Origin of the sequence: Bacillus cereus group sp. MYBKT14-1 (assembly GCF_051915185.1) — a bacterium.
In the GTDB taxonomy this organism is placed as follows: Bacteria; Bacillota; Bacilli; order Bacillales; family Bacillaceae_G; genus Bacillus_A; species Bacillus_A cereus.
Window position 1 is genome coordinate 1 of record NZ_JBQAEF010000019.1, and the last position, 57671, is coordinate 57671.

Here is a 57671-nt window from a genome sequence, read left to right on the forward strand (position 1 = left end):
GTTCATCCTGAGCCAGGATCAAACTCTCCAATAAAGTTAGTTTGTCTAGCATCTAAAATAAAAATTGACGTTTCACGTTGTTTGTTTCGTTCAGTTTTCAAAGAACTACTTGGTCGCTCATTTGCGACTTCCTTATGTTAACATCTTCGTTTTTCGATGTCAACTAAGTTTTTCAATTTCTTTTTTGTCGTTTTCTGCGTTTCCGCATCAGCGACGGTTATTAATATATCATGGTGAAAAATGAAATGCAACACCTTTTATAAACTTTTTTTAAAACTGCCCACATTTCTTTTTTTATATCATATACTTAAACGAAATATCTCTTTCATGTATGAGCAATTCCTACATATATTTTATATAAAGTTACTCTATCAAAAGACGTTTCTTTCTATAATAAACGTTTTATTCATATAGCATATCATACAAGGAGGAATATATATGGACTATACCGATTTATTAATCAAACTAGGTCTCTCGGCTATTTTAGGATTTGCCATTGGTTTAGAACGCGAATTAAAACGGAAACCACTTGGTTTAAAAACGTGTTTAGTTATTTCTATTATTAGTTGCCTCCTAACGATTGTTTCTATTAAAGCAGCTTATAACTTACCACATACCGATCATATGAATATGGATCCACTTCGACTTGCCGCTCAAATTGTATCAGGAATTGGTTTTTTAGGTGCTGGCGTAATTTTAAGAAGAGGCAACGATAGCATTGCAGGGCTCACGACTGCCGCTATGATCTGGGGTGCTTCTGGTATTGGTATTGCTGTTGGGGCCGGATTCTATATTGAAGCGATATTCGGAATGTGTTTCCTTATGATTAGTGTCGAACTTATACCACTCGCGATGAAATATGTAGGCCCTAGATCATTTCGTCAACGTGATATCGCTGTGAAACTTGTTGTACGAAATATGGACAATATCCCAATCGTAATTGAAGAAATAAAAGAAATGGATATAAAAGTTAAGAATATGAAGCTTAAAACATTAGAAAACGGTTCTCACTATTTACATCTTAAACTGTCCATTGATCAAAAAAGACATACTGCTGATGTTTACTATGCTCTCCAGCATCTTGAAAGTGTCCAACAAACTGAAGTGGAAAGTATGTAACATAAAACAAACTCTCTTTAATTAGAGAGTTTTTCTTTTTTCTATAATGGCAACAATGAATGTAGTCCTACAAAGTAAGGAGGAATTGGCAATTGAAATCCCGTCCAAAATTAGTAGATGCATTTCGTGATTCCATTATTTTTCGTTTAATTTGTTTTATTATTATACTTACCGCTTTTTCCGGCTTTCTTATACATAGATTAGAACCATCTCACTTTACCACATGGTTTGATGGAATTTGGTGGTCAATCGTTACAATTTTCACTGTTGGCTATGGTGACTTTGCCCCGCATACACTAATCGGCAAACTTATCGGTATGGGTATTATTTTATTTGGAACTGGTTTTTGTTCTTATTATATGGTTCTATTCGCCACTGATATGATTAATAAACAATATATGAAAGTTAAAGGAGAAGAAGCCGCGACTTCTAACGGTCATATGATTATTGTCGGCTGGAACGAACGGGCAAAACATGTTGTAAAACAAATGCACGTATTACAACCAAACCTTGATATCGTTTTAATTGATGAAACACTTTCTTTACTCCCAAAACCATTCCATCATTTAGAATTTATAAAAGGTTGTCCGCATCACGATCAAACTTTATTAAAGGCTAATATTGCAACGGCACACACCATATTAATAACAGCTGATAAAGAAAAAAACGAAAGCTTAGCGGATACACAGTCCATTTTAAATATTTTAACTGCAAAAGGACTTAATCCAAACATTCATTGCATCGCTGAACTTCTTACTTCTGAACAAATACAAAATGCAACGAGAGCTGGCGCGTCAGAAATTATAGAAGGAAATAAATTAACGAGCTATGTATTTACCGCTTCTCTTTTATTCCCTTCTATTTCAGGTGTACTATTTTCACTTTACGATGAGATCTCTGATAATAAATTACAACTGATGCAGCTTCCATCGTCCTGCACCGGACAAACTTTTGCCAATTGTAGCTATACTCTTTTAAAGCAAAACATTCTCTTACTAGGTATAAGGCGCGACGAACAATATATGATTAATCCAGTTCATTCCTTTGTTCTCATTGAAAGCGACATACTCATTGTTATTCACCATTAGTAAAATGACGCTCTAATTCTTGCATGAGCACTTTCCCAATATTGATATATTTTCTTTTCACATCTCCATCTGGATCTTTCGGTTCAGCAAATTGATCCATCCCACTCGTTCCAGCGGTTAAAGTATTTACATGATCATCTAGTTCGTCTTGATATATGTGCGAAAGAATATACGGCGTTCCAAGACGAACTATTACGCCTGGTACATCTAGTTCTCCATCAACCGCTGTAAATGGCACTCGTAAAAATTGATAGCCATCTTCTTCATCGATTTTGTAATCGAAGCATCCTTTATCATAATCCCAATTACCACCAATACTATATCCAAGTGGTTTCATAATCTCTTCTAACTTATATAACGCATATGTACGTCCTTCTAAATTTGATTGAATCGGAACCAAGTCCATCCCTCCTAGACTTTTTCTTTAGCATACCCACTCTAGTTTGAATATACTGATGGACTTTTCGATGAAATAATAAAAAGCGGCCGGATTCCGGCCGCTTTTTATTATTTTAAACGCTCTTCTAATTCTGCTTTTAATTCTTCAAATCCTGGTTTACCAAGTAAAGCAAACATGTTTTTCTTGTATGCTTCTACTCCCGGTTGGTCAAATGGATTTACGCCTAATAAGTAGCCGCTCATCGCACATGCTTTTTCGAAGAAGTATACAAGGTAACCGAATGTATACTCATTTAATTCAGGAATATTTACGATTAAGTTTGGTACTCCGCCATCGCTATGTGCAAGTAATGTACCTTCGTATGCTTTCGTGTTTACGAAGTCTACAGTTTCACCAGCAAGGTAGTTTAATCCATCTAAATCGTTTTCTTCTGATTCGATTGTTAGTTCATGTGTAGGTTTACCTACTTTTAGAACTGTTTCAAATAAGTCACGACGACCTTCTTGAACATATTGACCTAATGAGTGTAAGTCAGTTGAGAAGTTTGCTGAAGATGGGAAAATACCTTTTTGATCTTTTCCTTCACTTTCACCAAATAACTGTTTCCACCACTCAGCGAAGTATTGAAGTGCTGGCTCATAGTTAACAAGCATTTCAATTGTTTTTCCTTTATTGTATAAAGCATTACGAACTACTGCATATTGGTAAGCTGGGTTTTCTTCTAGTTCTGATGTACCGAAGTCCTCACGACCAGCAGCTGCACCTTTCATCATCTCTTCAATATTTAAGCCACTTACTGCGATTGGTAATAAACCAACTGGCGTTAATACAGAGAAACGTCCTCCAACATCATCTGGAATAACGAATGTTTCGTAACCTTCGTTATCAGCCAATGTTTTTAATGCGCCACGCGCTTTATCTGTCGTTGCATAAATACGTTTGCGCGCTTCTTCTTTTCCATATTTTTCTTCTAATAACTTACGGAAGATACGGAATGCTAGTGCTGGCTCTGTTGTTGTACCTGATTTGGAAATAACGTTAATAGAGAAGTCTTTACCTTCTAATACGTCCATTAAATCTTTCATGTAAGTGGAGCTAATGTTTTGTCCAACAAATAGCACTTGTGGAGTTTTACGTTGTTCTTTAGAAAGCGTGTTGTAGAAAGAATGGTTTAACATTTCGATTGCTGCGCGTGCTCCTAGGTAAGAACCACCAATACCTACAACAAGTAAAATGTCAGAGTCATTTTTAATTTTTTCTGCGCACTTTTGAATGCGAGCGAATTCTTCTTTGTCATATTGAAGCGGAAGGTCTACCCACCCAAGGAAATCGTTCCCAGCTCCAGTTTTTTCGTGGATTGCGTGATGTGTTACTTTCACTGCATCACGTAAATAAGTGATTTCATGTTCACCGATGAAGGATAACGCTTTAGAATAGTCGAACGTTACATGTGTACTCATCTTTTTCCCTCCAATTATGGATATGTATTTCTGTATTCACTTTAGCGAAACTGAAGTTGTAAATCAAGCGATTAGGCAATTGTAAACGTAACCAATATATATTTTTTAGAAAATGTTCATTTTTTGCATAAAAATTCGCATTTTTCGGTATAGATGTATATACATCCTCTTTCGAACATTTTTTATGTATAAAAACAACATAACTACCCCATTCTATAAAAGAGTTAATTAACTCATCGCTTGCTCATGCTTCACAATTAAGGGGGGCTTTTTCATGAGTACTTTACAACGTATTGCATTAGTCTTTACTGTAATTGGCGCTGTGAACTGGGGACTAATCGGATTTTTCCAGTTTGACTTAGTAGCAGCCATTTTCGGTGGACAAAATTCAGCTCTTGCACGTATTATTTACGGCATCGTTGGTATATCTGGGCTTATCAACCTTGGTTTACTGTTTAAACCATCTGAAAATCTTGGTAAGCACCCAGAAACAAACGAAATTCGATAATCAGTATGTCCTTTCACCTCCGACATACGAATATGATTGCATGCAATCATATTTGCAAATATATATCATAAGATAAAGTAAAAGAGGAACGCTCATATGCGTTCCTCTTTTACTTTGTTAACTCTGACTCTTCAATCCATTCTGCCAACTTTTCTCGCAGCGTATTAAATCCGTTTTCAGATGGGTTCGGTATAAGAATCCTTCCTTGTTTTCTTTTCGCCGCTTTTAACGATAAACTCATTTTTCTGTGCTCTTCATCAACTGAAAGTACCTTTACTTCTACTGTATCGCCGACCTTCAAAAAGTCATGAATATCCTTTACATATCCATTTGTAATTTCAGATATATGCACAAGTCCTTGTGTTTCTGCATCTAACGCTACAAACGCACCGTAATCTTGAATTCCAGTCACTTTCCCTGTTACAACCACTCCTGTTGTATATTGTTCTGACATATGAAACACTCCCATACGTTTACCATTCTCTCTACAATTATAGAGAGCAAAGCAGATATATTTATTTTAAATATCCGATTGGTTAGTACGCATTCTAGATAACAATATCTAGAATGCGCATACCTTATATTAGTAAATTATACCACTATGACAGAACTCATTCAAAATTCATGAAAAATTTCCCTGAAAGAAGTATAATTCTCCAATATTGGGATAGACTACTAACACATGGCTTTCTAGTATTCCCCCCCTTTTATGGACAAAACGTATTACGTTTTGTCCTTTTTTTATTTTCAACAAACCGTTCCATTCTCTTCATTGCTTCCATAAGTTGTTCAAGCGACGTCGCATAAGAACAACGAATAAACCCTTCACCACTTTCGCCAAATACGCTACCAGGGACAACAGCTACTTTTTCTTCCAGCAATAACTGTTCTGCAAATTCCGCTGAAGATAATCCTGTTGAAGATATAGAAGGGAAAACATAAAATGCTCCGCCCGGCACATGACACGTTAAGCCCATTTCATTGAAAGATGTCGTCATAAAATTACGACGCTTCTTATAACTATCTCTCATCCGAATTACTTCATCATTCCCCGCACGTAACGCTTCAAGTGCTGCGAACTGAGACATCGTCGGTGCACACATCATGGAATATTGGTGGATTTTGAGCATCAATTCTGAAAACTGAACAGGAGCTGCAATCATACCGAGACGCCATCCTGTCATCGCAAATCCTTTTGAAAATCCTGAAATTAAAATCGTATGCTCGCGCATATTTTTAATACTCGCGAAACTTGTATATGCTTCGTCGTATACAAGCTCTGCATAAATTTCATCAGATAATACAATTAGATTGTACTTCTCAACAATCACTGCTATTTCTTCAAGCTCGAATTTATTTAGCATTGCACCTGTCGGGTTATTTGGTGAACAAAGTAAAATCGCCTTTGTTTTCGCTGTAATAGCTGCTTCAATTTGTTCTGGTTGTACTTTAAACTCGTTTTCTAGCTTAGTCTCCACAGGAACCGGAACTCCTCCAGCTAATGTCACAAGTGGTGCATAAGAAACGAAGCTTGGTTCAACAATGAGCACTTCATCATCAGGATTTATAATGGCACGCATCGCTACATCTAACGCCTGGCTCGCTCCAACTGTAACAATGATTTCATCACTTGGATCATAAGATACTGCAAATTGTTTTTTTAGATACTTTGCTATTTCTTGACGGAGCTCCAATAATCCTGCATTTGCTGTATATGACGTATACCCTTGTTCCAAAGAACGAATACATGCTTGCCTTACATTCCAAGGGGTAACAAAATCCGGCTCTCCTACCCCGAGGGAAATAACACCTTTCATATTTGCTGCTAAATCAAAAAATTTTCGAATACCAGATGGTTTTAAAGATTCTGCTGATCTAGATAGTTCAAATTGCTTCATGGTGTCACCACAATTCGCTTATCATCATCGTCTTTTTCATAAATAACACCCTCATGTTTATACTTCTTCAAAATGAAATGAGTAGTTGTAGAAACGACAGATTCAATTGTTGCTAATTTCTCAGAAACAAACATCGCTACTTCCCCCATCGTTTTTCCTTCTAATGTAATAGAAAGATCATATGTCCCTGACATTAAATAAACGGATTTCACTTCTGAATAACGATAAATTTGCTCAGCAACCGCATCAAACCCAACGCCGTGCTTTGGCGTAACTTTCACATCGATCATTGCCGTTAAACCTGTATGTTCTTTCACTTTCGTCCAATCGATATGTGTTACATAATCCACAATAATCTTTTCATTTTCTAATCTCGCAACCATCTTCTTTACTTCTTCTACTTCTATATTTAACAGCTTCGCTAATGTATCTACAGATAATCGACTACTCTTTTCAAGACAAGCTAATAATTCTAATTCTTTTTCTGTCACCATATAAATCATCCTTCCTTTTCGTTTGTGTCTAAATTATACAAATACCCTTTCCAGTTTGAAAAGAAGATTTTTCTATTGAATTATGTCAAAATAAAGTGAAACTTTAATCAGCGGAAAAATGCGTGATAAAGCGAAAGGGGATGGAACCGTGAAACCAAAAATTTATATTGCTGAACCAGTTCCGACATTTGTAGAAAACTATTTATCAGAACACTGTGATTATGAAAAATGGGATCAAAATGAGAAAGTACCTCGTGATGTTCTATTAGAGAAAATACAAGATAAAGATGGGTTATTAAATTTCGGATCTGCTATTAATGAAGAATTACTGACAGTGGCTCCTAACTTAAAAGTAGTGAGCAACATTTCTGTTGGTTACGATAATTTTGATTTACAAGCGATGAAAAATCGAAAGGTTATCGGAACGAATACACCATACGTATTAGATGATACAGTAGCTGATCTCGTTTTCGCCCTTATGCTATCAGCTGGGCGCCGCGTTTGCGAACTCGATTCTTACGTAAAAAATGGTGAATGGAACGCTGAAATCGGAAAAGAACACTTCGGACTAGATGTACACCATAGCACAATTGGTATTATCGGTATGGGCCGAATTGGAGAAGCCGTTGCAAAACGAGCAAAATTCGGATTTGATATGAATGTTCTTTACTATAACCGCCGTCGTAAAGAAGAAGCTGAACAAAAATTCGATGCTACATATTGTGATTTACAGACGCTACTGAAGCAGTCTGACTTTATTGTTCTTCTTACTCCATTAACAGATGAAACATATCACCTTATCGGAGAAAAGGAATTTTCATTAATGAAAGAAACAGCAATCTTCATTAATGCTTCTCGGGGGAAAACAGTAGATGAAGAAGCGTTAATCCATGCTTTAACAGAAAAGAAAATCTTTGCAGCAGGCATCGATACTTTTACACAAGAGCCAATTCAAAAAGATAACCCACTCTTATCATTACAAAATGCTGTCACTTTACCGCACATCGGATCTGCAACATTAAAAACTCGTCAGCAAATGGCCATGACCGCCGCTGAAAATTTAGTTGCAGGATTACAAGGAAAAACACCGCCTAATATTGTGCGCGGGTAATACTGAATAAACGAAAGGCAAGATGACATCGTCATCTTGCCTTTTTTTGTTAACATATTTTCTTCTTCCTTGGAGATGATATGAACAAAAATCAATGGAGTGACAAAAAATGAATCATAAATATACTTGTCCTTATTTCACTTTTTCCACTCGCGGCACTACTGTTCATTACGAATTGTATGAACATGATAATAAAACAGAACGCCCTACTTTCGTACTCGTTCACGGCTTTTTATCTTCCTCATTCAGTTACCGCCGTCTCATTCCTTTACTAGCGAAGGAAGGAACAGTCATTGCTCTTGATTTACCACCGTTCGGAAAAAGTGATAAGTCTCATCTGTTTAAGTATTCTTATCACAATTTAGCAACGATTATTATTGATTTAATTGAACATTTATCTCTCTCAAACATTGTATTAGTTGGGCATTCTATGGGTGGGCAAATTTCTCTCTATGTAAACCGTATACGTCCTGAACTCATTTCAAAGACGATTTTACTATGTAGCTCGAGCTATTTAGCGCGCGCAACCTTACCTTTACTATACTCTTCTTATTTACCGTTCTTTCATTTATACGTAAAGAACTGGATTATACGGCGCGGCATTGTTCATAACTTAATGAATGTCGTTCATGATCACTCATTAATTGACGATGAAATGAAAAAAGGTTACTCCGCTCCTTTTTATGACAACCGTATATTTCCCGCTTTAACTCGCATGATACGAGACCGTGAAGGTGACTTATCTTCAACTGAATTACAAAAAATCGAAACACCTATCCTACTCATTTGGGGTGAAAAAGACCGCGTCGTCCCTGTACATGTAGGTCATCGTCTACACAAAGATTTGCCGAATTCAAAATTTATTTCTTATGAAAATACAGGACATTTACTACCTGAAGAAAAGCCTGAACATGTTTATGAAGAAATTATCGCTTTTTCCGCGCAATAAAATGAAACTTTAATCAGTCCCCACCTAACTTCTTTGCTTCCGCTGAATTTTGAGGTCGGGGTCTTACTGCCCGGAAAATAGCGGGATAATATAAAAAAGGCTGTCGGAAATTCCGACAGCCTATAATGAACAGCTTCCACCTTCTTTTATTACAAGTAATTCCATAGCTAATTTCTCACATTTTTCAAGCGCAGGTACTTCCTCAAAAGACATAAAGTATATATGTTGAATCTTCTTTGCGATGTATTTTGGATCGTCAAACACACTTATGACGTTCACAACATCGCTCGCTTCTGTTTCATAAAACTCCGGTCCCATTTGAAACGGATCCCAATTCTTCACAACCTCTATCATCTTTTCATATGTACCCATTCGCTTCCCGCCTTTTCACTTTTTAATACTTTTCTTTATCCTATCACATCAGCTATTCTATAAGAAGAGAGAGAACTTTCATAACTTATTGGTTTTACAGAAGAAGGGAGCAAACTTATGCAACTATTTCATAAAGCAATCAATCGACGTGGAACGCATAGTATAAAATGGGATACATATAAAAACGAAGAACTTATCCATGCTTGGATTGCTGATATGGATTTTGAAGTACCAAAACCAATTCAAACTGCCTTAAAACAACGAATCGAACATCCGATTTTTGGCTATACACTTCCTCCCGAAAATATTGGGAATATTATTTGTAACTGGACAAAACAACAATACGACTGGGATATTCAAAAAGAATGGATTGTCTTTAGCGCCGGAATCGTTCCAGCTCTTAGTACGAGCATACAGGCTTTCACAAAAGAAAACGAATCCGTTCTCGTACAACCACCTATTTATCCTCCATTTTTCGAAATGGTCACAACAAACAACAGACAGTTATACGTGAGTCCATTACAGAAACAAAATGATACATATGTGATAGACTTCAAGCATTTAGAAAAGCAGTTTCAGCAAGGCATCAAACTCATGCTTCTTTGTAGCCCTCATAACCCAATCGGGCGCGTTTGGACGAAAGAGGAACTTTTGCAGCTCGGATCGTTATGTACTAAATATAACGTAATCGTTGTGGCGGATGAAATTCATTCCGATATTATTTACGCAGATCATACACATACACCGTTCGCTTCTTTATCTGAAGAATTAGCAGCTCGCACGATTACTTGTATGGCTCCAAGTAAAACATTTAATATCGCTGGATTACAAGCGTCGATCATTATCATTCCAAACGAAAAACTCCGTCACGCCTTTACAGCTATCCAGTATAGACAAGGCTTCCACGGATTAAATATCTTCGCTTATACAGCGATGCAAAGTGCTTATACAGAATGTAATGATTGGCTAAATGAAATTCGATTATATATAGAAGATAATGCTCAATTTGCTTGTGAATATATTAAAACTCACATACCTGCTCTTTCCGTAACGAAGCCAGAAGGTAGCTTTTTATTATGGATTGACTGTTCTCGTCTAAAGCTTTCTCAAAAAGAGCGTACCGCACTACTTGAGGAAAAAGGAAAAATCATTGTTGAACCTGGTGAGAAATACGGGTTAGGTGGCGAAGAACATATTCGAATTAATATCGGCTGTCCACGATCTGTTTTAGAAGAAATTTTAAACAGACTGCGTCATACGTTTTCATAATAAGAAAGGAGTCTGTCCCCCTAATCATTCTTGGACAGACTCCTTTGTCATATTTTGTCGGTAAGTCGATATATTCCAATAATCGCCGATATAATTTGAGTTACAGTCGATATATTCCAATAATCGCTGATATATTTTCAATTACATTTCACAAAGAAAGCTACCATTCACGGTAGCTTTTACTTTTTCTTCATATCCGATGCTTTTTTTACAATTACGCCACAAGCAATTCGATCCCCTGATTTACCTGTCGGTTGAGTCATACCATCATCAGGGTTTTCTGTAATAATAATAGACGCTCCATCTTTTCTATGAATCGTCGTTTTTCCTTCTTCAAGTGTGATGTGAGGTGCATCGATTTCCGCTTTAATCTTTCCAGAACCATCTGCAACTACGTTCGGTAAATCACCGTTTTCTGCACCCTTCGGATTAAGAAGACCATGTTTTTTATCATCAGGATTAAAATGATTCCCGGATGATTCAAAACGAGGTGCCTTACACTCTCCAATTTCATGTACATGTAGTCCGTGTGGTCCTGGCGTGAAACCTTCTCCTTTAATCGTAATTTTCACGCCACTTGTTTGCTGCACTACTTTCGCAGTCCCTACTTCATCTCCTGAAGCATTATGTAATTTCACTTCAATTTCTTTCGGCTTTCCTTGGTCACAACCTGCCATCAGAAATAATAAACAACAACTGAAAAAAAGCCGTTTCTTCATTTTATTCCCTCCAAAATATATTCTGCCCTTAGATTGTCCGAGCATAGAGGGAAACATACAAAAATGCATTACTGTTTCTTTTCAGCTAATAGTTTTTCTTCAACTTTCTGCAATCGCTCTGCTTCTCTTTTTGATACACGAATAAACATGCGCCACGTGGCAATAGCACCGATAATAAATAGAACGCAAACAATCCCTGGAATAATATATTCTGTTTTATCTTCCGGAAAATATAAAGGCATCATATAGAACACTCCTTATTATAGGATTTATAAAACATCAGAATTTTCTGTTATATCATTTTAAATTATAGTGGAACCTATCCATATTCTCAAGGGGCGTTCTGAAAGCAAATGATTTCTTTGACTCCTTCCCGTACTTTCCTTACTATAAACTTGAGGTGAAAAATATGAGAGAAACATTTGAAATTGGCGAAATCGTTACTGGTATTTATAAAACAGGAAAATACATTGGCGAAGTTACAAATAGCCGCCCTGGCAGTTACGTCGTAAAAGTATTAGCTGTTTTAAAACATCCGGTGCAAGGTGACTTACATAACGTAAAACAAGCTGACGTGCCATTTTTCCACGAAAGACGCGCTTTAGCTTTCCTTGAACAGACGAACATTCCAGAGCAAATGGTGAAAAAATATGAAGGAGAAATTCCGGATTATACCGAGTCACTAAAATTAGCATTAGAAACTCAAATGAATTCATTTTCTGAAGATGATTCACCTTTTGCAGAGCGTAGTCTAGAAACATTACAACAGTTAAAGAAAGACTACAAACTCTAAAAAACAAAACGACCAAATTACATAATGTGCAATTTGGTCGTTACTGTGTGCTCACTTTCTTTAACACTTTTGAAAAATCAACAAGTTCTCCTAATGTTGGAGGTGCTGGCTTTACTAAATACTCTTTATCTTTTTCTACTAGTTTAAAAATATTGTACGTCGTCATCGCATCATCAAGCGCACAATGATGCTTCCCTGTCCCTACTTTTCCATACGCCTCAATTGCTTTCCATAATCCTGTTTGATTTCTTTCTCCAAAAAACTTCTTATACTCAAGCGATAAATCACGACACTGTCCGAAGAATGGAAAAGCTATCCCTGCCATTTCACAATTATGTTTCAGCACTTTCATATCCATATTTCCCCACGTTACAATTGTCGGTTTACATTTCGTTTCGTATTCTGCAAGCTTCTTAACGAGTTCAGGAAATGAAATCCCTTTATCCACGACTTCTTGTTTTATTCCCAAAAACTTCTTACATCGATCCGTTAAAGAGGGAAATGTTTTCGGCCTGACATGTGATGAATACGTATCTTCTACCTTACAGCCAGCAACTGAAACGAGTCCTACCTCAATAATCTCCGGAAAAAATCCTTTCGGTTTCTTTCTATGCTGGGGCATCGTAAACTCAAAGTCTAAAAATAAAAATCGTTGTTCATCCATACGATCCCTTCCTTATCATTTTTGTCATTCCTTTCTATTTGACACTCCTACACGAACAAGCTCGAATGCTAATTCCATTTTAAATATTCAGATTGGATGTATCTTATATATATGTCAAATGCCCACAAATATTTTAAAAAATAAGAAAAAATGACCTATGCAGAAAATATGACAAAATCCCCCCTTTCATTTACATCCGCCATTTTCCTACTTTATAATGACGTTATGTGTGTTTCTTCTAGAACATTTTTGACACACTAAGAAAAAGTGAATGAAAGGAGATGAGATTTTTGCACGAAACAACGCAAGAACTCGCTAACTGGCAGTATTATTTTGCTATCGCAGTCTTTTTAATTACATATGCCATTATTATTTCTGAAAAAATTAATCGTGCTGTCATCGCACTTCTTGGTGCAGCACTCATGGTAATTGTGGGAGTCGTCGATTTACACAACGCCTTTACGAAACATATTGAATGGGGAACGATTACGTTACTTATCGGTATGATGATTTTGGTGAACATTACGAGTAAATCAGGTGTTTTCCAATACGTTGCTATTAAAGCAGCAAAAGGAGCTCAAGGAAATCCAATTAAAATTTTAATTTCACTTTCCTTACTTACCGCGCTTGGCTCCGCATTTTTAGATAACGTTACAACTGTACTTCTTGTTGTTCCAGTTACTTTATCTATTACGCGCATACTGCAAGTAAATCCTGTTCCTTATTTACTTTCTGAAATTATTTTTTCAAACATTGGAGGAACAGCAACATTAATTGGTGATCCACCTAACATTATGATTGGTTCTGCCAATAAGCATTTAGACTTCAATGCTTTCCTATTGAATCTAGCACCAATCGTAATTATTATTATTGCAGTTACAGCGATAATACTTTACTTTATGTATCGCAAACAATTAATTGCCGATCCTGTACAAGTTAAGAAATTAATGAGCCTAGATGAAAAGCAATACATTAAAGATCCAGTATTAATGAAAAAATCTTTAACAGTACTTGGACTTACAATTGTAGGTTTCATGACTCATTCGATTTTCCACGTTGATGCAGCTATCATCGCTTTAACTGGTGCTACTGTACTTATGTTAATTGGTGTGAAAGAGCATGAAATTGAGGAAGTATTTGCAAGCGTAGAGTGGGTAACAATCTTCTTCTTCGCAGGGCTATTCGTACTTGTTGGAGGACTTATCGATATCGGTCTTATCAAAATGTTAGCTCAAAAAGTAATTGGTATAACAGGCGGAGATATTTCTTACGCATCCATCCTTATTTTATGGGTATCTGGTATCGCCTCTGCAACAATTGATAACATCCCATTCGTTGCAACAATGATTCCACTTATTAACGATATGGCAGTTGGGCTAGGCTTATCACCATCTGACGCACAAATCGATGTATTATGGTGGGCATTAGCACTAGGTGCTTGTCTGGGCGGAAACGGAACATTAATCGGAGCTTCTGCTAACGTAATCGTTGCAGGTATCGCGAGCCGCGAAGGACATAAATTTAGTTACATGGACTTCCTAAAAGTCGGTTTCCCAATTATGATCGTTTCATTAATCATTTCTCACATTTATATTTATTTACGCTACCTTATGTAGTAAAAAAAGCGCTCTGATAATCAGGGCGCTTTTTTACTTATATCTAAAATATATCGACTTATCAACAAAAAAGAAAAATCTACTCTTTATATCTCACCGGTTCATTTCGAATGATAAATAAATGAATCGGTAAGAACACCGAAAATGTGATTACATGAATAATCGTAAATAATATAGAGTTCGTTCCGTATCTGTCTAAAATAGCGTAGATAAGATAAATGGACAATACAATCGATACAGCTGTTGCTAGTAAACTTATAACTGGTACGAAATTAAAAATAAAACATGCAACGTATATGCCGAATACTTTCCACCCTGCTTCTTCTTTCAAAAAATCTGGTAATTTATCTTTCGCTAAGTCACCCCACGTCTTACTATTCAAAAACGGAATAAACGCAAGCACCCCGTCCGTTGCACCATCATTTTTCGCCATCGAATAAAGTGCAAAAGCCGTTAACAAATATGAAATAATTGCCCAAATCAATATAACAAGAATAAACGCAAAACTAAGAGCAAAGAAACCTGCTAATACGCCTTGATCCTCCATCTTATCCTCTCCTCTCTACTTTCAACATATTTCATTACATTGCAAGTTATGTTTTAAAATTTATCCAAACTCTTTGTATAATAAGAAAAGAAAGAGAATAAGAGAGGAGCAACACTTATGCATCCATTTGTAAAAGCATTACAAGAGCATTTTACAGCTCATCAAAATCCTGAAAAAGCAGAACCTATGGCTCGTTATATGAAAAATCACTTCCCCTTTCTAGGTATTCAAACACCGGAAAGACGTCAATTATTAAAAGACATCATTCAAATACATACTCTCCCAGATCCAAAAGACTTCCAAATTATCATACGTGAGCTTTGGGACTTACCAGAACGTGAATTCCAAGCGGCCGCACTTGATATTATGCAAAAATATAAAAAGCATATAAATGAAACTCATATCCCCTTCTTAGAAGAACTGATTGTCACAAAATCTTGGTGGGACTCTGTCGATAGCATCGTCCCTACATTTTTAGGCGATATCTTTTTAAAACATCCAGAATTAATTTCTGCCTATATTCCAAAATGGATTGCATCAGATAATATATGGTTACAACGTGCCGCTATTTTATTCCAACTAAAATATAAACAAAAGATGGATGAAGAACTTCTTTTCTGGATTATTGGACAACTACATTCTTCAAAAGAATTTTTCATCCAAAAAGCGATTGGCTGGGTCCTTCGTGAATATGCAAAAACAAATCCGGATGTAGTTTGGGAATACGTGCAAAACAATGAGCTCGCTCCATTAAGTAAGCGTGAAGCAATTAAGCATATTAAGCAAAATTACGGAATAAATAATGAAAAAATAGGCGAGACTCTATCATAGATAGACGCGTTCCTCTATTGAGATTTAAAAAAGAACGTGTTAGAATATGTTCATTATTATTAATATAAGTAGCGATGACGGACTTATAAGTACTTGCATAAAAAGCGATTCAGGGATAGTGAAAGCCTGAAGCCGCAAGGAAACGGCAGTCCCGAGCAATACATGATAAAGTGGATGCACCTTTTGTGTATCAACTAGGGTGGAACCGCGGGCAAACGCTCGTCCCTAGGCAAATAAGCCTTGGGATGAGCGTTTTTTTATGTTCTTTTTAGCATATACTGCTCGTTTCCAAAGTATCAGAGTATGTCATCGCCAATACGTTAACTTTCAAAAGGAGGATTTTCTTATGTATTCAATGGAACAAGTTGTAAACTTAGCGAAACATCGCGGTTTTGTTTTCCCTGGTTCTGAAATTTACGGTGGTCTTGCAAACACTTGGGATTACGGTCCACTTGGAATCGAATTAAAAAATAACGTTAAAAAAGCTTGGTGGAAAAAATTCATTCAAGAATCTCCACACAACGTTGGTTTAGACGCAGCTATTTTAATGAACCCTAAAACTTGGATCGCTTCTGGTCACGTTGGTAACTTCAACGATCCAATGATTGACTGTAAAAAATGTAAAGCTCGTCACCGTGCTGACAAATTAATTGAGGATGCTTTAGATGCAAAAGGCATCGAAATGGTTGTTGACGGTCTTACTTTCGACCAAATGGCTGACTTAATGAAAGAACATGAAGTAAAATGTCCTGATTGCGGTAGTGAAGAATTCACTGAAATCCGTCAGTTCAATTTAATGTTCAAAACATTCCAAGGTGTTACAGAGTCTAGCACAAACGAAATCTTCCTTCGTCCTGAAACAGCACAAGGTATTTTCGTAAACTTCAAAAACGTTCAACGCTCTATGCGTAAAAAGCTTCCATTTGGTATCGGCCAAATCGGTAAGAGTTTCCGTAACGAAATCACGCCTGGTAACTTCACATTCCGTACACGTGAATTCGAACAAATGGAACTTGAATTCTTCTGTAAGCCTGGTGAAGATTTAGAGTGGTTTGCATTCTGGCGTGAAACTTGTAAAAACTGGTTACTTTCACTTGGTATGTCTGAAGAGAGCATGCGTCTTCGTGACCACGGTGAAGAAGAGTTATCTCACTACAGTAATGCAACAACTGACATTGAATTCAAATTCCCATTCGGTTGGGGCGAACTTTGGGGCGTTGCATCTCGTACAGACTTCGACTTAAAACGTCACATGGAACATTCAAACGAAGACTTTAACTATATTGATCCACAAACGAATGAGCGTTACGTGCCATACTGCATCGAGCCATCTTTAGGCGCAGACCGCGTAACATTAGCATTCTTATGTGATGCATATGAAGAAGAGCAATTAGAAAACGATTCTCGTACAGTTCTTCGTTTCCACCCTGCTTTAGCACCATACAAAGCAGCTATCTTACCATTATCTAAGAAGCTATCTGAAGGTGCTACTGAAGTATTCGCAGAATTAGCTAAAGACTTCATGGTAGACTTTGATGAAACTGGTTCTATCGGTAAACGTTACCGTCGTCAAGACGAAATCGGTACACCATTCTGTATCACATACGACTTCGACTCAGTTGAAGACAAAGCTGTTACAGTACGTGACCGTGACACAATGGAACAAGTTCGTATGCCAATTAGCGAACTAAAAGGTTTCTTAGAGAAGAAAATCCAGTTCTAATTATAAGAAAAAGAGGCTGCTCGTAAGAGCGCCTCTTTTTTACTTTTCACGTTTTTCTTTAATTGCTACTGTACATCTTGATATACATAGTAAATCATCATTTTCATCAATAATACGAACATCCCAAACCATTGTCGATTGTCCTCTATGTATCGGTGTTCCGATCGCCGTTACAATTCCATCTTTCTTTGAGCGAATGTGGTTTGCATTAATTTCTAATCCGAAACAAATACATTTTTCTTGATCAATTAAATTATATGAACCAACACTTGCCACTGTTTCCGCTAATGCAACCGATGCACCTCCATGTAAAAATCCAAACGGTTGATGCGTACGCTCATCAACAGGCATCGTAGCAACTACCTTATCTTCTGTCATCTCTAACAACTCAATTCCAAGTGAATCCATTAAAGTTTTTGCCATATCGCTTCCCCCTTCTCTTACTTTAATTAAATGTATAATTTTACCTATTTATTTTCAAACTACTTATAACACTTATATAAGGAGGCTTCACCTAAATGAAACAGAAATTTTGTATATTACTGCTTATGTTCTCCTTGCTGACTATTGTACCAAATTGTGCAATAACAGCCAAAGCATCTAACCTGACAATCGATGTTAAGACTGTAACGCAAAAAGGTAAGAAACCTTATATAGAATATCAAATAAATAGGCCTTCTTTTCACAACTTTTCTGATTCTAAATTTCAAAATAAACTCAATTTATACTACAAAAAATCCACTGACAAATTTAAAAACAAATTAGAAAAAGAAGCAAAAAAATATTATAAAGAGACAGCAGGATCTAGTACACCCTTTCATCCGTACGTAGCAAATGTTGATTATAAAGTCTCTTTAAACAAACCACCTTTTCTTAGCCTATATGTGAATTACTATCAATATACTGGCGGAGCACACGGTCTTTATACGTGGAAGGCAAATACATTTGATTTAAACGAAAAAAAGGTGCTGCACTTAGACGATTTATTTCAACAAAAGGATAAATATAAAGATGTAATCCGTGCAGAGATTGTACGACAAATTAAACAAAATGAAAGCATTTATTTTCCTGATGCAACTGAAAAAGTAATGAGTATGAAAAAATTTCACTTCTTTTTAGAGCCAGACAATCTCGTCATTTATTTCCCTTTATATGAGATTGCTCCCTATTCAAGTGGAATTCCGCAATTTCGTATTCCATATACGTTGCTAAGAGACTATTTAAAGCCTTCTTATCAAAATATTTTGATTGACAACAAGTAAATATTTTCGCTACGATAATGTTAACCTAAAAATAACAGGAGGTTAACATTATGAGAAGATTACATGTTTTAGATTTAGCATTAGCTGCCATGTTCGTTGCTCTTATGGCCATCGGTGCAAATATTGTATCTTGGGCACCTTTCTTACAAGTAGCAGGCATCCCATTATCTATGCAACCATTTTTCGCAATTTTAGCAGGTCTTCTTCTTGGAAGTAGACTTGGTGCCTTATCCATGACTGTATATATGCTCGTTGGTTTAGCCGGCGCACCAATCTTCGCTAACTTCAAAGCTGGATTTGGAGCACTTTTAGATCCTACTGGTGGTTTTATTATCGCCTTTATTATCGTTGCTTACGTATCAGGAAAACTAGTAGAACAAAAAGAAAGACCCACTTTCATTACATTTGCAATTGCCTCTTTCACTGGAATTATTTTAACTTATATAATCGGTACTACTTACATGTACGGAGCAGTCAATCTCTTTATGGGCGGTAATATGAGCTATAAAGCTGCTTGGATGATTATGATGTGGTTTGCAGTAAAAGATATTGCATTTACAATTATCGGTGCTATTATCGCACCTCGCATATACTATGCTGTGCGTCGTTCTGCTTATCAGCATTCTCATTCGACGATTTCATAATAAAAAAATGAGTTATTTCAGTATACTGAAATAACTCATTTTTTATTATGACTCTTGATTCGCTTGTTCTTCTAAAATTTTCTTCATCATTGCAACCATGTCATCACGTAATTCTGGGTGTTGCAGGGCCATTTCAATTGTCGTTTGAACGAATCCTAGCTTTTCACCTACGTCGTAGCGCTTTCCTTCGAAATCGTAAGCAAATACACGTTGGATTTCATTTAAGCTTTGGATTGCATCTGTTAATTGAATTTCACCACCAGCACCGACATGTTGCTGTTCTAAGAACATAAAGATTTCAGGCGTTAAAATGTAACGGCCCATAATTGCTAAGTTTGAAGGAGCTGTACCTTGCGCTGGTTTCTCAACGAAATTGCGAACTTGGTAACGACGACCTTCTTGTTCTAATGGATCGATAATTCCATAGCGATGTGTTTCCGACTCTGGAACAGTTTGTACACCAATAACAGAAGAAAGTGTTTTTTCATACTCATCCATTAATTGACGTAAACACGGTTTCTCAGCTTGGACAATATCATCACCTAGTAACACTGCAAACGGCTCATCACCAATGAATTTACGCGCACACCAAACAGCATGTCCTAGTCCCTTCGGCTCTTTTTGACGGATATAATGAATATCTACCATTTTTGAAGAAGCTTGTACTTTTTCAAGCAACTCATATTTTTTCTTCTCTAATAAGTTTTGTTCTAGTTCAAATGCGTTATCAAAATGATCTTCGATAGAGCGCTTTGTTTTACCAGTAACAATAATAATATCTTCGATTCCCGATTTCACTGCTTCTTCCACAATGTATTGAATCGTTGGTTTATCTACTATCGGTAACATTTCTTTCGGCATTGCTTTCGTTGCTGGTAAAAAACGTGTTCCTAATCCAGCTGCTGGGATTATCGCTTTTCTTACTTTTTTCATCACAAAATACCCTCTCTCCTGTCGGAATCAATAGCAAGCATTTCCTACATAAAACAAAAGGGAGATTTCGCTCCCTTTTGTTCCTTACTACTTAAAATTACTTTGTATTATAAACGATTCATAATGTCTTCTTTAATAGTAAGTAACTTTTGTTCACTATTTTGTAAAGAACTATCTTTTACACCAAAGTAAAACTTAATCTTCGGCTCAGTTCCAGATGGACGTAGGCAGAACCATGAACCATCCTCTAATTGATATTTTAACACATTTGATTTCGGTAAGTGAATCTCTTCTTTATGTCCATCTTGTAAAGATGTAACGATGCTTGCTTTATAGTCTTCCACTGCTACGACTGTTAAGCCTGCTACTTCTTTCGGCGGATTCTCACGGAACGTTGCCATCATCTCTTGGATTTTTTCAGCTCCATCTTTTCCTTTTAACGTTAACGATACAAGGTCTTCACGGAAGAAACCGTACTTCTCAAATACTTCTAATAGACCGTCATATAACGTTTTCCCTTGTGATTTGTAGTATGCAGCTACTTCACATGCAAATAGGACAGATTGTACTGCATCTTTATCACGGCAGAATGGGCGGATTAAATAACCATAGCTTTCCTCATAACCGAATTGGAATTCATATTGTCCGCTTTCTTCATACTGCCTAATTTTCTCACCTATAAATTTAAATCCAGTTAACGTATCAACTGTATCTAAACCGTATGCTTTCGCAATTGTACGGCCAATCTCAGACGTTACGATTGTTTTTAATACGACACCGTTCTCCGGAAGCGTTCCGTTTTCTTTCTTTTGAGATAGTAAGTAATCAAGCATTAATGCACCTGTTTGGTTTCCTGTTAATACTTGGAACTCACCGTTATGATTACGCACTGCTACACCAAGGCGGTCTGCGTCAGGATCAGTTGCGATTAATACATCTGCGCCTACCTTTTCACCGTCACGAATGGCATACTCAAACGCTGCGTGCTCTTCTGGGTTCGGTGATTTTACTGTAGAGAAGTTTGGATCTGGTAACTCTTGCTCTTTTACAACTGTTACATCTGTAAATCCAACTTCTTTTAAACCACGGCGTACAGAAATATTTGATGTTCCGTGTAATGGTGTAAAGACGATTTTTAAGTCTTTGCCGACCTTTTGCACCATTTCTTTATTAATGATGACATTGTTCAATTCTGTAGCATATGCATCATCTACTTCTTGTCCAATAATATGTAATAAACCGTCAGCTTTTAATTGCTCTACATCAGCGACTTCAACTGTTAATTCATCTTCTACTGCATTTACGTAGCTAATTAACTCATCTGCTTCTTTTGGAGGTAACTGTCCACCATCTTCACCGTATACTTTGTATCCGTTATATTCAGGTGGATTATGGCTTGCCGTAAGAACGATTCCACTTACTGTATGTAAATGACGAACTGCGAAAGAAAGTACTGGCGTTGGACGTAAGCTTTCAAACACATATGTTGTAATGCCGCGTGCCCCAAGTGTAGCAGCAACTTCCATTGCGAACTCAGGTGATTTATGACGAGAATCATAGGCTACAACAACACCGCGTTTTTTCGCTTCCTCACCTAATTTTTCAATAAAGCTTGCTAATCCTTTTGTTGCTTTACGAACTGTATATACGTTTAAACGGTTCGTACCAGCACCAAGTTCACCACGCATACCACCTGTGCCAAACTCTAGATTTTTATAAAAGCTATCCTCGATTTTCTTCTCATCTTGCTTCATATTTTCTAGCTGTTCTTTTAATTCTGCATCTAATTGTGCGTAAGAAAGCCAGCGACTAAATTCTTGTTTCCAATTCATTCTTCTCTCTCCTCTCGCTCGTCATACCTTTATTATATGAAAAAAACATGCTGTATCTCAATATTTTATAAAATCTAACAGGATTTTACTAGGAATATTTGTATACACTATTGTTAAATACTCCACTAAAGGGAATGAGGATTATGCACGAATGGGGCTTGTCAGAAGAGCTCAAAATACAAACAAAGCAAATGATTGAAATTGCTGAAAAAGAACTATCGATTATGAGGAACGCAATCGATAAAGAAGACGAATGTATTTTATGCAAAATGGAAGATATTCATCATATGTTAGCAAATGTACAAACATTGGCAGCTACATACTATATTCAGGCATATTTATCACCTTATACGGAAAGTTCATCTTTTATTACAACAGCTATCCAACATTTAAGCGCCAGAAAACATGGTGCTCTTATCGTTGTGGAAAGAAACGAGACGCTTGAAGCTCTCATTCAAACTGGAACGACATTAAACGCTCATTTAACTGCGCCATTACTCGAATCAATATTTTATCCAGGTAACCCTCTTCATGACGGTGCCGTTCTCGTAAAAAATAATCATATTGTCTCAGCTGCTAATATTCTTCCTTTAACGAAAAGTACAGAAGTTGATCCTGAGCTAGGAACACGTCACAGAGCTGCAATTGGCTTATCAGAAAAGAGTGATGCACTTATATTAGTTGTCTCTGAAGAAACGGGCCGTACTTCTTTTGCTTTAAATGGGATTTTGTATACGATTTCTTTATAAACACTTTTAGCAATTTTTTGAACAGCGCAGTAGTAAAATGAAGTTATATCGAATTACCAACAAATACACCTACCATATCAATAAAAAAGTGCTGCCTCAAAAATTTGAGACAGCCTTTTCTTCAAAGAATTATTCTTCTCCAAAACGCTCCACAAGTGTTGCAAGTGTACGTACCATTGCACCAGTTGCTCCAGCTGGACCTAAGTCGTGCTCGCCTTTTGTTTCTGATGTTCCAGCGATATCTAAGTGTACCCACGGTGTATCTTCAGCGAATTCGCCTAAGAATGTACCTGCCATAACCGCATGTCCTTCACGGCCTGGTGAGTTATTTAAATCAGCAAACTTACTGTTTCGAACGCGTTCTTTATCACGATCAAAAATCGGTAGTTGCCAAATTGGCTCATCTGTTTCCATAGAAGCCTCTAGCACTTGCTCAAATAACTCTTCATTATTTGTCATTGCGCCTGTCGTATAGTTTCCAAGTGCAACAATTACACCGCCTGTTAATGTTGCAACATCAACAAGGTAGTTTGCACCAAGTTTTTTCGCATACGTAATACCGTCAGCTAAAGCTAGACGACCTTCTGCATCCGTATTTAATACTTCAATTGTTTTTCCGCTCATAGATGTAATTACATCGTCTGGCTTAAATGCCGTACCACTTACAACGTTATCAGTTGAAGGAATAACAGCGATCACATTTTGTTCTGGGCGAAGTTCACCGATAATTTCCATCGCACCTAATACAGCAGCTGCACCGCCCATATCACCTTTCATACCGACCATGCCTTCACGTGGTTTTAAAGAATAACCACCTGTATCGTATGTAATACCTTTTCCAACGAATCCAATGACATCTGTCCACTCTTCTTTTCCTTTATAAATAAGAGCAATCATTTTTGGTGGCTCTACACTACCTTGGTTTACTGCAAGTAACGCACCCATACCAAGATCTTCCATCTCTTCTTTCTCAAGAACTTTATAGTCCATATCATACTTCTCCGCTAATTCAACAGCATACTCAGCAAGCTTTGTCGCTGTTAATACGTTTGGCGGCATATTTACAAGTGTACGAGCTGAATTTGTTGCACGTCCATGTACGTAGCCAACTGTTAATGCGGCTTCAATTTCTTGTGCATCTTCCGCTGTAATAGCCGTGAACTTCTCTAACTCTACACGATCCTTTTTATCTGATTTATACGTTTGTAATTCATATGTACCAAGGCCTTGTACCTCTGCTGCAATATGAGCGACATCAATCGCGTCTAATTTCTCTGTTACGAAAGAATCAAGTAAGATTGCTGCATCTTGTACTTTTGCTGATTGCAGTGTTTTAAATGCCTTACCAAGAGCCGCACGTAACGTTTCTGTCGTGTAAGACTCTTTCTTGCCTAAACCAACAAAGTAATAACGTTTCACATTTGTTTTTCCTAAGCTATGCACTTTCGAAATGGCCTTTTTCTTCGTAGATAATTCTTTCTCTTCTAGTAAAACTTGTAATTGTCCTTCAAACGCTTTGTCCAGTTCTTGTACAAAACTACTCATTTTCTCTTCTTCAAATAAAGCAACAATTACTGCTTCATGACCTGCTAATTCTTTTTGTACTTGAAACATGTTCAGACCCCCTAAATTTCTCTACCACCATTATAACTTTATTTTCGATAAAATGCGACAATTCTAACTACAGTTATATGACGTGTAAAATCCCCTCTATTATGAAATAAGCCAAGAAAAAAAGTCTAGCGTAATTACGACTAGACTATCTTTGTTTTAAATATTGACCACGAAACACTTGCATCGTTTCGTCTTGATTTAACATCGTTAACTCTTCTTCTGTAAACTTACCATTTCCTACTTTTACTACGTACACATTTACTTTTTTCTTACCCCATTGGCTATAAACATCTTTCACCGTATCATAATATAGATCAAGACGGTTTCCTTTTATTGCACCGCCCTTATCAGCTACTACACCATACCCATAACCTGGTACGAATAAAATTGTTCCAATTGGGAATACGCGTAAGTCTGCTGCGATTGTGGAATATAAATCCCTTTTCGCCTTAACACCTGAATATGTAATACCATACTCCGGATGTCCCGGCCTCTTACCAGTTGACTCAATTCCCGACGTATAACCTGTTGCAGTCATTTCAATTGAACGATATTTAGACCAGTCGTTTGCCTGCTCTAAAGCATTTATCACTTCTTTACTCGGAGCAACATTTCTCTTAACTTCTGCTGCATGTACTTCTTTTGCACTCGTTCCCTCATACTTCTTTACAATCTCTAATAAAGAAACTCCTGTGAAAGCATTCCATGTTACGCATAATGCAATTGCAAGTAAACAAGTCATCATAATGCGAATACAATATCGTTTTAACATTTTTATATTCCACACTCCTTCATCGTTAATCATTCCCTATACCATGAAGGAATATGCAAAAAAATAATCTCCAACTTAATTGGAGATTAAAACATTTGATATCCGCTTTTCCGAAGTTTCTTGATTACGACTCCTGCTAAAGCAGCCCCTACTAATCCAGTAGATAGAATAAATACGTCTGCTTGTCCTAAGTGCGATACACTTGTCCCAAATGAAGAAAATGTTTCTTTCGGTTTTGAAAAATAATCCCACATACTCGCTTTATTAATAATAAGCATACAAACAATCGGATACACAATAACCATTACCCAAGTAGCTCGCAAAATCATGTTGAGTAAAAATCCAATTCCAAAGAACAAAATAAAGAATAACATCATTGAAATAAGTAGTACCGGTATACTCACTCTTTTCCCCTCTCCTTCGCACGTGCCGTAAATACGTGATAAGCTGTATAACCAAATGGTTCGCCTGGATTTAATGTTTTGTCCACTTCAAGATGTAGTTCTGATCTTCCTTCTAACAAATATTTAATAAGCACAGACGTATTCGGATCGTCCGCAATCTTATCCGGATGTAAGAACGCCACTTCAGACAATTCTTTCTCCTGTATAATAATATTTTCTCCTTCAGGCTCCAAAAGAAAAATAATCATATTATCACTAATCTCATTACGAATAACACCCGATCGAACACCAATGATCCCCTTCACATGAGCGACAATGCCTGTCTCTTCTAACACTTCGCGTTTCACAGCTTCATCAACCGTCTCACCTTCATTTACAAAACCAGCCGGTAAAGACCATTTCCCTTTTAATCCACTGTATTTCTTCTTAACAAATAGCCACCTACCATCTTTTGTAGCTACTAAACCACTAACAGCTAGCCATACCTTCCCTCGTTTCTCCATGATGTAATAACCTCCTCTTTCAGAACGGACAGAATATTCTTTCTTTTTATATTATACTATATTTTTAATATGAAAAAAGCAGAAACAGCTCTTAGCCGTTTCTGCTTTTTCTACTATATATTAAAAGAACTTTAATTTACCTTTTTTAAGAACTAATAAAGGTCCACCTAATAAGAATAGGTAACGGTTATCGATTACTTTCTTCATGAAGGAAGCTTTCCAACCTGTTAACTTTTTACCCATAACAACGCCCATTGCATCGTCATGACCTAAAGAACATACAGATCCTTTATTATCAAATGCGAATTTCTTCATTTCGCCTTTACCACGAACTAATACAGTTAAGTTGTGTGCAATATTGTAACCTTGTTGAATTGCGATTTGTGCTGTTGGTGGGTATGGACGGTTAATTTCTTCATTAATGATTAACGCTGCGTCACCAACCATGAATACATCTTCGTATCCTGGAGCATGCATGTACTCATCAACTTTTACACGTCCGCGCATTGCTTCAAATCCAGACTCTTCCACAATACCGTTACCACGAACACCTGCAGCCCAAACTACTGTTTCAGACTTAATTAATTCAGTGTCATCGCCATTCGCAACGATAATACCTTCTTCAGTTGCTTCTTTAATTGCTGTACCGATGCGGAATTCTACACCTTTTTTCTCAAGTTGTTTTACAGCGTACTCTACTAACGCTGGATCGAAACCTGGAAGTGCTGTTGGAGCAGCTTCTACACAGATGATACGTGCTTTTTCACGTGGTACATTGTACTCTTTGCAAAGTTCAGGAACACGGTTTGCAAGCTCACCTACGTACTCGATACCAGTAAATCCAGCACCACCAACAACGATTGTTACTAACTCATCGCGTTGTTCAGTTGCATATTTAGAGAAACTAGCTTCCATATGCTCACGAATTTCACGAGTTGCATTAATGTTAGCGATTGAGAATGCATGCTCTTTTAATCCTGTAATTCCGAATGTTTCTGATTCGAAACCAAGACCAATTACTAAGTAGTCATACTCTAACTCGCCGTCTTTTAAGATAATGCGTTTTTCAGCAGCTTTAATTTCTACTACTGTGTCTTGTACAAAGTTTACTTTATTTGTATCAATAACGTCTTGAATATCTAGACAGATTTTTTCATCTTGTAATGTACCAGCTGCGCTCTCGTGTAACCAAGTCGCTTGGTAGTGATAGCTGTTGTTGTTTACTAGCGTAATTTCAGCTTCATTTACAGATAATGCTTTTTGCAGACGAACAGTCGTAATCATCCCGCCATAACCTGCACCTAAAACTACGATTTTTGGAGTCTTCACCAAATCACAACCCTTTTCTTTATATAATAGTAATGAGAAATAATACCAAGTACTAAAAACTCTATTTGTCAAGAATGTGGAATTTATCACATTCTATATCATAACAAAACGCAGTCAAAAAATCGTACGAATTTTGTCATAGAAATTTAACATAATACTTCCCTATATTAGTCGGTTTTATTCCAGAATTCAAGCGTCTGGAGAATTATCAATATTTTAAAATAACATAGCGTTTTCAAGGGTTTTTTAGACTTTTTTTCATGTATTTTCCTTTCTGTATATTTTATACAATAAAAAAGAACCTATGCGAAAACTTACACACAATTCAGTCGTTTTCAGAAGTATTATGAACTCAAATATGCTATCATTTATTTGAAAGTGTCATCATTTGCAGGATTTTCGTGTACATATGAACAATATATGAAATCAATATCAAAATTCCATCTATAGGGGGAATGAAAGTGGCAGAAAATCAAAAAGTTTACGACATAACAATTATTGGTGGTGGTCCAACAGGGCTGTTCACAGCATTTTATGGCGGTATGAGACAAGCAAGTGTAAAAATCATTGAAAGCTTACCTCAACTTGGAGGACAATTATCCGCACTCTACCCTGAAAAATACATTTATGATGTAGCTGGATTCCCAAAAGTGCGCGCACAAGAATTAGTTGATAACTTAAAAGAGCAAATGAAGAAATTTGACCCAACCGTTTGTTTAGAAGAAGCTGTCGATACGCTTGAGAAACAAGCTGACGGTATATTTAAACTTGTTACGAATAAGCAAACTCACTATTCTAAATCAGTTATTATTACTGCTGGCAATGGTGCTTTCCAACCACGCCGCTTAGAATTAGAAGGTACAGCAAAGTATGAAAAGAAAAACTTACATTATTTCGTTGATGATATGAATAAATTTGCCGGTAAGCGCGTCGTAGTATTTGGCGGCGGCGATTCAGCTGTTGATTGGACAATGATGTTAGAACCGATCGCTGAAAAAGTTACAATCGTTCATCGCCGCGATAAATTCCGTGCGCATGAACATAGCGTCGAAAACTTAATGAATTCTCGTGCAGAAGTAAGTACACCGTATGTTCCAGTTGAACTCATTGGTGATGACAAAATTGAACAAGTCGTTCTTCAGCACGTAAAAACTGAAGAAAAAGTTATCATTGATGTTGATGACGTAATTGTAAACTATGGCTTCGTTTCTTCTCTTGGCCCAATTAAAAACTGGGGCTTAGATATACAAAAAAACAGCATCCTTGTAAATTCAAAAATGGAAACAAATATTCCTGGCATTTACGCTGCTGGTGACATTTGTACATATGAAGGAAAAGTAAAACTCATTGCTTGCGGCTTCGGTGAAGCACCAACAGCAGTAAACAATGCAAAAGCTTACTTCGATCCAAATGCAAAACTTCAACCAATGCATAGCTCAAGCATGTTTTAATATGTAAAAATAAAAGCTCCTTCCATACGTGGAAGGAGCTTTTATTTTATATACCACGAAAGCACACTGAATTCGATAAACTATCGAACTCAGTGTGCTTTTCGTCTAAAAAAATTATTGTTTTCTTCTTCTACCTAATACGAATAATACTCCGCCAACTAAGAATGAAATTCCAGCACCAACTGACATCATCCATGGAGACGCTGCCCCTGTTTTCGGTAATTCCCTTTCTGTTTTTACTTGCGGCTCTTTAATTAATTTTTCCAATCTTACTTCCGGTTTCACTTCTGGCTCCTTCGGTTCTTTCGGATCTTCTGGTTTCACTTCTGGCTCCTTCGGTTCTTTCGGATCTTCCGGTTTCACTTCTGGCTCCTTCGGTTCTTTCGGATCTTCCGGTTTCACTTCTGGCTCCTTCGGTTCTTTCGGATCTTCCGGTTTCACTTCTGGCTCCTTCGGCTCTTTCGGATCTTCCGGTTTCACTTCTGGCTCCTTCGGCTCTTTCGGATCTTCTGGTTTCACTTCTGGCTCCTTCGGTTCTTTCGGATCTTCCGGTTTCACTTCTGGCTCCTTCGGTTCTTTCGGATCTTCTGGTATCTTAAAATCTTCTTTTATTTTCGGTAAAATTGTAACTGTAGGCTCAAGTGGCGGATTTATTTTATCGTCCACTACTGCTTTATTTGTTATCCCTTTACTCGGCGCTTCTTTTACCTTCGCTTTAAAAATAATACTACGTTCTTTCGTATCTGTAATTTCTAGATACTTGGCGATTACTTTTCCAAACTCCATTTTTAACTCTATTGGATTTGGCTCAGCCCCTTCAAATCTAATACTACCTTGCACGTATTCTAAACCGGCTGGAATTTCATCTTCTATTGTAACTACATCTAGTTTTCCGTTTTCCACCGTATTTTTGAAGCTAATTCGGTATTCTACTTCTTCTCCTAGCTTTGGCTCTTTATTACTTACTTTCTTCGCTGCTGTTAACTTACCATCTTTATATTCTGGCTTTATTTTCGCTGTCGGTTCTATAACTGGATGTTTCGGATCATCCACTTCAATAATCGCTTTATTTGTTATTTCTCCTCCAACTTTTGCTGTTTCTTTTACCTTTACTTTAAAGATGACACTTCTTTCTTTCGTATCCGTAATTTCTGGATACTTCACTGTTACTTTTCCATTCTCTACTTTAAGTTCTGTAGGCACAGGCTTATCACCTACGGCCTCCAGACTATCTTTCACATACTCTAAACCAGACGGAATTTCATCTTCAATCTTTACATCAACTAACTTCCCGCCATCTACTGTGCCGTTAAAAGTAATTCGATATTCAATTTCTTCCCCTAGCTTTGGTTCATGATTACTTACTTCTTTCCTTGCCTCTAGTTTCCCATCTTTATATTGCGGTGTGATTGGTATAAGTGACTCAACTGGCGGCGTCGTCGGATTATTATCATCAACAATCGCCTTGTTTACAATCTCTTTTCCTACTTGTACCGTCTCTTGTACTCTCACTTTAAAGATGATACTTCTTTTTTTCGTATCCGTAATTTCTGGATACTTTGCTGTTACTTTTCCATTCTCTACTTTCAGTTCCACCGGATGTGGTTCCGGCCCATCAGACTTTATACTATCTTGTACATATTCTAAACCGGCTGGAATTTCATCTTCTACCTTTACCTCAGTTAGTTTTCCGTTCTCTACCGTATTTTCAAAGCTAATTCGATATTCTACTTCTTCTCCTAACTTTGGTTCATGATTACTTACTGTTTTTTCTGCTTGTAATGCACCATCTTTATATTGAGGCTGAATAGAGATATTCGGTTGCTCTGGTGGATTTATTGTATCTTCCACAATCGCCTTGTTCACAATCTCTTCGCCTACTTTAGCTTTTTCTTTCACTTTCACTTTAAAGACGATACTTCTTTCTTTCATATCCGTAATTTCTGGATATTCCGCAAGGACGGTTCCGTTTTTCACTTTCACATACAACGGTTTCGGATTCTCTCCCTCGGCTCTTTCACTACCTTCTACAAACTCTAAGCCAGTTGGTAATTCATCCTTAATCTTCACCTTCGCTACTTTTCCATGCTCTACTACGTTACGGAAAGTAATTCGATACTCTACTTCTTCTCCTAATTTTGGAGCTGGATTATTTACTGTTTTCTCAGCTTTTAGTTTTCCGTCCTTATACTCCGGCGTAATAATCGCTTCTGGTTTTTGCGGCGGATTCTTCGGATTGTCATCATCCACAATTGCCGTATTCACGATTTTCTTACCGACTTTTGCTACTTCCGTTACTTTCACTTTAAAGATAATACTACGCTCAGCTGTATCAGTAATATTTTCATACTTCGCTGTAATTTTCCCAGCTTCTTCTTTTAACTCTACTGGCGCTGGCTCATTACCTTCTGATTTTAAACTATCCTTCACATACTCTAAACCAGTTGGTAATTGATCCTCAATTTTCACTTCTGCTAGTTTTCCGTTTTCTACCGTATTTTTAAAACTAATTCGGTACTCTACTTCTTCTCCTAGCTTTGGATCTTTTTTATTTACCTTTTTATCAGCTTTAACTTTACCGTCTTTATGCTGCGGGGTAATTTCTACTTCTGGTCGCTCTGGTGGATTTTTTGTATCATCAACAATTGCTTTATTTACAATTGCTTTGTCCACTTCAACAGAATCTTTCACCTTCACTTTAAAGATAATGCTTCTTTCTTTCATGTCAGTGATATTTTCATACTTCGCACTAACCTTACCAGCTTCTTCTTTCAACTCTACTGGTGCTGGCTTATCACCTTCTGCTTTTAGACTATCTTTCACATACTCTAAACCAGACGGAATTTCATCCTCAATTTTCACCTCTGCCAGTTTTCCATCTTTCACCGTATTATTAAATGAAATTCGGTATTCGATTTCTTCCCCTAGCTTCGGTTTATGATTATTCACCTTTTTATGAGTAGCAATTTTACCGTCTTTATATTGCGGTGTAATTTTTGCTGTCGGATCAATTACTGGATGGTTCGGATCATCAACATGGATAATCGCTTTATTTGTAATGTCCTTACCTATTGCAACTGAATCTTTCACCTTCACTTTAAAGACGATACTTCTTTCTTTCGTATCCATAATCTCTGAATACTTTGCCATTACCTTACCATTTTCTACTTTCAACTCCACTGGTTTTGGCTCTTCACCTTCAGCCTTTTCGCTTCCTTCTACAAACTCTAATCCAGCTGGAATTTCATCTTCTATTTTTACCTCTGCTAGTTTTCCATCTTTCACCGTATTATTAAAAATAATTCGATATTCGATTTCCTCACCTAACTTCGGTTCATGATTACTTACTTCTTTTCTTGCCTCAATTTTCCCATCTTTATATTGTGGTGTAATCGGTACATAAGGCTCTTCTGGCAGATTCTTTGTATCATCTACAATTGCCTCATTTACGATTTCTTCTCCCACTTTTACGCTTTCTTTTACCTTCGCTTTAAATACAATGCTTCTTTCCTCTGTATCTGTAATTTCTGGATACTTTGCCATTACCTTATTATTTTTCACCTGTAGCTCTACTGGTTTCGGTTTAGAACCTTCTGCTGTGATGCTGCCTTCTACATACTCTAAACCATTTGGTAATGTATCCTTTATATTTACCTCTACTAGTTTTCCGTTTTCTACCGTGTTTTTAAAACTAATTCGGTATTCTACTTCTTCTCCTAGTTTCGGTTTATGATTATTTGCTACTTTCTGCGCAGCAATTTTACCATCTTTATATTGCGGAGTAATTTCCACACGAGGCTCTTCTGGCTCATTTTTTGTATCTACTACGATTGCTTTATTAACAATCTCCTTGCCTATTTCTGCCTCTTCTTTTACTTTCACTTTAAAAATAATACTTCTTTCTTTTGTATCCGCAATTTCTAGATACTTTGCCATTACCTTGCCGTTTTCAAATTTTAATTCTACCGGACTTGGTTTAGGTCCTTCTGCTTGTAAACTGTTCTCTACAAACTCTAATCCAGCTGGAATTTCATCTTCTACTTTAACCTCTACTAGTTTTCCGTTTTCTACCGTGTTTTTAAAACTAATTCGGTATTCTACTTCTTCTCCTAATTTTGGCTTCTTATTGTTTACAAATTTCTCAGCTTTCAGCTTACCGTCTTTATATTCTGGGGTAATCGTTACTTCTGAAGTCGTTGGATCTTTTGTATCATCAACAACTACTTTATTGACAATGCCTTCACCAATCTTAAATTCTTCTTTTACTTTCGCTTTAAAGACGATACTTCTTTCTTCTGTATCCATAATTTCTGGATATTTTGCGATTACTTTTCCATCTTTCACTTTCAGTTCTACCGGATCTGGCTTAGAACCTTCTGCTCGTAAACTATCTTTCACATACTCTAATCCATTTGGTAAATCATCTTTTATTGTCACCTCTGCTAGCTTTCCGTTTTCTACCGTATTTTTAAAGCTAATTCGGTATTCCACTTCTTCTCCTAACTTCGGCGTTTCATTATTTACCGTTTTCTTCGCTTCCACTTTTCCATCTTTATGCTGTGGAGTAATTTCTGCCGTCGGTGTTTCTGGCTCATTTTTCGTATCATCAATAATTGCTTTATTGACGATTTTTTTACCGACTTTCACTTCATCTTTTACTTTCACTTTAAAAGTGATACTTCTTTCTTCTGTATCCGTAATCTCTGGATACTTCGCCATTACCTTACCATTTTCTACTTTTAACTCTACTGGATTTGGCTTAGAACCTTCTGCTTTCACACTGTTTTCTACGTACTCTAAACCTTCTGGTAAAGTATCTTCTATTTTCACCTCTGCTAGTTTTCCGTCTTCTACCGTGTTTTTAAAACTAATTCGGTATTCTACTTCTTCTCCTAACTTCGGCGTTTCATTATTTACCGTCTTCTTCGCTTTCACTTTTCCGTCTTTATGTTGCGGAATAATTTCTGCTGTCGGTGTTTCTGGCGGATGTTTCGTATCGCTCACAATCGCTTCATTAACAATTGAATCGCTCACTTTACCTTTTACTTTCACTTTAAAGGTAATACTTCTCTCTTTTGTATCTGTAATCTCAGGATACTTTGCCATTACCTTACCGTTTTCAAATTTCAATTCCACTGGATCTGGCTTAGAACCTTCTGCTTTTACACTATCTTTCACATACTCTAATCCATTAGGTAAATCATCTTCTATTTTTACCTCTGTTAGCTTTCCATGTTCTACCGTATTTTTAAAGCTGATTCGGTATTCCACTTCTTCTCCTAACTTCGGCGTTTCATTATTTACCATCTTTTTCGCTTCAAGTTTTCCATCTTTATACTGAGGAATAATTTCCGCTGTCGGATTAACTGGCTTGTTTTGTGAATCATCAATAGTTGCTTTATTAATGATTTTTTTACCAACTGTTACTTCTTCTTTTACTTTCACTTTAAAAACGATACTTCTTTCTTCTGTATCCATAATTTCTGGATATTTTGCCATTACCTTACCGTTTTCAAATTTCAGCTCTACTGAATCTGTTCCGGCACCTTCTGCTTTCAAACTATTTTCTACATACTCTAAACCTTCTGGTAGAGTATCCTCTATTATCACGTCTGTTAGCTTTCCGTACTTAACCGTATTTTTCATACTAATTCGGTATTCTACTTCTTCTCCTAACTTCGGTGTTTCATTATTTACGATTTTCTTCGCTTTAATTTTTCCATCTTTGTGTAATGGTGTGATTTTTGCTTCTGGTTCTTTCGGATGCTTCATATCATCAACAATTGCTTTATTGATGATTTCCTTACCTACTTCCGCTTCTTCCTTCACCTTTACCTTAAAGACAATACTTCTTTCTTTCATATCTGTAATATTGTCGTATTCAGCAATGACTTTTCCATCTTTCACACTTAACTTTAATGGAGCTGGTTTATCACCTTCAGCCTTTTCACTGCCTTTTACATACTCTAAACCGTTAGGAATTGTATCCTCTATTATTACCTTTTCTAGTTTTCCGTTTTCTACCGTGTTCTTAAAGCTAATTCGGTATTCTACTTCTTCTCCTAGTTTTGGTGATGGATTATCTACTGTCTTCTTCGAATCAATTATTCCATCCTTATGTTGCGGAGTAATTCTTTCCTCCGGCTCAATCGGTGGATTTTTCGTATCATCAACAATTGCTTTATTGACAATCTCTTTATCTACTTTTGCTTCTTCCTTCACCTTTACTTTAAAGACGATACTTCTTTCTTTCATATCCATAATATCGATATACTTAGCTTTGACTATCCCATTTTCAACAGCTAATTCTACTGGTCCAGGTGCTTCTCCTTCGGCCTTGATGCTATTTTCTACATATTCAAGACCTTTTGGAATTGTATCTTCCACTCGCACCTCTTCAAGTTTTCCGTTCTCAACCGTATTATGAAAACTAATGCGGTACTCGATTTCTTCGCCTAACTTTGGCTTCTTATTATTAACTACCTTTGTAGCAGCAATTTCACCTTTTTTACTTTGCGGTGTAATAACAACCTTTGATTCAACAGGCTCATTTTTCGGATCTTTTGCAATTGCTTTATTTACGATTGCTTCCCCTACTTTTGCCGAATCTTTTACTTTCACTTTAAAAACAATACTTCTTTTTTCTGTATCCGTAATTTCTGGATACTTTGCCATTACTTTTCCGTCTTCCACTTTTAGTTCTACTGGCTCTGGTTTTATACCTTCAGCTTTCAAACTATCTTTCACGTATTCAACACCTTTAGGTAGTGTATCTTCTACTAGCACCTTTTCTAGTTTTCCGTTTTCTACCGTATTATAAAATGTAATTCGGTATTCCACTTCTTCTCCTAGTTTTGGTGTTTGATTCGTTACGCTTTTTTCAACATCCACTTTACCGTATTTATAATCCGGCGTAATCTTTTCTTCTGGATGCTCAGTTTGTCCATTTGGCTCACTCACAACCGCTTTATTAACAATTGTTTCTCCGGCTTTTGCCTCTTCTTTTACTTTCACTTTAAAGGCAATGCTTCGCTCTTTTGTATCCATAATCTCTGGATATTTGGCGATTACCTTACCATTTTCTACTTTTAACTCTACTGGATTTGGTTCAGCACCTTCAGCTCTCTCACTGCCTTGAACAAATTCTAAGTTAGCTGGAATTTCATCTTCTATTGTAACTGCATCTAGTTTTCCGTTTTCCACCGTATTTTGGAAGCTAATTTGATATTCAAATTCTTCTCCTAGCTTTGGCTTCTTATTTGTTGCTTTTTTCTTTGCAGCAATTTTACCGGCCTTATGCTGTGGTGTAATCTTCTCTTCTAGATTCTTTGGTGGATTTGTTTTATCACTAACGGTTGCTTTATTAACAATTTCTTCACCAATTTTTGCAGTTTCTTTTACTTTTGTTTTAAAGACGATACTTCTTTCTTCCATATCCATAATTTCTGGATACTTTGCAATTACTTTTCCATTTTCAAACTTCAGCTCTACTGGCTCTGGTTTTGCACCTTCTGCTTTCAAACTATCTTTCACGTATTCAAGATTGCTTGGTAATTCATCTTCAATGGTTAATACATCTAGACGTCCATCTTTTGTCTTATTTTTAAATGTAATACGATACTCTACCTCGTCACCTAGCTTCAGTGTTTTATTAGATGCTATTTTTTTAGCTTCTATTTCTCCCGGAACTTCTTTTGGAGTAGTAACCGTAACATTTGCCTCATCTTCGGTTTCATACTTTATCTCGGCGCTATCTTCTCCCTTTACAACAACAATATTTTTTATTGTTGTGTCTGATTTTATAGATTCTTTCGCTTTTACTTTGAATGTAATAACGGCACTTTCCCCCGGCTTTAAAACACCGCCGTCTTTAGCATTAGCACCTTCACCAACACGGAAATCAATTTGATTATTTACAAACTCCGCTTCATCATCGCTTGCATCATCTGTTTTATTTCCTTTATTACTTCCAGAAATATATTGTATAGATCTCGGAACATACTCTAAACGATCATCTAATTTATCAAAACCTTTTACATTCGATACCGGCGCTTGATTATTTTTCGTATCATTTTTCACTTCAATTTGATACGTAAACTCTTCACCAGCTTTAATTTCCTTAATTTCTTTACCGGTACTATCTAATGCCTTTTTATCAACTTGTAAGTTTGGAGCATTATGTTCTGTAACAAATGTGGCGTTGTTTAATACGTAAATATCACCAGTACCAGCATATGCTCTAAAACGCATTTTTCCTTCTTTCAAATCATTCTTTACTTGAGTCGGTCCTTCAAGATGATACGTATGAATGTCAGTACTGAATGAATTTGTCCAATCCGGGTTATATCCTGGATATTTTTTTGTAACAAACTCGTTAGTACCGTCTACTTGTACTTCTGTCATAGATGAATCATTCGCATCATTATCTTTACCGTTAATATTTTTTATCTTTATATATCCAGCACCAAAATCATATTCTCCATAATCATAGGCATATCCATCTTTCTCAGCTGGATCACCTTGCGATGAAAAATAACTAAATTTTGCTTTAAAAGCACCTTCTTTTGGTGTGTTTATTTTATTAACACTAATATCTGTCCAGGCTGTACTTTTTTGAGCAACTAGCCCTTCCCAAATCTTCATATCTTTTACGGTTTCTTTATGGTTTTCATAAACTAATATAAGATTCCAGTTGCCCCAGTAGTAACCACTGCCTTTTTCAAATTTAATTTGTGGCACATTCGCAACTGTCACCGTTTGAGAAATACCTTGCTGTGCAATTACATTTGTTACGTCAGCATATGCAACATAACCGGCACCAGCACCCGAGTAATTTGAAATATACGGTAAACTAGCTGCTTTTCGTATACTAGTAGCACTTACCTCTTTATATTCTTTATTACCCATTTTCATTTTAACCGGCTCTCTTACATCTTCATCACTAACTCTATACTCTTTATTTGCATAAGTTGGCGTTCCCATAGCTGCTGTCCAAAATAAATAAGCCTTTTTCACTTTACTTCCAGCAGGAATGTTAGGAAAAGCTCCTGTTGACGAATTAAAAGTACTATCATCGTTATCAACGTCCACAGTCATTTTATTCGTCTTATACCCCAGACTTTGTCTGCCATAATGATCGGTCGTCAAACCAAGTGTTACATTACCAGTCTGTACTAAATTACCAGCAGTAATTGTAGAATACAGTGGATCTCCAAATCCTTGCTTATCCCCTGTTTGCATTTGAACCTTCGAAGCATTCTCTGATGCAGCTTGTACTTTTGCATCGCTCTGATTTTCCGCTTCTTTTTCTAGTTTCTCAACTTCGGTTACTGGTTGTTTTGGTAGTTCTGTTTTTGATGTAGGGTTATTTTTATCTTCTACAGATACTTTTAGCTTTTCATCAACTTTTTTGATTGTATTATTAGCTGATGGGCCAACTTCTTTCTTACTACTGTCAGCCTCCTCATCGGCATTAGCTGCTACCTTTTCTTCAGAAGGGATTCCCTCAACATCTACAGACATGTTTCCTATTTGTACTTTATCTTTTTGCACACTAACCTTTTGTTTGTATTCTTTATTAAAATGCTGTGTGCGACTAGCTTTTATTAACACAGTCATTTTTTCGTGTGATTTTAAATCTCGAATTTTAAGATTAGAAGAAAGAAGTTTTCCTCCCTTATCTTTTTCTTCTACATAGAAATCCGCTACTTTATTTTCAGGTAACTTCTCTCCGTTTACTTTCACAGATTGCGAGAGGAACGTAATTTCATTTTCATTACTTTGTTTAAGCACCAATTCTTGAATTGGTGTATCTCCCGTATTTTCAATCGTATATTGAAATACGTGCTCCCTCTTAGCTACTTCCCCCTTATATATTTCGGCATTTACTTGCTCTGCCTTAATTTTCACATCATTTCCTTGTAACTCATCCCAGCTTTTTTTATTTATCTCTGCAAAAGCACTGGGTGAAGGCAATATGATGGATAGGAGAAGTGTGATCATCGTTACGACATTAAAACACTTCAATACTTGTTTCATATTTTTTACCTTTCTCCTTTCTATATGCTTGCTATCCGTCTACTTAATTTCGTAGCCGTATACATAGCAATATATATCCACTCGCAACAATCCGACCTACGAAAATGTATTGTTGAAATCCCAATGTCAACAATATAAATCTCATAGAATATTACTATTTTAATTTATCAAAAATAGCATATATATATCGGACACTTATACAAACCTTCACCATTTTTTAACATAGTAAAAAATGCTCTATTGTATAGGTTTATATAACAGTTAAAGGATACATAAAAAGCTTAACATATCTCTTAATCTATTCATACATACAATAGAAATTTTACCATTTTTAGTCATTTCAGTTTGTTATTTATGATTAAAATTTTCAAAAAACAATAACCGTTACATGTAAAAATATGTTATATTACCAAGGAACATATGTTCTTATTTTAAAGGAGGAATTTGTAATGATAAACGAACCCATTATCGTAAAAAAAGAAGCTTTCCAAGCAATCGGCGTTTCGATTACGACGACTAACGAAATAGAGGCATCTACTGAAGGAAAAATTCCCGAGCTCTGGAACCGATACTTTCAAGAACAAATGATGCATCACATCCCAAATCAAAAAACGAAAGAAACATTCGCATTCTACTCCAACTATGAATCAGATGAAACTGGTACATATACATTTACAATCGGTACGACCGTTTCTTCATTAGAAGACGTTCCTGAAAATATGACAACTTTAACAATACCTGCTGCTACATATGCGGTATTTACAACGAGAAAGGGACCAGTTGCTGAAGTCGTTTGCGAAGCTTGGGAATATATTTGGCAATGGTCGAAAGAAAATAAACGTGCCTTCACAACAGACTTCGAGCTTTACGACGAAAGAGCATTAGACCCAAATCATGCACAATTGGATATTTATATTGCGTTAGCCTAAAAAAAGATGCCCATTCGGCATCTTTTTTTGTCGTTAAATAGCTACTGGGCAAATTCATTATTATTGTCTACAATGAGAAAGTGCAGTATAGAAATATTAGAAACTGTATAAAGTGAAACTATAATCAGTGGGGGCATCTCCCATTAAGTATTAGCCCTCACCAATCGGGCGTTTACTGGTTTTTTAGTTTAAATTTGTCACATAGAAAGGAAGCAATATGGAGGAACTACAACAAAATAAAACTGCTTTAGAAGGAAGCGGAAAACCGTTATTAAAAAATACGAATTTCCTTTTTCTTTGGGCAGCTACTCTTTTTTCAAGCTTTGCTTTAGCCTTTTTTACTTTTTCACAAACGTGGTACATAGCAAAAACATTAAACCTTGAAGCTTCACTCGGTGTTGTTTTCGTAGCTCTTAGTGTTCCAAGGCTTATTTTTATGATTATCGGCGGTGCTGTAGCTGATAAATTCCCGAAAAAAAATATTATGTTTTACTCCAATATTATTCGAGCGATTCTTGTCGCAACCATTCTCACATGGTTTATCGTTGGTGATGTAACACTATATACATTTGCTTTATTCGCTTTATTCTTTGGACTTGCTGATGCTTTCTTCTGGTCAGCAGATGGATCTATCTTACCTGAATTGGTAGAAAAAAGCCGGTTAACACAAGCGAATTCACTTACACAAATGACGAACCAAGCATCGGTCATCTTAGGCCCTGTACTTGGCGGAATTCTGATCAAATTTACAAACTACGAGACAATATTTTCTATTACAATTTTATTACTGATTGTCGCAGCCATACTCGTTCAAAAAATACAATTTACGATGCCAGAACAAAAAGATACAGATAAAGGTATGTTCACTTCCATTAAAGAAGGAATCTTATATGTAAAGGAATCGCCATTCCTTTCAACTTTCCTTCTTTGTAGCGCCTTTTTAAATTTATTTTTAATTGGTCCGATGCAAGTCGGTTTCCCGCTTTTCGTTAAAAATGTTCTGCACGGTGACTCGCTCCATTTCAGTTACTTAGAAGCATCTGTAGGCGGCGGAATGGCAATAGGCGCTGTCATTGTCGGTTTAAAAAATATTAATCGTAGACGCGGACTATTTTGTATTATCATGATGCTACTGTCTGGTGTATTCTTCTTATCCATCAACTTTAGCACCGTACTTTGGCAAGCATTATTAGCCGGCATGTTTTATGGTATTACAATTGCAATGGCTATCGTTCCGCTTATGGCGATGATTCAATCGACAGTAAAAGAGGAAATGATGGGACGCGTAATGAGCTTACTTATGCTATCATCAATGGGCTTTATCCCGCTCTCTTATGCATTCACATCAATCGCACTTGCAATGGGAATTCCAATCGTAACCGTTATGAAAAGCGGTGCAATTGCTGTTATCGTCTTCGTACTATTTGTAGCGATTCGTGTTCCAGTTGTAAGAAAGTTCGACTAGCTACTTGGAGTCATGTATTATACGCATGGCTCCTTTTTAAATGGATCAAATAACGCTATCCCCTTACTTCTTCTCACAGCTGCTCCCCATTCTAATCCAACCTCTAAAAATAAATCTCGCACTGTACTATATAAAAGTGCCTTCACATTTTTACGGATTTCCCCATATTTATAAGCTCTCACAACACTCTTCACTCGCCAAATGAAATTTCCATACACTTCTTCATCAGCTAATATTTGCTCTAGTAAAACACCTTGCTCTAGTAACCCGCTCTTTTTATACGCAAGCTCGACCTTACTCCAAAATATATTAATTTTCTTCGGATTACTCGTCATCGGTACCAGTGCGTATATAAAAGGCTTCGGTATATCATGACGGCAATACGTCTCATCAAGCTCGTACGTTATTTTTCTTTTCTCTTTTATTTGTGGAATGTTTTTAGAAAGAATTGTTTCTCCCTCGGATTTTGGCTCCTTTCCGTTACAGCCAGCTGTATAATCCTCACTTTCACATGCGGACATTTTCATACGGTCATCCATGCGGTCAATTGCAGATATAAGAAAAATATATAAGTTCGCACTATACCCACCGCGCTTATGTCTTTCTTTTGTTGCAACACGCTTTATAATTCCTAGTTCCTCTAACTTTGCAATTGAACGGCGTACTGTACGAATACTCTTTCCAACATTCTTCGCAATCGTCTCCATTAACGGACAGGCGACTCCTACTGTTTTTTGTTTCTCATTCACCGCATACTTTCCTAAAAAATGAATAATGGTAGCATCCGTTTTATTTAATTGAAATCGATAATGTTTCAAAACTTGTTTTTGATATGTATTAAACTCTTCTTTACTTCGAAATTCACTGTATGGTTTCATTAAATTATATAAGCTTCCCATTTATATCACCTCATTTATAAGTAAGAGGCAGGAAGAGAATTTGGCGTGGAATTTAATATTTTTTTAATGGAGATGAAAATATGATCGTAATTAGCGCTTGTTTAGGTGGTATAGCTTGTCGATATGACGGAAATGACAATCTCGTTTCAAAAATAGAGGAGCTTTTGCAAAAAGAAGATACAGTCCTCATTTGTCCTGAAGTATTAGGAGGACTGCCAACACCTCGTCCTTCTGCTGAAATTATTGGCGGGAATGGCGACGACGTTTTGGACGGAAAAGCGAAAGTGATGACAAAAGATAGTGAAGATGTTACAGAAGCTTTCGTGAGCGGTGCTTATAAAGCGCTAGAACAAATTAAAAATTTACACCCAGAATATATTATTTTGAAAGAACGTAGTCCATCTTGTGGTAGTTCTACAATTTACACTGGAGAATTTAACGGGAATAAACAAACTGGTTACGGGGTAACAACTGCTTTATTCAAAAGACATGGATTTACAGTCATTTCAGAAGAAGATTTTGAGAATATAAAAAGGAATTGACCCTGTTCGTCAATTCCTTTTTTCTTTCTTATTTTGCACCTAATTTTTCTTTCACTTTCGCTGGAAGCTCGTCTTTCTTTACTTCTTCCCAAGCCGAAACACCTTTTTTATCTGAGTGGTATACGCGTAGGAATGCATCTTTACGTAAGTTTTTTTGAGCTGTGAATTCTAATTCTTTCTCTTTACCGTCTTTATCAAAGCCAGTTAGCTTATACTCATAATCTTTATATTTTTGACCATTATCAGCTTTACTATGAACTTCTTTTCCATCTACTGTAATTTGAACGTAGTACTCATCTTTACCCATACGGTTTAAATCACAACCAACTAACAAACTTGCAAATACAACTAAAATACTAAATAGTGCAATGTATCTTTTCATTTCCTTCACCTCATATGTTTTTTCTTATATTCTTATCTTAAAGCCCAGAGCTTAAAGAAGAAATTCAAAAACATGACATGAACATTACACTTTTGTAAGATAATAATTATTTCTTCACTTTAGAAATTGTCATTCCATCACCAATTGGAACGAGTACAGATTGTAAATGCGGGTCGATTTCTATCATTTCATTAAACTTCTGTATAACGTTTTTGTTTCGCACGCTTCTCAGCTACACTACCGCCAATAACGTCTTTCACGCCAATTTCGCCACTTATCACGTAATTTCCTTATACCGTTTATTACGCCTTCTATTATACCCTCAATTATAATCTCTATTACAAAGTATCTTATTAAACTAATAATAGGTTTAATTACGTATTTCCTTATGAATTCAAGAATATCCTCCATCATATTTCCCTCCTTTTTTCAAAAGGAAGCTGCTACTCCTCCGCGTCCTTTTACGTCCAATTACAATTGCTGCCCTACTGCGGCATATATCAACAAAACTAATACGTCAACAACATCCACAATAACGCTATTGAATTTGGAAGAAACTTCGGTAAATACTAATACTATAACATGGCTAAAAGAATTATTTTTTCATCTATATTTGGGGATGCTCCCAAAAACTTTATAAAATCAAAGACAACTTTACTACAACTCTTCCCGTAACTAATTTATTATCGTGGTAAACCGTCTTCCACTACATCCGTAACAGTTCCATTCGGTTCAAAGATTACACGTAATGATCCTTCTCCACCATAACCAGTATAGTCATATACTGAATAAGATTTATATTTCTCAATCACATGTGGCTGTCCAATTGCAGCTTTTACCTGATTCGCGGGCATACCTTTTTTGATTTTCAAATAGTGATTGTAACTTACTGCTGCCGAATTGTTATTTACATCTTTATACCACGGTACACGATCGTTTTTTTCTTCATATTCCTTTACAGGCTCTTCAATACGTTTCATAGATACCTCATTCTCTTTATCTGTACCCTTTATAGCAGTACGTTCAATATTCACAACGTAACCATATGTATTTAATTCAACCATAATTTCATATGTACCATCCGTATCTTTTTCAGTATAAAATACGCGTTTTTCATTATTATTATAATGTTTTATATTCTCACCACCGTAGTCGATCGTATTAAGAATATCCGTATACGTCATACCTTCCTCAATCTCTTGAGATTCGTCATGAGAAATATAACGCTTCTTTGATGATGGAGCATCCTCATTTTTAATACTTTCACGTTTACTCGTGGTCATAGGTGTTTTCTTCTGATCTTTTAATACTTCTTCACCTTCGGCCTTCGCTGGTTGCTTTGCTCCTACTTTTGTTAATACGTCTGTATCGCTAGAACAAGCCCCCAAAATCGATACTGTAGTCAACGCCACCCCTACTATAAGTACTTTCTTAAATAACTTCATTCTAATCCCCCCCGGTGTTTTTTAATATCTAGTAATCAACGTATTTTAATGAATACGGAACTATTCAGTTCTATACAATTTGCTATAGCCTTCTCCCTCATACACCTTTTTTTATATAAAGTGAAACTTTAATCAGCCCTCACCAATCGGGCTTTTATGGGATAAATCTACCTATTAGTAATAACCGGTGAAACTACAGCTAGTCCGAACACGATCGCCAATCATCTTCGTTACAAATATTAACATTAAATACAACTAATAAATAGTATATTCCTTCTATTTATTTACATTTCTGTTACGAAATCTTATCTTAAAACGAGCAATATGAAAATGGAATTCACAATATAAATTACATATCCTATATATAATAACATTTAAATTAAATTCCAAAGTAACTTTACATGCATTTTCTGTTTTAACGCCAAAAGAAAAGACCTTTCTAACGATTTTATTCCATCGCTAAAAAGGCCTTTTCTATTTCGTCTAAAAACTTAGCATTCTTCTGGTTTACCAGCATTCGTCGCTGTACGGAAAGATGATCCACATCCGCATGATGCGATTGCGTTTGGATTGTCGATTGTGAATCCACCGCCAAGCATAGATTGTTTATAGTCAATTTTTACTCCTTTAACAATTGGAGCACTTTCTGTATCGATAACAAATTCAACACCGAAAAACTCAAGAACTGTGTCGTCTTCTTTTGGTTCTACTTCAAATCCTAAGCCGTAAGAAAGACCGCTACATCCGCCGCCGTGTACAGCAAGGCGCACATACTTCTCTCCATCTTCAGCATCTTTTAACATATCTTTAATTTGAAAAGCTGCTTGTTCTGTTACTTCAATCATGAAATACACCTTCCTTTCTGTTCTTAGTCCATTATACATCTTTACGCTTCTATCTTGTACTCATACACTCCGCGGCAAATTACTTCCGCAGGTCCTTTCATCAACACGTTTCCTTCTTCAGTCCACGCAATCATTAAATCGCCACCAGCTAAATGAACAGTAATTTCCTTACCGCGTTCCATCTTTCCATTTAAAATAGCAGCTACAACTGCAGCGCACGCTCCTGTTCCGCAAGCTTGCGTTACACCAGATCCACGTTCCCAAACGCGGAAGTTCATCTCGTCATCATTCAAAATTTCGATAAACTCAACATTTACTCGCTCTGGAAACATTTCATGTGTCTCGAGGACTGGTCCAAGTGTTGTAAGAGGTGCTTTTTCTACATCATCAACCAAAATAACCGCATGCGGATTTCCCATTGAAACAGCTGTAAATGCATAACGATGATTATTATATAAGAAGTTTTCACGAATAAATGGCGTTTCACCTTCACCAAGCATCGGTATTTCTGCACGTGTTAGACGCGGTGCCCCCATATCGATTTTCGCTAATGTCACGACACCATCTTCTACTGTTACTTCAGCCGTTACAATACCAGCTAACGTTTCAATTGTGAAAACTGTTTCTTCTACTAGTTTATGCTCATACGCATATTTCGCTACGCAGCGCAAACCATTACCACAGCTCTTTCCTTCAGAACCATCATTATTAAACATGCGCATTTTCACCGGAGCTACGTCTGAAGGGCAAATTAAAATCATCCCGTCTGCTCCAATACCAGTATTAATATTTGAAACCTTTTCGGCCACAAGGGCTAAATCTTCTTCAGGAATTTGCTCTTCAAACATATTTACATATATATAACTATTGCCAAGACCATGCATTTTTGTAAAAGAAAATTGGCTCATTTATATTCACTCCAAAAATAATTTGTTATGTTAAGTATAAAATGCATGCTTTTAGAACACAATATGAATGTCCCCCGTTTCTCATATTTGACAACGTTTGGCGATGAGCCACTCTTACACAATTTGTGTAAGAAAAAAGCCCTTCTAAAAAGGGCCTTTTTTTATTTATCCCACTATTTTCAATTGGGGAAGGCTAATAATCAGCATTAGTCTTCCCCACAAAATAAAGTTTTATCTAATGGAAAAGGTGCTGCTAATTCGCAACACCTTAAAACATTGGATTTTCATCCAAATACTCATATACATTATTAACAAGCTCTTCTACTGTTGCACCTTGTACAACTTCACCATTTACAAGTGCAAACGGTCCTTCAAAACAAATACCACAATACCCTAGACAACCGTACTCCATTACATCTAAATTCGGATCTTTTTCTAATTTTTCTAGAGCTGCTTGTGAACCACTTGCAAGGTTACCTACACAAAATTCAATTAATGGTTTAATCAAAATTCTCCCCCCTGTACTACAAAACAAATTACCTTTTCACTTTATCTATAAGAAGAAAACTAAGCTGTTTCTTGTTGTTTTCGTTACACAGTCTAAACTATTTAGTTACTTCATTACTTCACTTCAAAGTAGATGACTTCTTCTATATAACATGCTACTTCCAATGAAATAGTAACTACAAAGGAAAAACAGTTTATTTTACTTTTCTTCTTATTGTACAACAGAGTATTCATTCATGCATTGTTATTTGTTCACAAATTCGATATAATTTGATTGAGTAAAGTCAAAATATTTTATTAATATAAAATTTTATGATTAGGGGATATTTCAACAGAAAAGGGGTAATCCATCATGAAACACCTCGTAATACTAGGTGGCGGCTACGGTGGAATGAGAATTCTGCAAAGGCTACTTCCAAGCAACCAACTTCCAGATGATGTACAAGTGACATTAATCGACAAAGTACCATATCATTGCTTCAAAACTGAATATTATGCATTAGTTGCGGGTACTATTTCAGAAACGCATATTCGTATACCGTTTCCTGAACACCCACGCCTCAATATTCAATACGGCACAATAACAAATATTGACCTCGAAGAAAAAGCTGTTCATCTCGATGGCGGCGAAGCAATCCAATATGATGACTTAATTATCGGACTTGGCTGTGAAGATAAATATCATAACGTTCCTGGGGCTAGGGAATATACACATAGTCTACAATCAATTGAACAAACACGTAAAACATATGAACAATTAAATAGTCTAGAACCAAATGCAACAGTAGCTGTTGTTGGTGCTGGCTTAAGTGGCGTTGAAGTAGCAAGTGAACTTCGTGAAAGCCGTTCTGATTTAAAAATCTATTTATTTGATCGAAAAGATAGAATTTTATTCCCATATCCAGAGAAATTAAGTAGATATGTAGAAGAATGGTTTGTAAAGCATAAAGTTAACATTATACGAAACTCTAACATTACAAAAGTAGAACCAAATATTGTGTACAACCACGATGAACCACTTGAATGTGATGCAATCGTCTGGACAGCTGGTATTCAAGCAAATGAAGTTGTTCGAAACCTTCCAGTTGAACAAGATGGTAGCGGACGGGTTGTTTTAACAAAATATCACAATATTCCAAACAACGAGCACGTGTATGTTGTAGGAGATTGCGCAGCACTTCCACATGCACCATCTGCCCAACTTGCTGAAGGTCAAGGAGAACAAATTGTCCAAATATTATTAAAACGTTGGAATAATGAACCCCTCCCTGATGAACTACCTGTTATTAAATTAAAAGGTGTTCTAGGATCTCTTGGTAAGAAGCATGGATTCGGTTTACTCGCAAATCAACCGTTAATGGGACGTGTACCAAGATTATTAAAATCCGGCCTTCTTTGGATGTACAAATATCATAAAGGTTAATACTTTACAGGCTGTCTACTATGTAGGCAGCTTCTTTGCATCAGTTTTTAAAAATTATCAGACACATCTTTCTCAATATGTATAATGATTTATTTTTCATTTTTATATTAAAAACTATTGATAAACAGTGTATGCTATTTGTAAGTTGTTTTATTATTTCCTTGAAGACCGAATTCATTCGGTCTTATTTTTTATGTGATAAATACTTTTGTAGGAGGCATTACATTCCACTTATGAACTTATCGAAACTAAACAATAGAGTAGAAGCGAAAAAGAAAGAGTTAATCTATCTCGTTGAACGATACGGATTCACTCATCATAAAGTGATTTCTTTCAGCCAAGAATTAGATCGTTTACTTAACTTATTAATAAAACTCAAGACGAAGAAAAAACGTTGCTCTTTATAACCGTTATCTTCTCTTTTTTGATACGATATAACTAGAATCAGAAAGGAGCGATTTATGTTTATATTAAAAAACGTTATATATAAAGATATACTACACATTCCTTATTTACAGATTCAAAAAGAAAAGATTACTTGCATTATCGGTGAAAGCGGAAGCGGAAAAAGCACGTTGCTTCGCATGTTAAACGATTTACAATCTCCAACATCCGGCACAATTGAATATAACGGAAAATTAATTTCTGATTATCATCCTATTCAATTACGTCGTGACGTAGTTATGCTTGGGCAAACTCCACCTATTTTTGATGGAACCGTTAAAGACAACCTATTAATGGGACTTCGTCTTTCTGAAAAACCATTTCCAAATGATGATGCCCTGCGGAGTGCATTACAAACCGTTAGCTTAGACAAGCAATTAGAAGATAGCGCCTCCTCACTATCTGGCGGTGAAAAACAAAGACTTGCCTTTGCACGTATCGTACTTATGGATCCGCCTGTCTATTTATTAGATGAACCTACTTCAGCATTAGACAGTGATACAGAACGCCGCGTTATGAAACAATTTACTGAACTAGCACGAAAAAAGAAAAAAACAATTATCTTCATCACACACTCACAACAACTTCCAGAAGAAATTGCAGACGACATTATTGAGATTAGTAAAGCAAACGGTGCAACTAGAAAGGAAGTGCTCTCTGTTGAAGGGCGTTATTGAACTCCAAATTTGGCAACTTGCAGCTGCCTATATTTTTATTCTTATTTTAATTGGACTTGTAAAATTAAAAGGAATACCTCGCGAAAAACAAATCGCGCTCGCAACATTCCGTATGACCATTCAGCTCGTACTTGTTGCATATGTCCTTACATACGTATTTGAAAACAGTAATCCATTTTATACAATTGCTCTCATTACTTCTATTACTACCTTTGCAATTTTTAATATTTATAAACGAGTTAACATCCCAATGTCTAAAGAATTAAAACGAGTAGCCGCCCTTTCCATGGTCGCCGGATCAATTGGGCCACTTCTACTATTTATCTTTGTTATTATCGGACATGATCCGTGGTATGCTCCGCAATATATCGTCCCTATTACAGGAATGTTAGTTGGGAATGCCATGACTGGTGTTTCTCTCGGCGCAAATACGTTCTTAAACAATATGAAATCGCAAAGAGGCCAAATTGAAGGTGCACTTATGCTCGGCGCAACACCGAAAGAAGCAGCTGCTCCGCTCATTCGAGACGCTTTTGACTCTGCTATTTTACCAACAATTAATTCTATGGTCGGAATGGGAATTATAAGCTTACCAGGCATGATGACTGGTCAAATATTATCCGGTGTATCACCATTCACAGCCATTCAATATCAAATCGCCATCATACTCGGTATTTCTGGAAGTACTGCCTTTGCTGTCATTATCTTTTTACAGCTTGGATATAAAACGTTCTTTAATAAGCGATGTCAATTGAAAGAAATTGACTATGGTGCACGGTGAATCGTGCGTAGTTCACGATGAATGAAATTATATTAACGATTTTTTCAATATATCTATCATAACTTGCAATATATCAACGATTTTTCAAATATATCTATCATAACTCAGAATATATCAACGATTTTGTACGAAATATCGATTTACCGACAAAAAGTGACATAATAAAAAGAGGAGGCTATCTGCCTCCTCTTCTATTTACTTACGCCTTCTTAACGAACTGTGATTTTAACTTCATAGCTCCGAAGCCGTCGATTTTGCAATCGATATCGTGATCGCCATCAACTAGACGGATACTCTTTACTTTCGTACCGATCTTCACAACTGAAGAAGTTCCTTTTACTTTTAAATCTTTAATAACAGTAACTGCATCGCCGTCTTGAAGAACGTTTCCGTTCGCATCTTTTACAACTTTCGCACCATCATTATTTTCAGCTTCTGCTTCTTGGCCCCACTCATGAGCACATTCTGGACATACGAAAAGAACGCCATCCTCATACGTATATTCTGAATTACATTTTGGACAATTTGGTAAAGTAGCCATAAATTCATTTCCTCCGTTCATTATTTATACGTAAAAATCAAAATTGATGTTTACATCTCGATAAATAAAATTTGTATAGCATTTCTTTATAGTGCCATAGTCTCACGTTATTGACAAGCCTACCTCAAATTCTCATTTTTTATTGTATTTTACAAAATTTCAATTTGTATGCCGTTTTTCTATTTGCTCTTCTACTAATTTTAAAAATCTTCGTTGTGCATTTTTATTTTTTACGAGCAATCGAACTCTTAGCTTACTTTGTAAATATGAGCGAACTTTGTAGTTCGTAATAAATAACTTTCGATACTTTTCGTCTTCATATATGATTCGAAACCATTCATACTGCTGCAAGTAACGTATGTTAGCATCAATCTTTTTCGTGTGTAAACCCGTACTTAAACTAATCGATCCTATTAGAGCTTCTATTAATGCTGAAATTATTTCTCTTCCCTTAATAAATAAAAGAAGAACCTTCACAAGATTCTTCTTTTCAAAATGAACGAGTTCCCTCTAGAAACCCCAATTATTTTCTTCAATGTAAATTTGATATTCTTCTACTTCTTCTTCACTTAACTTCTTATTATTTTCATATACCTCTTGCCACTCGAAATAATCTTCATCGAAATAAACAGCAAATTTAATTTTCACGTTTTTCTTCTCTGTATAATCATAACCAGTAAACTCTACTACGTCATAATCTTTTTCTTTCTTCACAAACTTCCAAGTTGGATTATCAGTCATAATCTCTAAAGTAACCCCTTCGCCACTTGAACGAACAACGTTTTTAATATTCGGCTCAGTTGGTAAAAAGGACAGCCCGAACGCAGCCAACCCATACACAATCCCGACTATAATCTGTAAACCAATCATACCAGCAATACTCACGCCGCCCTTTGATTGTAAGAAATACGCCTTCTCATGATCAGACGCATCTTCTCCCTTACGAAAAACACGAACAGCCTGCTTATAATATAAACGGTTTCCTTGCCATCCAGTAAATATCATCATTCCTAATTGAAGAGCTAAACTAAATGTTACATAAATCCCATCTGGAATATCTATAAAAGGGGGTATAACTATACTAGGTATAGCCAATAACGCAAATATAATAAATAACTTATACATTTTACGATAAGCTAACCAAAAAGTTGGGAAGAAAAAGGCTACCCAATTCCATGTATTCCCTTGCGCTGGATTTTCTACTTTACCCCACTTAAAGTCATAATAAGCTGTATTCTTTTGAACAACTTTATGTAATTCTTGTGGAGAAATCGTTTCTTGTAAAACCGTGTCCTTCACGTACATCATCCTTTTCTTATTTCTATATACATTTATTGTATATGGACAAAATGAAGGAATCTAACAAAAAATACACATATTTCATAAAAGTGAACGGAAATCGAATATATTCCGACAATTATCCGTTTCTTATTTCATTTTACTTTTAAATATATTAAAATAATCGTGTATCATACCTTTAATACACTAAGTTAATTATTTTATATATTCACTAAAAAGGATGCATCAAAATCATTTTTATACATCCTTTTTAGTGAATATATACTACTATTTTAAAACAAACATCTCGACTTAAGAGTGCTCACAAATTAGCCTTCTACTATTTCAAACATATTTCCACTTACACAACTAATGAATAGTCCATTATTACCTTCCTCAATTGATACAATAAAATCTATTACAACAACATTTTTAGGGAGTTTAATTATATTTTTTACTTCGCCACATTCAGCATCAAGTATTATCAATTCTAAATTTGAAGTTCAATGTAAATTTCTCCATCTTTATATAACAGAACCTCTGTAATATCATGTAGAGTAGTATTATTCCAAAGCACTTTACCTGTTTGAATATTAATACCACAAATTCTGCCTTCTCCTAAGGACAATACCATCATCTCTCCGATAAGAAATGGAGGCAATTCAATTTCAAAAGACATATTTACTTCATATAACTTTTGACCGCTCTTATGATCATAGCATTGTATTTGTCTACTTACCCCTTCATATCCATACTCAGTTCTTGTTAATAGTATTTTTGCTTCCTTTGATTCAATGCAAGAGTACCATACCTCATCAAAAGCTTTTTCAAAAATTAAGTTACAGCCTTCTTTTCCATATTCCCACTTTTGTAATACCTCCATTGCTACACATATAAAATGTTCATTAGTTAAAGTAACTGGTTCATTTGGATTACAATCTTCCATCATTTGTTTCCATCGTGTAGAAGCATCTAATAATTGAATGGCAATTGCAACATTACTATATGCATCAACTTCCCCATCCTCATCAAAAGGATTCCCTGCTAATACATAGTAATCTGTGCCAAGATGGCACTGCAATTTTTCTCCTCCGACTCGAACATTCTTTTCCCATACTTTTACTCCACTTTCAAGCTCTAATAAAACATTGTAGCCTTCTTGTGTAATAACTAGTAAACGTGGTAACTCTTCTCTCGTAGTTTTTACATCTTGTATAATATGCCCTTCTATTTCTAAATCCCATAGAAGCTCCCCACAACTTGATGAAATAGCGTACAATTTCGCCATACTTTCTCCAAATCTATTTGCATGCCAAATAATTACGACACCATTCACAGTAATGCAATTACAATCTTCTACTATTGGAATACGGCACTGCCAAATCTCTTCTTTCGTTTCACTATCGAGTTTACGAATTCTGTGGTTATTTTCCTCTACATAAAAGATACTCTTCTTATCATGAGATAGTACCGGAGTAAATATCGGTTCAACCTCTCTCCCTTTTAAATACTTCCATTTTAATTCATACTTGTCGCTTGTAGCATGATAAGTTCGATACATAATTTCGTCATTTCCATTTACAAGTTTAGGAACAAATGGATCAATTTCTAACATTCTATGGTAAGCATCTTTGATTCGAAAAGAATCAACTCCACTCATGTAAATCTGCCCTATCTCCTTTTTAAGAAACGAAAAAAGTACTCGTAAAAATTGCTCGCTATCAACACTAGCTAATTTCTTGCCTCTCTGATTAATAATGAGAAATTCCCCATCTTTCTTCTTAAATTCCATCTTTTTTTCATATTCATTTAAGAAAATTGTAGCGTCATTATATTTAAAAACCTCGATACAAGCATCAAACAGCTGACAAATCGGTCCTATTATGTCTGTTTTTTCTTGAAACACAATTCTCTCATCTATACTAAGTACTATTTCTCCAGCATTTTCTGTCGGCAGTTTATTTAGTTCGATTTGAAACTTTTTCATTATTTCCTCCCTCTATTGCGTGTTATCTAAACTAACTATAATATATGACATAAGATTCTTAAAACTATTATTTGAGGTGACCGAATATGAAGAGTACAATTTGGGCAGACGATGACTATTTAAAACTAGCACCCATTAACGATGAACTAATCAAAAAAGCAGAAGAAGTACTGAACGTAAAGCTTCCAGAATCATATATAACCCTTCTAAAAGAACAAAATGGGGGAACTCTTCGTCTCGATGTTCACCCTACTTCAAAGCCAAATTCTTGGGCAGACGATCACGTTAATGTATCTGGTTTATATGGTATTTCTTTTAATGAAAATGAATCTAGTATTTTAGAGAGCCGCTATTTAATTCGAGAATGGGAAATGCCTGAGAATATCGTACTTTTATCTGGTGATGGACATACATGGATTGCATTAGACTATCGAAATGTAGCTGAAAATCCTCCAGTTATATTTATCGATAATGAGTTTGAGGAAATTATTGAATTAGCACCTAACTTTGAAAGTTTCTTACAAAACTTAACTACTTATGAATATGACGAAGAATAAGCCTGGCTCTAAAAAGGAGCAAGATTTTATTACAAATTTACACGCCACTTTAAAACCACTCGGCTTTAAGAAAAAAAGACATACATTTTTCAAAGCTGAAAACGGATTTTATAAGCTCATTAACATACAAAAAAGCCAGTTTGGAGATGATTTTTATATAAATATAGGAGTTCACCCTATCGGTCTCCCGCAGCTTATTACGAACCAATTACAAATAAAAGAAAACATTTCAATATTCGCTTGCATTCTACAAACAAGAATAGAGCCTATACATATCAAACAGAACCAGCTATTGCACAATGTTTCACATGAAACTATCAACATTCCGAATTACCTTTCTACTATTTTCGACTGGTTTCAAACGTGGGCATCTTATGAAAATTTAGTGGAAATAAATATACATTCCATTACTCCGGTACTAGCTGTCGTTCCAATATTAGAAGAAAAAGCGTTTCTACTTCTTACCTGTTTTTCTTTCTACAAATTAAAACAGTACGAACAAGCTAATCGCTACTTCCAGCAATATTTACATTGCACCGTGCATCTGAATACCGAGGAAAAAGAGCCCATATTCTTTCACGAAGTTGATATGTATATGAAAAAACTAGTAGAAAGTACAATGTAATTTCACATTGTACTTTCTACTAGTGCTTTATATTCCTCTTGTAACTTTTTAAATCGTTCTTCATACTTTTGCATCTTCACAGTATCCGTTTTTGAATTAAGGACTGGCCTTCTTCTCCCAGTCACCATTATATTTTTCCCATCTATTGCATCGTTCATATATACGTAAGGTTTAAAAGACTCACATACCGTATATGGCAATGCTACAGAGAGTTTTGCATACTCTTCCACTTTAAATTGATTAGATAAGCTTAACTCCTTTAAATTTTTCAATTGCATTAACGGTTCTAATGAATCATCTTTAACCTTTAAATTCATCAAAGTAAGCTTTTGCAACTGCTGTAATTCAGCGAGTGGTTTTAAAGTTTGTACTTTCATCGCTGTATTTATTCCACCACCCATATAGAAGGTATTAAGTTGTGTGCACTTACTTAAAGCACTTAAATCTTCTAACTTAGAAAAATCATCAATTAGTAAGGATTTGAGTTTTTTATTATAATCAATGTCCCATAACGTCTTCGCTTTTGTATTCCAGCACATATACAACTGTTGTAAATTAGACAATTTCTGAAGGCTACTTAAATCCTCGACCCTCATTTCGTACACGTATAATATATCGGGACAAACATACGTAAGAATATGATCAAACTGCTTTTGATTTACTGTGAACATCCATAACTTTTTAACTTTCAAAGATGCTAGTCGTTCTATATTTTTTGTTTTCCCCTCAATCGCTACTTCTTCTAAATCACCAGCTATACCTGCTAAGTCTTTCATAATCTTCGGCTGATCACCAATCGGAAACATGTTATCCCCCCTACAACTCCCAAGTAATATTCATTTCTTCAAATGAATCCTTACTAACTTCCAATCCTTTACTATCTTCCGTTCCAATCATTGCTACTTCTTCTTTGGACAACTTAATTTCCTCATTTGGACTTTGGATTTTTTTCTTATACACGAGTTGTAAAAGCTCTATTTGTTCCTCTGTCAGTTCATACTCTTCTTCTAGTCTTTCTATTGCTGATGCTGTATCAAGTAATGGAATTTCTAATAAGAATCCGCCGTGCTCTTCCATCTCTTCAAATGAATCAATTGAATACGCACCGCTATCCTCAATCCAAAATGCAGTTGTAATAAAAGGAACTGTTTCGCCTTCTACTTCTTCTAATACGTATTGAAGTGCTTCTTCTTTCGCAATATCTATTACTTCCGAAGGTGCCCCTTCAAAATAATTTTTCGCATCAATCCACTCATCAATTCTCTCGCTATTCACATCTTGAAGACATACAATCGTGTAATTCGGATGAAACGTAATTGTCCCTTGTCCGCCTTGGCTATCTTGCATACTATAGTTAAATCCATCCCATGAACTTTCATGTGAGAAATCTGGACAATGCGCTACATTAATTGCATGGGCAATCGAATTTAAAACGCATCCTTTCCATAATTGTTCTCTATCTATATGTAATTTATATTTACTCATCATCTTCCCCCATGCGCATATTTTTTTCTATTATCTTTCCTCTACACAATACTTGTAAATACTTTTCTATCTACTACAAAATAAAAAAGACAATACACCCCACTGTATTGTCCATTTTCTTCCCTACCATTTCTCTCTACACGTCTCAATTAAATGCAGTAAGTACCTCTTCGTCATATCTGCTCTTCTCCACCTTGAGAGCATTCGCTTTTCTTTTGGATTGTGCCGTATTCTCGCTACTTCTTTTAATAAAAGCTCCCATTCTTCCGCTGAACGTTCTGACAAGTATTGTAATCCTCTATCTTTTGAAACGATTGTTTTATGATCTAGTGTATATAAAATGCGTCCCATCGTAACGACAGCTGATTCTACCCACTCTTCTATAAAAAATAAATATGGCTTCTTCGCCTTTTCACTCCAGTACTGTTCTACGTTGTATTTCATCGTATTTACTACATCATTCCATTGTATTTGCAGCGGAAGATCTTCTGCTTCTTTTCCTGTAACTGTAATGCCTTGATTTTTCAACGTCCACCATGTGACCGCATTAATGTCCCAATGACCAACATTAGCTTTACCGTCTGCACAATACACGTACTCGTCCATTTCATCATTGTATTTCCCTAAGTCAGCAAGCGGAATATACATACCGTCCATTCTTTTACCTAGCGTATTGTCACTAAGTTTCTTATGTAGTTCCACAAGCTGCTGTTTTTCAGCTTCATTCACGGAATCATTTATCACTGTAACAAAATCAACATCGCTCGTTTCCTTATGAAATGCACCTAGTGCGATGGATCCGTAAATATATACCCCGACTATTTTTTCATCCAAAAAAATTTCTTTTAATTCTACTGTG

54 protein-coding genes and 2 pseudogenes (1 of these 56 running past the window's edge) are annotated in these 57671 nt (G+C 36.1%); 23 read left to right on the forward strand and 33 right to left on the reverse strand.

What is annotated here, in order from left to right; genetic code table 11:
- The first annotated feature begins 438 nt into the window (after positions 1 to 438).
- Both ACTFO4_RS26355 and ACTFO4_RS26360 read left to right on the forward strand, forming a co-directional pair.
- Positions 439 to 1119: an MgtC/SapB family protein gene (locus tag ACTFO4_RS26355; protein ID WP_000386676.1), complete on the forward strand. Its 681-nt coding sequence runs from the start codon at positions 439 to 441 to the stop codon at positions 1117 to 1119.
- A 92-nt stretch (positions 1120 to 1211) separates the two neighbouring features.
- Positions 1212 to 2207, forward strand: coding sequence for a potassium channel family protein (locus tag ACTFO4_RS26360; RefSeq protein WP_000842309.1), 996 nt, complete (start codon positions 1212 to 1214; stop codon positions 2205 to 2207).
- Here ACTFO4_RS26360 and ACTFO4_RS26365 read toward each other — a convergent pair.
- Entirely contained in the window at positions 2194 to 2607 is a 414-nt protein-coding gene (locus tag ACTFO4_RS26365; RefSeq protein WP_000248944.1) for a YugN-like family protein, read from the reverse strand. The two genes, ACTFO4_RS26360 and ACTFO4_RS26365, sit on opposite strands and share 14 nt — an antisense overlap.
- A gap of 107 nt (positions 2608 to 2714) precedes the next feature.
- Positions 2715 to 4067 carry a glucose-6-phosphate isomerase gene (locus ACTFO4_RS26370; protein ID WP_000103660.1) on the reverse strand — a complete coding sequence of 451 codons (1353 nt, stop codon included), beginning with the start codon at positions 4065 to 4067 and terminating at the stop codon, positions 2715 to 2717.
- A gap of 274 nt (positions 4068 to 4341) precedes the next feature.
- On the opposite strand from ACTFO4_RS26370, the gene ACTFO4_RS26375 reads away from it, so the two are divergent.
- On the forward strand, positions 4342 to 4575 hold the full coding sequence (locus tag ACTFO4_RS26375) for a DUF378 domain-containing protein (protein WP_000105786.1): 234 nt from the start codon (positions 4342 to 4344) through the stop codon (positions 4573 to 4575).
- Positions 4576 to 4684: 109 nt separating this feature from the next.
- Here ACTFO4_RS26375 and yugI read toward each other — a convergent pair whose 3' ends face one another.
- From yugI to ACTFO4_RS26390, 3 genes are all read right to left on the reverse strand, one after another.
- A complete protein-coding gene (gene yugI, locus ACTFO4_RS26380; RefSeq protein ID WP_000003771.1) occupies positions 4685 to 5029 on the reverse strand; it encodes a S1 domain-containing post-transcriptional regulator GSP13 in 345 nt (114 codons plus the stop codon).
- 253 nt (positions 5030 to 5282) lie between these two features.
- On the reverse strand, positions 5283 to 6473 hold the full coding sequence (locus tag ACTFO4_RS26385) for an aminotransferase (RefSeq protein WP_000808536.1): 1191 nt from the start codon (positions 6471 to 6473) through the stop codon (positions 5283 to 5285).
- Positions 6470 to 6967 (reverse strand): Lrp/AsnC family transcriptional regulator, encoded by a 498-nt coding sequence (locus tag ACTFO4_RS26390; RefSeq protein WP_000255696.1) that lies wholly within the window; start codon positions 6965 to 6967, stop codon positions 6470 to 6472. The genes ACTFO4_RS26385 and ACTFO4_RS26390 overlap by 4 nt, the downstream gene beginning before the upstream one ends.
- Positions 6968 to 7085: 118 nt before the next feature.
- Here ACTFO4_RS26390 and ACTFO4_RS26395 point away from each other — a divergent pair, with 118 nt between their 5' ends.
- Together ACTFO4_RS26395 and ACTFO4_RS26400 are read left to right on the forward strand one after the other, a co-directional pair.
- Positions 7086 to 8078, forward strand: coding sequence for a 2-hydroxyacid dehydrogenase (locus ACTFO4_RS26395; RefSeq protein WP_017674493.1), 993 nt, complete (start codon positions 7086 to 7088; stop codon positions 8076 to 8078).
- Between the two features lie 109 nt (positions 8079 to 8187).
- Positions 8188 to 9027, forward strand: coding sequence for an alpha/beta fold hydrolase (locus tag ACTFO4_RS26400; protein ID WP_001015860.1), 840 nt, complete (start codon positions 8188 to 8190; stop codon positions 9025 to 9027).
- 120 nt (positions 9028 to 9147) lie between these two features.
- On the opposite strand, the gene ACTFO4_RS26405 is transcribed toward ACTFO4_RS26400, so the two are convergent.
- Entirely contained in the window at positions 9148 to 9399 is a 252-nt protein-coding gene (locus ACTFO4_RS26405; RefSeq protein ID WP_000537638.1) for a YugE family protein, read from the reverse strand.
- Between the two features lie 117 nt (positions 9400 to 9516).
- On the opposite strand from ACTFO4_RS26405, the gene ACTFO4_RS26410 reads away from it, so the two are divergent.
- Positions 9517 to 10668 (forward strand): MalY/PatB family protein, encoded by a 1152-nt coding sequence (locus ACTFO4_RS26410; protein WP_001175823.1) that lies wholly within the window; start codon positions 9517 to 9519, stop codon positions 10666 to 10668.
- Positions 10669 to 10847: 179 nt separating this feature from the next.
- On the opposite strand, the gene sodC is transcribed toward ACTFO4_RS26410, so the two are convergent.
- Together sodC and ACTFO4_RS26420 are read right to left on the reverse strand one after the other, a co-directional pair.
- Positions 10848 to 11387, reverse strand: a complete 540-nt coding sequence (gene sodC, locus ACTFO4_RS26415) for a superoxide dismutase [Cu-Zn] (RefSeq protein ID WP_000746520.1) — start codon at positions 11385 to 11387, stop codon at positions 10848 to 10850.
- A 68-nt stretch (positions 11388 to 11455) separates the two neighbouring features.
- Entirely contained in the window at positions 11456 to 11632 is a 177-nt protein-coding gene (locus ACTFO4_RS26420) for a hypothetical protein (RefSeq protein ID WP_000982757.1), read from the reverse strand.
- A gap of 164 nt (positions 11633 to 11796) precedes the next feature.
- On the opposite strand from ACTFO4_RS26420, the gene ACTFO4_RS26425 reads away from it, so the two are divergent.
- Positions 11797 to 12180 carry a kinase-associated lipoprotein B gene (locus tag ACTFO4_RS26425; protein ID WP_017674492.1) on the forward strand — a complete coding sequence of 128 codons (384 nt, stop codon included), beginning with the start codon at positions 11797 to 11799 and terminating at the stop codon, positions 12178 to 12180.
- A 40-nt stretch (positions 12181 to 12220) separates the two neighbouring features.
- Here the strand turns inward: ACTFO4_RS26425 and kapD are convergent, their stop codons facing one another.
- A complete protein-coding gene (gene kapD / locus ACTFO4_RS26430) occupies positions 12221 to 12844 on the reverse strand; it encodes a 3'-5' exonuclease KapD (protein WP_000344356.1) in 624 nt (207 codons plus the stop codon).
- A gap of 290 nt (positions 12845 to 13134) precedes the next feature.
- On the opposite strand from kapD, the gene ACTFO4_RS26435 reads away from it, so the two are divergent.
- A complete protein-coding gene (locus ACTFO4_RS26435; RefSeq protein ID WP_000545232.1) occupies positions 13135 to 14460 on the forward strand; it encodes an ArsB/NhaD family transporter in 1326 nt (441 codons plus the stop codon).
- A gap of 79 nt (positions 14461 to 14539) precedes the next feature.
- On the opposite strand, the gene ACTFO4_RS26440 is transcribed toward ACTFO4_RS26435, so the two are convergent.
- On the reverse strand, positions 14540 to 15007 hold the full coding sequence (locus ACTFO4_RS26440; protein ID WP_000390062.1) for a hypothetical protein: 468 nt from the start codon (positions 15005 to 15007) through the stop codon (positions 14540 to 14542).
- Between the two features lie 117 nt (positions 15008 to 15124).
- On the opposite strand from ACTFO4_RS26440, the gene ACTFO4_RS26445 reads away from it, so the two are divergent.
- Together ACTFO4_RS26445 and ACTFO4_RS26450 are read left to right on the forward strand one after the other, a co-directional pair.
- Entirely contained in the window at positions 15125 to 15838 is a 714-nt protein-coding gene (locus tag ACTFO4_RS26445) for a DNA alkylation repair protein (protein ID WP_000553306.1), read from the forward strand.
- 346 nt (positions 15839 to 16184) lie between these two features.
- Complete coding sequence (locus ACTFO4_RS26450; protein WP_000287147.1) at positions 16185 to 17561, forward strand: glycine--tRNA ligase; 1377 nt, start codon at positions 16185 to 16187, stop codon at positions 17559 to 17561.
- A 39-nt stretch (positions 17562 to 17600) separates the two neighbouring features.
- Here ACTFO4_RS26450 and ACTFO4_RS26455 read toward each other — a convergent pair whose 3' ends face one another.
- Positions 17601 to 17984, reverse strand: coding sequence for a hotdog fold thioesterase (locus ACTFO4_RS26455; RefSeq protein WP_001140612.1), 384 nt, complete (start codon positions 17982 to 17984; stop codon positions 17601 to 17603).
- A gap of 95 nt (positions 17985 to 18079) precedes the next feature.
- Here ACTFO4_RS26455 and ACTFO4_RS26460 point away from each other — a divergent pair, with 95 nt between their 5' ends.
- Together ACTFO4_RS26460 and ACTFO4_RS26465 are read left to right on the forward strand one after the other, a co-directional pair.
- Entirely contained in the window at positions 18080 to 18823 is a 744-nt protein-coding gene (locus ACTFO4_RS26460) for a DUF3298 and DUF4163 domain-containing protein (RefSeq protein WP_000810326.1), read from the forward strand.
- A 50-nt stretch (positions 18824 to 18873) separates the two neighbouring features.
- Positions 18874 to 19467 (forward strand): biotin transporter BioY, encoded by a 594-nt coding sequence (locus ACTFO4_RS26465; protein ID WP_001253379.1) that lies wholly within the window; start codon positions 18874 to 18876, stop codon positions 19465 to 19467.
- 45 nt (positions 19468 to 19512) lie between these two features.
- Here ACTFO4_RS26465 and galU read toward each other — a convergent pair whose 3' ends face one another.
- Positions 19513 to 20400, reverse strand: coding sequence for a UTP--glucose-1-phosphate uridylyltransferase GalU (galU, locus tag ACTFO4_RS26470; protein ID WP_002097988.1), 888 nt, complete (start codon positions 20398 to 20400; stop codon positions 19513 to 19515).
- A 107-nt stretch (positions 20401 to 20507) separates the two neighbouring features.
- Positions 20508 to 22232 carry a phospho-sugar mutase gene (locus ACTFO4_RS26475; protein ID WP_098877851.1) on the reverse strand — a complete coding sequence of 575 codons (1725 nt, stop codon included), beginning with the start codon at positions 22230 to 22232 and terminating at the stop codon, positions 20508 to 20510.
- Between the two features lie 143 nt (positions 22233 to 22375).
- Between ACTFO4_RS26475 and cdaS the strand changes: the two genes are divergently transcribed.
- Complete coding sequence (gene cdaS, locus ACTFO4_RS26480) at positions 22376 to 22981, forward strand: sporulation-specific diadenylate cyclase CdaS (RefSeq protein WP_000545252.1); 606 nt, start codon at positions 22376 to 22378, stop codon at positions 22979 to 22981.
- A gap of 129 nt (positions 22982 to 23110) precedes the next feature.
- Here cdaS and pepA read toward each other — a convergent pair whose 3' ends face one another.
- The 5 genes from pepA to ACTFO4_RS26505 all read right to left on the reverse strand — a co-directional run bounded on the left by pepA (position 23111) and on the right by ACTFO4_RS26505 (position 27603).
- Positions 23111 to 24595 (reverse strand): cytosol aminopeptidase, encoded by a 1485-nt coding sequence (gene pepA / locus ACTFO4_RS26485; protein ID WP_017674490.1) that lies wholly within the window; start codon positions 24593 to 24595, stop codon positions 23111 to 23113.
- A 145-nt stretch (positions 24596 to 24740) separates the two neighbouring features.
- On the reverse strand, positions 24741 to 25367 hold the full coding sequence (locus tag ACTFO4_RS26490; RefSeq protein ID WP_006922360.1) for a 3D domain-containing protein: 627 nt from the start codon (positions 25365 to 25367) through the stop codon (positions 24741 to 24743).
- A gap of 86 nt (positions 25368 to 25453) precedes the next feature.
- Positions 25454 to 25771, reverse strand: a complete 318-nt coding sequence (locus tag ACTFO4_RS26495; RefSeq protein ID WP_000027016.1) for a YuiB family protein — start codon at positions 25769 to 25771, stop codon at positions 25454 to 25456.
- Entirely contained in the window at positions 25768 to 26274 is a 507-nt protein-coding gene (locus ACTFO4_RS26500) for an NUDIX hydrolase (RefSeq protein ID WP_000415313.1), read from the reverse strand. Before ACTFO4_RS26500 ends, ACTFO4_RS26495 begins: the two co-directional genes overlap by 4 nt.
- A gap of 120 nt (positions 26275 to 26394) precedes the next feature.
- Positions 26395 to 27603, reverse strand: a complete 1209-nt coding sequence (locus tag ACTFO4_RS26505; RefSeq protein WP_000856612.1) for an NAD(P)/FAD-dependent oxidoreductase — start codon at positions 27601 to 27603, stop codon at positions 26395 to 26397.
- Positions 27604 to 28064: 461 nt separating this feature from the next.
- Between ACTFO4_RS26505 and ACTFO4_RS26510 the strand changes: the two genes are divergently transcribed.
- Entirely contained in the window at positions 28065 to 29054 is a 990-nt protein-coding gene (locus ACTFO4_RS26510; protein WP_000829785.1) for an NAD(P)/FAD-dependent oxidoreductase, read from the forward strand.
- Between the two features lie 114 nt (positions 29055 to 29168).
- Here ACTFO4_RS26510 and ACTFO4_RS26515 read toward each other — a convergent pair whose 3' ends face one another.
- Positions 29169 to 39092, reverse strand: a complete 9924-nt coding sequence (locus ACTFO4_RS26515) for an isopeptide-forming domain-containing fimbrial protein (protein ID WP_440014519.1) — start codon at positions 39090 to 39092, stop codon at positions 29169 to 29171.
- 449 nt (positions 39093 to 39541) lie between these two features.
- Between ACTFO4_RS26515 and ACTFO4_RS26520 the strand changes: the two genes are divergently transcribed.
- Together ACTFO4_RS26520 and ACTFO4_RS26525 are read left to right on the forward strand one after the other, a co-directional pair.
- The gene (locus ACTFO4_RS26520) at positions 39542 to 40021 is read left to right on the forward strand and encodes a GyrI-like domain-containing protein (protein ID WP_000606657.1); all 480 of its coding nucleotides are present in this window, start codon (positions 39542 to 39544) and stop codon (positions 40019 to 40021) included.
- Positions 40022 to 40238: 217 nt separating this feature from the next.
- The gene (locus tag ACTFO4_RS26525) at positions 40239 to 41486 is read left to right on the forward strand and encodes an MFS transporter (protein ID WP_103623002.1); all 1248 of its coding nucleotides are present in this window, start codon (positions 40239 to 40241) and stop codon (positions 41484 to 41486) included.
- A 17-nt stretch (positions 41487 to 41503) separates the two neighbouring features.
- Here the strand turns inward: ACTFO4_RS26525 and ACTFO4_RS26530 are convergent, their stop codons facing one another.
- Entirely contained in the window at positions 41504 to 42385 is an 882-nt protein-coding gene (locus tag ACTFO4_RS26530; protein ID WP_326235158.1) for a helix-turn-helix domain-containing protein, read from the reverse strand.
- Between the two features lie 80 nt (positions 42386 to 42465).
- On the opposite strand from ACTFO4_RS26530, the gene ACTFO4_RS26535 reads away from it, so the two are divergent.
- The gene (locus ACTFO4_RS26535; RefSeq protein WP_326235159.1) at positions 42466 to 42927 is read left to right on the forward strand and encodes a DUF523 domain-containing protein; all 462 of its coding nucleotides are present in this window, start codon (positions 42466 to 42468) and stop codon (positions 42925 to 42927) included.
- A gap of 28 nt (positions 42928 to 42955) precedes the next feature.
- On the opposite strand, the gene ACTFO4_RS26540 is transcribed toward ACTFO4_RS26535, so the two are convergent.
- The 6 genes and pseudogenes from ACTFO4_RS26540 to ACTFO4_RS26565 all read right to left on the reverse strand — a co-directional run bounded on the left by ACTFO4_RS26540 (position 42956) and on the right by ACTFO4_RS26565 (position 47015).
- Positions 42956 to 43309 (reverse strand): YxeA family protein, encoded by a 354-nt coding sequence (locus tag ACTFO4_RS26540; protein WP_000833150.1) that lies wholly within the window; start codon positions 43307 to 43309, stop codon positions 42956 to 42958.
- A 106-nt stretch (positions 43310 to 43415) separates the two neighbouring features.
- Positions 43416 to 43590: pseudogene (locus ACTFO4_RS26545) on the reverse strand (methyltransferase).
- A gap of 402 nt (positions 43591 to 43992) precedes the next feature.
- The gene (locus tag ACTFO4_RS26550) at positions 43993 to 44754 is read right to left on the reverse strand and encodes a hypothetical protein (RefSeq protein ID WP_440014520.1); all 762 of its coding nucleotides are present in this window, start codon (positions 44752 to 44754) and stop codon (positions 43993 to 43995) included.
- Between the two features lie 491 nt (positions 44755 to 45245).
- Positions 45246 to 45599, reverse strand: a complete 354-nt coding sequence (locus ACTFO4_RS26555) for a HesB/IscA family protein (RefSeq protein ID WP_000573826.1) — start codon at positions 45597 to 45599, stop codon at positions 45246 to 45248.
- A 41-nt stretch (positions 45600 to 45640) separates the two neighbouring features.
- On the reverse strand, positions 45641 to 46507 hold the full coding sequence (dapF, locus tag ACTFO4_RS26560; protein WP_000077400.1) for a diaminopimelate epimerase: 867 nt from the start codon (positions 46505 to 46507) through the stop codon (positions 45641 to 45643).
- 268 nt (positions 46508 to 46775) lie between these two features.
- Complete coding sequence (locus ACTFO4_RS26565; RefSeq protein ID WP_000595026.1) at positions 46776 to 47015, reverse strand: YuzB family protein; 240 nt, start codon at positions 47013 to 47015, stop codon at positions 46776 to 46778.
- A 351-nt stretch (positions 47016 to 47366) separates the two neighbouring features.
- On the opposite strand from ACTFO4_RS26565, the gene ACTFO4_RS26570 reads away from it, so the two are divergent.
- The 4 genes from ACTFO4_RS26570 to ACTFO4_RS26585 all read left to right on the forward strand — a co-directional run bounded on the left by ACTFO4_RS26570 (position 47367) and on the right by ACTFO4_RS26585 (position 50339).
- Positions 47367 to 48437: an NAD(P)/FAD-dependent oxidoreductase gene (locus tag ACTFO4_RS26570; protein ID WP_000682068.1), complete on the forward strand. Its 1071-nt coding sequence runs from the start codon at positions 47367 to 47369 to the stop codon at positions 48435 to 48437.
- Between the two features lie 233 nt (positions 48438 to 48670).
- The gene (locus ACTFO4_RS26575) at positions 48671 to 48844 is read left to right on the forward strand and encodes an aspartyl-phosphate phosphatase Spo0E family protein (RefSeq protein WP_017674502.1); all 174 of its coding nucleotides are present in this window, start codon (positions 48671 to 48673) and stop codon (positions 48842 to 48844) included.
- Positions 48845 to 48898: 54 nt separating this feature from the next.
- A complete protein-coding gene (locus ACTFO4_RS26580; RefSeq protein ID WP_000470312.1) occupies positions 48899 to 49558 on the forward strand; it encodes an ABC transporter ATP-binding protein in 660 nt (219 codons plus the stop codon).
- Positions 49542 to 50339 carry an ABC transporter permease gene (locus ACTFO4_RS26585; protein WP_000679254.1) on the forward strand — a complete coding sequence of 266 codons (798 nt, stop codon included), beginning with the start codon at positions 49542 to 49544 and terminating at the stop codon, positions 50337 to 50339. Before ACTFO4_RS26580 ends, ACTFO4_RS26585 begins: the two co-directional genes overlap by 17 nt.
- A gap of 199 nt (positions 50340 to 50538) precedes the next feature.
- Here ACTFO4_RS26585 and phnA read toward each other — a convergent pair whose 3' ends face one another.
- The 4 genes and pseudogenes from phnA to ACTFO4_RS26605 form a co-directional block, all read right to left on the reverse strand.
- Entirely contained in the window at positions 50539 to 50880 is a 342-nt protein-coding gene (gene phnA / locus ACTFO4_RS26590; protein ID WP_000212737.1) for an alkylphosphonate utilization operon protein PhnA, read from the reverse strand.
- A 159-nt stretch (positions 50881 to 51039) separates the two neighbouring features.
- Complete coding sequence (locus ACTFO4_RS26595) at positions 51040 to 51321, reverse strand: hypothetical protein (RefSeq protein ID WP_031312441.1); 282 nt, start codon at positions 51319 to 51321, stop codon at positions 51040 to 51042.
- 69 nt (positions 51322 to 51390) lie between these two features.
- Positions 51391 to 52188, reverse strand: coding sequence for a DUF2628 domain-containing protein (locus tag ACTFO4_RS26600; RefSeq protein ID WP_002026505.1), 798 nt, complete (start codon positions 52186 to 52188; stop codon positions 51391 to 51393).
- A gap of 299 nt (positions 52189 to 52487) precedes the next feature.
- Positions 52488 to 54145 (reverse strand): annotated as a pseudogene (locus ACTFO4_RS26605) (outer membrane protein assembly factor BamB family protein).
- 86 nt (positions 54146 to 54231) lie between these two features.
- Between ACTFO4_RS26605 and ACTFO4_RS26610 the strand changes: the two are divergent.
- Together ACTFO4_RS26610 and ACTFO4_RS26615 are read left to right on the forward strand one after the other, a co-directional pair.
- A complete protein-coding gene (locus tag ACTFO4_RS26610; protein ID WP_002025033.1) occupies positions 54232 to 54702 on the forward strand; it encodes an SMI1/KNR4 family protein in 471 nt (156 codons plus the stop codon).
- On the forward strand, positions 54689 to 55327 hold the full coding sequence (locus tag ACTFO4_RS26615) for a DUF4304 domain-containing protein (RefSeq protein WP_025686781.1): 639 nt from the start codon (positions 54689 to 54691) through the stop codon (positions 55325 to 55327). Before ACTFO4_RS26610 ends, ACTFO4_RS26615 begins: the two co-directional genes overlap by 14 nt.
- Before the next feature lie 2 nt (positions 55328 to 55329).
- Here the strand turns inward: ACTFO4_RS26615 and ACTFO4_RS26620 are convergent, their stop codons facing one another.
- The 3 genes from ACTFO4_RS26620 to ACTFO4_RS26630 all read right to left on the reverse strand — a co-directional run.
- Entirely contained in the window at positions 55330 to 56133 is an 804-nt protein-coding gene (locus ACTFO4_RS26620; protein WP_000483944.1) for a leucine-rich repeat domain-containing protein, read from the reverse strand.
- Between the two features lie 10 nt (positions 56134 to 56143).
- On the reverse strand, positions 56144 to 56812 hold the full coding sequence (locus ACTFO4_RS26625) for a hypothetical protein (protein ID WP_061457841.1): 669 nt from the start codon (positions 56810 to 56812) through the stop codon (positions 56144 to 56146).
- Positions 56813 to 56935: 123 nt separating this feature from the next.
- Positions 56936 to 57671 carry the 3' portion of a nucleotidyltransferase domain-containing protein gene (locus ACTFO4_RS26630; protein ID WP_061457842.1) on the reverse strand. 59 nt of this gene lie beyond the right edge of the window, so 736 of the gene's 795 nt are visible here — the last part of the coding sequence; the start codon falls outside the window, past its right edge — the gene reads right to left on this strand; its stop codon occupies positions 56936 to 56938.

What these genes read in the sequence shown, in the direction of transcription:
- ACTFO4_RS26580 (WP_000470312.1), top strand. Translation starts at nt 48,899, where the DNA reads ATGTTTATATTAAAAAACGTTATATATAAAGATATACTACACATTCCT.
- ACTFO4_RS26620 (WP_000483944.1), bottom strand. Translation starts at nt 56,133, where the DNA reads ATGTTTCCGATTGGTGATCAGCCGAAGATTATGAAAGACTTAGCAGGT.
- ACTFO4_RS26445 (WP_000553306.1), top strand. Translation starts at nt 15,125, where the DNA reads ATGCATCCATTTGTAAAAGCATTACAAGAGCATTTTACAGCTCATCAA.
- ACTFO4_RS26570 (WP_000682068.1), top strand. Translation starts at nt 47,367, where the DNA reads ATGAAACACCTCGTAATACTAGGTGGCGGCTACGGTGGAATGAGAATT.
- ACTFO4_RS26535 (WP_326235159.1), top strand. Translation starts at nt 42,466, where the DNA reads ATGATCGTAATTAGCGCTTGTTTAGGTGGTATAGCTTGTCGATATGAC.
- ACTFO4_RS26525 (WP_103623002.1), top strand. Translation starts at nt 40,239, where the DNA reads ATGGAGGAACTACAACAAAATAAAACTGCTTTAGAAGGAAGCGGAAAA.
- galU (WP_002097988.1), bottom strand. Translation starts at nt 20,400, where the DNA reads ATGAAAAAAGTAAGAAAAGCGATAATCCCAGCAGCTGGATTAGGAACA.
- ACTFO4_RS26615 (WP_025686781.1), top strand. Translation starts at nt 54,689, where the DNA reads ATGACGAAGAATAAGCCTGGCTCTAAAAAGGAGCAAGATTTTATTACA.
- ACTFO4_RS26475 (WP_098877851.1), bottom strand. Translation starts at nt 22,232, where the DNA reads ATGAATTGGAAACAAGAATTTAGTCGCTGGCTTTCTTACGCACAATTA.
- ACTFO4_RS26520 (WP_000606657.1), top strand. Translation starts at nt 39,542, where the DNA reads ATGATAAACGAACCCATTATCGTAAAAAAAGAAGCTTTCCAAGCAATC.
- kapD (WP_000344356.1), bottom strand. Translation starts at nt 12,844, where the DNA reads ATGGATGAACAACGATTTTTATTTTTAGACTTTGAGTTTACGATGCCC.
- ACTFO4_RS26515 (WP_440014519.1), bottom strand. Translation starts at nt 39,092, where the DNA reads ATGAAACAAGTATTGAAGTGTTTTAATGTCGTAACGATGATCACACTT.
- ACTFO4_RS26375 (WP_000105786.1), top strand. Translation starts at nt 4,342, where the DNA reads ATGAGTACTTTACAACGTATTGCATTAGTCTTTACTGTAATTGGCGCT.
- ACTFO4_RS26410 (WP_001175823.1), top strand. Translation starts at nt 9,517, where the DNA reads ATGCAACTATTTCATAAAGCAATCAATCGACGTGGAACGCATAGTATA.
- ACTFO4_RS26425 (WP_017674492.1), top strand. Translation starts at nt 11,797, where the DNA reads ATGAGAGAAACATTTGAAATTGGCGAAATCGTTACTGGTATTTATAAA.
- ACTFO4_RS26395 (WP_017674493.1), top strand. Translation starts at nt 7,086, where the DNA reads ATGCGTGATAAAGCGAAAGGGGATGGAACCGTGAAACCAAAAATTTAT.
- dapF (WP_000077400.1), bottom strand. Translation starts at nt 46,507, where the DNA reads ATGAGCCAATTTTCTTTTACAAAAATGCATGGTCTTGGCAATAGTTAT.
- yugI (WP_000003771.1), bottom strand. Translation starts at nt 5,029, where the DNA reads ATGTCAGAACAATATACAACAGGAGTGGTTGTAACAGGGAAAGTGACT.
- ACTFO4_RS26450 (WP_000287147.1), top strand. Translation starts at nt 16,185, where the DNA reads ATGTATTCAATGGAACAAGTTGTAAACTTAGCGAAACATCGCGGTTTT.
- ACTFO4_RS26390 (WP_000255696.1), bottom strand. Translation starts at nt 6,967, where the DNA reads ATGGTGACAGAAAAAGAATTAGAATTATTAGCTTGTCTTGAAAAGAGT.
- pepA (WP_017674490.1), bottom strand. Translation starts at nt 24,595, where the DNA reads ATGTTTCAAGTACAAAAAGAATTAGCAGGTCATGAAGCAGTAATTGTT.
- ACTFO4_RS26460 (WP_000810326.1), top strand. Translation starts at nt 18,080, where the DNA reads ATGAAACAGAAATTTTGTATATTACTGCTTATGTTCTCCTTGCTGACT.
- ACTFO4_RS26600 (WP_002026505.1), bottom strand. Translation starts at nt 52,188, where the DNA reads ATGATGTACGTGAAGGACACGGTTTTACAAGAAACGATTTCTCCACAA.
- ACTFO4_RS26500 (WP_000415313.1), bottom strand. Translation starts at nt 26,274, where the DNA reads ATGGAGAAACGAGGGAAGGTATGGCTAGCTGTTAGTGGTTTAGTAGCT.
- ACTFO4_RS26455 (WP_001140612.1), bottom strand. Translation starts at nt 17,984, where the DNA reads ATGGCAAAAACTTTAATGGATTCACTTGGAATTGAGTTGTTAGAGATG.
- ACTFO4_RS26420 (WP_000982757.1), bottom strand. Translation starts at nt 11,632, where the DNA reads ATGATGCCTTTATATTTTCCGGAAGATAAAACAGAATATATTATTCCA.
- ACTFO4_RS26610 (WP_002025033.1), top strand. Translation starts at nt 54,232, where the DNA reads ATGAAGAGTACAATTTGGGCAGACGATGACTATTTAAAACTAGCACCC.
- sodC (WP_000746520.1), bottom strand. Translation starts at nt 11,387, where the DNA reads ATGAAGAAACGGCTTTTTTTCAGTTGTTGTTTATTATTTCTGATGGCA.
- ACTFO4_RS26465 (WP_001253379.1), top strand. Translation starts at nt 18,874, where the DNA reads ATGAGAAGATTACATGTTTTAGATTTAGCATTAGCTGCCATGTTCGTT.
- cdaS (WP_000545252.1), top strand. Translation starts at nt 22,376, where the DNA reads ATGCACGAATGGGGCTTGTCAGAAGAGCTCAAAATACAAACAAAGCAA.
- ACTFO4_RS26440 (WP_000390062.1), bottom strand. Translation starts at nt 15,007, where the DNA reads ATGGAGGATCAAGGCGTATTAGCAGGTTTCTTTGCTCTTAGTTTTGCG.
- ACTFO4_RS26405 (WP_000537638.1), bottom strand. Translation starts at nt 9,399, where the DNA reads ATGGGTACATATGAAAAGATGATAGAGGTTGTGAAGAATTGGGATCCG.
- ACTFO4_RS26385 (WP_000808536.1), bottom strand. Translation starts at nt 6,473, where the DNA reads ATGAAGCAATTTGAACTATCTAGATCAGCAGAATCTTTAAAACCATCT.
- ACTFO4_RS26530 (WP_326235158.1), bottom strand. Translation starts at nt 42,385, where the DNA reads ATGGGAAGCTTATATAATTTAATGAAACCATACAGTGAATTTCGAAGT.
- phnA (WP_000212737.1), bottom strand. Translation starts at nt 50,880, where the DNA reads ATGGCTACTTTACCAAATTGTCCAAAATGTAATTCAGAATATACGTAT.
- ACTFO4_RS26490 (WP_006922360.1), bottom strand. Translation starts at nt 25,367, where the DNA reads ATGTTAAAACGATATTGTATTCGCATTATGATGACTTGTTTACTTGCA.
- ACTFO4_RS26625 (WP_061457841.1), bottom strand. Translation starts at nt 56,812, where the DNA reads ATGAGTAAATATAAATTACATATAGATAGAGAACAATTATGGAAAGGA.
- ACTFO4_RS26355 (WP_000386676.1), top strand. Translation starts at nt 439, where the DNA reads ATGGACTATACCGATTTATTAATCAAACTAGGTCTCTCGGCTATTTTA.
- ACTFO4_RS26550 (WP_440014520.1), bottom strand. Translation starts at nt 44,754, where the DNA reads ATGAAGTTATTTAAGAAAGTACTTATAGTAGGGGTGGCGTTGACTACA.
- ACTFO4_RS26400 (WP_001015860.1), top strand. Translation starts at nt 8,188, where the DNA reads ATGAATCATAAATATACTTGTCCTTATTTCACTTTTTCCACTCGCGGC.
- ACTFO4_RS26555 (WP_000573826.1), bottom strand. Translation starts at nt 45,599, where the DNA reads ATGATTGAAGTAACAGAACAAGCAGCTTTTCAAATTAAAGATATGTTA.
- ACTFO4_RS26540 (WP_000833150.1), bottom strand. Translation starts at nt 43,309, where the DNA reads ATGAAAAGATACATTGCACTATTTAGTATTTTAGTTGTATTTGCAAGT.
- ACTFO4_RS26370 (WP_000103660.1), bottom strand. Translation starts at nt 4,067, where the DNA reads ATGAGTACACATGTAACGTTCGACTATTCTAAAGCGTTATCCTTCATC.
- ACTFO4_RS26575 (WP_017674502.1), top strand. Translation starts at nt 48,671, where the DNA reads ATGAACTTATCGAAACTAAACAATAGAGTAGAAGCGAAAAAGAAAGAG.